53 protein-coding genes and 1 tRNA gene (2 of these 54 only partly in view) are annotated in these 57671 nt (G+C 65.3%); 38 read left to right on the forward strand and 16 right to left on the reverse strand.

Features of this window, described 5'->3' with window-relative positions; all coding sequences use genetic code 11:
* The 6 genes from MUN85_RS00660 to MUN85_RS00685 all read left to right on the forward strand — a co-directional run.
* Positions 1-839, forward strand: partial view of a carbohydrate ABC transporter permease gene (locus MUN85_RS00660; protein ID WP_250505020.1) — the 3' portion only. It extends 118 nt beyond the left edge of the window; 839 of the gene's 957 nt are visible here — the last part of the coding sequence; the start codon falls outside the window, past its left edge; its stop codon occupies positions 837-839.
* Positions 839-1744, forward strand: a complete 906-nt coding sequence (locus MUN85_RS00665; RefSeq protein WP_250504922.1) for a carbohydrate ABC transporter permease — start codon at positions 839-841, stop codon at positions 1742-1744. Before MUN85_RS00660 ends, MUN85_RS00665 begins: the two co-directional genes overlap by 1 nt.
* A gap of 20 nt (positions 1745-1764) precedes the next feature.
* Positions 1765-3558 (forward strand): SDR family NAD(P)-dependent oxidoreductase, encoded by a 1794-nt coding sequence (locus MUN85_RS12830; protein ID WP_348647918.1) that lies wholly within the window; start codon positions 1765-1767, stop codon positions 3556-3558.
* Between the two features lie 4 nt (positions 3559-3562).
* Positions 3563-4132: an orotate phosphoribosyltransferase gene (pyrE, locus tag MUN85_RS00675; protein ID WP_250504923.1), complete on the forward strand. Its 570-nt coding sequence runs from the start codon at positions 3563-3565 to the stop codon at positions 4130-4132.
* 72 nt (positions 4133-4204) lie between these two features.
* Positions 4205-4804: a LemA family protein gene (locus MUN85_RS00680; RefSeq protein ID WP_250504924.1), complete on the forward strand. Its 600-nt coding sequence runs from the start codon at positions 4205-4207 to the stop codon at positions 4802-4804.
* A gap of 4 nt (positions 4805-4808) precedes the next feature.
* Entirely contained in the window at positions 4809-5450 is a 642-nt protein-coding gene (locus tag MUN85_RS00685; protein WP_250504925.1) for a TrmH family RNA methyltransferase, read from the forward strand.
* Here the strand turns inward: MUN85_RS00685 and MUN85_RS00690 are convergent.
* A complete protein-coding gene (locus MUN85_RS00690) occupies positions 5447-5860 on the reverse strand; it encodes a hypothetical protein (protein WP_250504926.1) in 414 nt (137 codons plus the stop codon). The genes MUN85_RS00685 and MUN85_RS00690 overlap by 4 nt on opposite strands.
* Before the next feature lie 69 nt (positions 5861-5929).
* On the opposite strand from MUN85_RS00690, the gene MUN85_RS00695 reads away from it, so the two are divergent.
* A complete protein-coding gene (locus tag MUN85_RS00695) occupies positions 5930-6508 on the forward strand; it encodes a hypothetical protein (protein WP_250504927.1) in 579 nt (192 codons plus the stop codon).
* 13 nt (positions 6509-6521) lie between these two features.
* Here MUN85_RS00695 and MUN85_RS00700 read toward each other — a convergent pair whose 3' ends face one another.
* The gene (locus tag MUN85_RS00700) at positions 6522-7232 is read right to left on the reverse strand and encodes an MgtC/SapB family protein (protein ID WP_250504928.1); all 711 of its coding nucleotides are present in this window, start codon (positions 7230-7232) and stop codon (positions 6522-6524) included.
* Between the two features lie 703 nt (positions 7233-7935).
* Between MUN85_RS00700 and fbaA the strand changes: the two genes are divergently transcribed.
* Positions 7936-8955: a class II fructose-bisphosphate aldolase gene (fbaA, locus tag MUN85_RS00705; protein WP_250504929.1), complete on the forward strand. Its 1020-nt coding sequence runs from the start codon at positions 7936-7938 to the stop codon at positions 8953-8955.
* A 109-nt stretch (positions 8956-9064) separates the two neighbouring features.
* Positions 9065-11143 (forward strand): beta-galactosidase, encoded by a 2079-nt coding sequence (locus MUN85_RS00710; protein ID WP_250504930.1) that lies wholly within the window; start codon positions 9065-9067, stop codon positions 11141-11143.
* Here MUN85_RS00710 and MUN85_RS00715 read toward each other — a convergent pair.
* Positions 11140-11514, reverse strand: a complete 375-nt coding sequence (locus tag MUN85_RS00715) for an STAS domain-containing protein (protein ID WP_250504931.1) — start codon at positions 11512-11514, stop codon at positions 11140-11142. The genes MUN85_RS00710 and MUN85_RS00715 overlap by 4 nt on opposite strands.
* A gap of 80 nt (positions 11515-11594) precedes the next feature.
* Here MUN85_RS00715 and MUN85_RS00720 point away from each other — a divergent pair, with 80 nt between their 5' ends.
* Together MUN85_RS00720 and MUN85_RS00725 are read left to right on the forward strand one after the other, a co-directional pair.
* Entirely contained in the window at positions 11595-13745 is a 2151-nt protein-coding gene (locus MUN85_RS00720) for a SpoIIE family protein phosphatase (RefSeq protein ID WP_250504932.1), read from the forward strand.
* A gap of 64 nt (positions 13746-13809) precedes the next feature.
* Positions 13810-15102: an adenylosuccinate synthase gene (locus tag MUN85_RS00725; RefSeq protein ID WP_250504933.1), complete on the forward strand. Its 1293-nt coding sequence runs from the start codon at positions 13810-13812 to the stop codon at positions 15100-15102.
* Positions 15103-15163: 61 nt separating this feature from the next.
* On the opposite strand, the gene MUN85_RS00730 is transcribed toward MUN85_RS00725, so the two are convergent.
* Positions 15164-16336, reverse strand: coding sequence for a hypothetical protein (locus tag MUN85_RS00730; protein ID WP_250504934.1), 1173 nt, complete (start codon positions 16334-16336; stop codon positions 15164-15166).
* 431 nt (positions 16337-16767) lie between these two features.
* Between MUN85_RS00730 and MUN85_RS00735 the strand changes: the two genes are divergently transcribed.
* A complete protein-coding gene (locus MUN85_RS00735; RefSeq protein WP_250504935.1) occupies positions 16768-18603 on the forward strand; it encodes a phosphoenolpyruvate carboxykinase (GTP) in 1836 nt (611 codons plus the stop codon).
* An 82-nt stretch (positions 18604-18685) separates the two neighbouring features.
* Here MUN85_RS00735 and MUN85_RS00740 read toward each other — a convergent pair whose 3' ends face one another.
* The 3 genes from MUN85_RS00740 to MUN85_RS00750 form a co-directional block, all read right to left on the reverse strand.
* A complete protein-coding gene (locus MUN85_RS00740; RefSeq protein WP_250504936.1) occupies positions 18686-19399 on the reverse strand; it encodes a hypothetical protein in 714 nt (237 codons plus the stop codon).
* A gap of 569 nt (positions 19400-19968) precedes the next feature.
* On the reverse strand, positions 19969-21543 hold the full coding sequence (locus MUN85_RS00745) for a beta-N-acetylhexosaminidase (RefSeq protein WP_250504937.1): 1575 nt from the start codon (positions 21541-21543) through the stop codon (positions 19969-19971).
* On the reverse strand, positions 21540-22442 hold the full coding sequence (locus MUN85_RS00750; protein WP_250504938.1) for a carbohydrate kinase family protein: 903 nt from the start codon (positions 22440-22442) through the stop codon (positions 21540-21542). The genes MUN85_RS00745 and MUN85_RS00750 overlap by 4 nt, the downstream gene beginning before the upstream one ends.
* Before the next feature lie 86 nt (positions 22443-22528).
* Between MUN85_RS00750 and purD the strand changes: the two genes are divergently transcribed.
* From purD to MUN85_RS12835, 5 genes are all read left to right on the forward strand, one after another.
* Positions 22529-23842: a phosphoribosylamine--glycine ligase gene (purD, locus tag MUN85_RS00755; RefSeq protein WP_250504939.1), complete on the forward strand. Its 1314-nt coding sequence runs from the start codon at positions 22529-22531 to the stop codon at positions 23840-23842.
* 21 nt (positions 23843-23863) lie between these two features.
* Positions 23864-24760 carry a phosphoribosylaminoimidazolesuccinocarboxamide synthase gene (locus MUN85_RS00760; RefSeq protein ID WP_250504940.1) on the forward strand — a complete coding sequence of 299 codons (897 nt, stop codon included), beginning with the start codon at positions 23864-23866 and terminating at the stop codon, positions 24758-24760.
* 96 nt (positions 24761-24856) lie between these two features.
* Positions 24857-25111 (forward strand): phosphoribosylformylglycinamidine synthase subunit PurS, encoded by a 255-nt coding sequence (locus MUN85_RS00765; protein ID WP_092563523.1) that lies wholly within the window; start codon positions 24857-24859, stop codon positions 25109-25111.
* Positions 25112-25133: 22 nt separating this feature from the next.
* On the forward strand, positions 25134-25916 hold the full coding sequence (purQ, locus tag MUN85_RS00770; protein WP_250504941.1) for a phosphoribosylformylglycinamidine synthase subunit PurQ: 783 nt from the start codon (positions 25134-25136) through the stop codon (positions 25914-25916).
* A complete protein-coding gene (locus tag MUN85_RS12835; RefSeq protein ID WP_250504942.1) occupies positions 25913-26881 on the forward strand; it encodes a CPBP family glutamic-type intramembrane protease in 969 nt (322 codons plus the stop codon). Before purQ ends, MUN85_RS12835 begins: the two co-directional genes overlap by 4 nt.
* Positions 26882-27109: 228 nt before the next feature.
* Here the strand turns inward: MUN85_RS12835 and MUN85_RS00780 are convergent, their stop codons facing one another.
* Positions 27110-27643, reverse strand: a complete 534-nt coding sequence (locus tag MUN85_RS00780; protein WP_250504943.1) for a tetratricopeptide repeat protein — start codon at positions 27641-27643, stop codon at positions 27110-27112.
* A 132-nt stretch (positions 27644-27775) separates the two neighbouring features.
* On the opposite strand from MUN85_RS00780, the gene topA reads away from it, so the two are divergent.
* From topA to MUN85_RS00820, 8 genes are all read left to right on the forward strand, one after another.
* Complete coding sequence (gene topA, locus MUN85_RS00785; RefSeq protein WP_250504944.1) at positions 27776-30490, forward strand: type I DNA topoisomerase; 2715 nt, start codon at positions 27776-27778, stop codon at positions 30488-30490.
* A 10-nt stretch (positions 30491-30500) separates the two neighbouring features.
* Entirely contained in the window at positions 30501-31112 is a 612-nt protein-coding gene (gene tmk / locus MUN85_RS00790; protein ID WP_250504945.1) for a dTMP kinase, read from the forward strand.
* Positions 31109-32254 (forward strand): DNA polymerase III subunit delta', encoded by a 1146-nt coding sequence (locus MUN85_RS00795; protein WP_250504946.1) that lies wholly within the window; start codon positions 31109-31111, stop codon positions 32252-32254. Before tmk ends, MUN85_RS00795 begins: the two co-directional genes overlap by 4 nt.
* 36 nt (positions 32255-32290) lie before the next feature.
* A complete protein-coding gene (locus MUN85_RS00800; protein WP_250504947.1) occupies positions 32291-33838 on the forward strand; it encodes an alpha/beta hydrolase in 1548 nt (515 codons plus the stop codon).
* Positions 33839-33897: 59 nt separating this feature from the next.
* Positions 33898-33973 (forward strand) — tRNA-Thr (locus tag MUN85_RS00805).
* Between the two features lie 60 nt (positions 33974-34033).
* Positions 34034-34219, forward strand: a complete 186-nt coding sequence (locus MUN85_RS00810) for a hypothetical protein (RefSeq protein ID WP_250504948.1) — start codon at positions 34034-34036, stop codon at positions 34217-34219.
* Positions 34220-34301: 82 nt separating this feature from the next.
* A complete protein-coding gene (locus MUN85_RS00815) occupies positions 34302-34634 on the forward strand; it encodes a histone-like nucleoid-structuring protein Lsr2 (protein WP_250504949.1) in 333 nt (110 codons plus the stop codon).
* 39 nt (positions 34635-34673) lie between these two features.
* Positions 34674-35411 carry a phosphoglyceromutase gene (locus tag MUN85_RS00820; RefSeq protein ID WP_250504950.1) on the forward strand — a complete coding sequence of 246 codons (738 nt, stop codon included), beginning with the start codon at positions 34674-34676 and terminating at the stop codon, positions 35409-35411.
* 61 nt (positions 35412-35472) lie between these two features.
* Here the strand turns inward: MUN85_RS00820 and phoU are convergent, their stop codons facing one another.
* On the reverse strand, positions 35473-36165 hold the full coding sequence (phoU, locus tag MUN85_RS00825) for a phosphate signaling complex protein PhoU (RefSeq protein ID WP_250504951.1): 693 nt from the start codon (positions 36163-36165) through the stop codon (positions 35473-35475).
* A gap of 143 nt (positions 36166-36308) precedes the next feature.
* On the opposite strand from phoU, the gene MUN85_RS12840 reads away from it, so the two are divergent.
* Positions 36309-37469: a sensor histidine kinase gene (locus MUN85_RS12840; RefSeq protein ID WP_250504952.1), complete on the forward strand. Its 1161-nt coding sequence runs from the start codon at positions 36309-36311 to the stop codon at positions 37467-37469.
* Positions 37466-38152: a winged helix-turn-helix domain-containing protein gene (locus MUN85_RS00835; RefSeq protein WP_250504953.1), complete on the forward strand. Its 687-nt coding sequence runs from the start codon at positions 37466-37468 to the stop codon at positions 38150-38152. The genes MUN85_RS12840 and MUN85_RS00835 overlap by 4 nt, the downstream gene beginning before the upstream one ends.
* A 24-nt stretch (positions 38153-38176) precedes the next feature.
* Here the strand turns inward: MUN85_RS00835 and MUN85_RS00840 are convergent, their stop codons facing one another.
* Positions 38177-38650, reverse strand: a complete 474-nt coding sequence (locus MUN85_RS00840) for a hypothetical protein (protein WP_250504954.1) — start codon at positions 38648-38650, stop codon at positions 38177-38179.
* 175 nt (positions 38651-38825) lie between these two features.
* Between MUN85_RS00840 and MUN85_RS00845 the strand changes: the two genes are divergently transcribed.
* The 3 genes from MUN85_RS00845 to ispF are packed head-to-tail and all read left to right on the forward strand — an operon-like array spanning position 38826 to position 40621.
* On the forward strand, positions 38826-39356 hold the full coding sequence (locus MUN85_RS00845) for a CarD family transcriptional regulator (RefSeq protein WP_250504955.1): 531 nt from the start codon (positions 38826-38828) through the stop codon (positions 39354-39356).
* A 7-nt stretch (positions 39357-39363) separates the two neighbouring features.
* The gene (ispD, locus tag MUN85_RS00850) at positions 39364-40128 is read left to right on the forward strand and encodes a 2-C-methyl-D-erythritol 4-phosphate cytidylyltransferase (protein ID WP_250504956.1); all 765 of its coding nucleotides are present in this window, start codon (positions 39364-39366) and stop codon (positions 40126-40128) included.
* A 4-nt stretch (positions 40129-40132) separates the two neighbouring features.
* Positions 40133-40621, forward strand: a complete 489-nt coding sequence (gene ispF, locus MUN85_RS00855; RefSeq protein ID WP_250504957.1) for a 2-C-methyl-D-erythritol 2,4-cyclodiphosphate synthase — start codon at positions 40133-40135, stop codon at positions 40619-40621.
* Here ispF and MUN85_RS00860 read toward each other — a convergent pair.
* The gene (locus tag MUN85_RS00860; RefSeq protein WP_250504958.1) at positions 40609-42018 is read right to left on the reverse strand and encodes an MFS transporter; all 1410 of its coding nucleotides are present in this window, start codon (positions 42016-42018) and stop codon (positions 40609-40611) included. The two genes, ispF and MUN85_RS00860, sit on opposite strands and share 13 nt — an antisense overlap.
* 38 nt (positions 42019-42056) lie before the next feature.
* Between MUN85_RS00860 and cysS the strand changes: the two genes are divergently transcribed.
* The 4 genes from cysS to MUN85_RS00880 are packed head-to-tail and all read left to right on the forward strand — an operon-like array spanning position 42057 to position 46867.
* Positions 42057-43508 carry a cysteine--tRNA ligase gene (gene cysS / locus MUN85_RS00865; protein ID WP_250504959.1) on the forward strand — a complete coding sequence of 484 codons (1452 nt, stop codon included), beginning with the start codon at positions 42057-42059 and terminating at the stop codon, positions 43506-43508.
* A 35-nt stretch (positions 43509-43543) separates the two neighbouring features.
* A complete protein-coding gene (locus MUN85_RS00870; RefSeq protein WP_250504960.1) occupies positions 43544-44572 on the forward strand; it encodes a Gfo/Idh/MocA family protein in 1029 nt (342 codons plus the stop codon).
* Between the two features lie 24 nt (positions 44573-44596).
* Positions 44597-45571 (forward strand): 23S rRNA (guanosine(2251)-2'-O)-methyltransferase RlmB, encoded by a 975-nt coding sequence (gene rlmB / locus MUN85_RS00875; RefSeq protein WP_250504961.1) that lies wholly within the window; start codon positions 44597-44599, stop codon positions 45569-45571.
* A gap of 48 nt (positions 45572-45619) precedes the next feature.
* Positions 45620-46867 carry a hypothetical protein gene (locus MUN85_RS00880; protein WP_250504962.1) on the forward strand — a complete coding sequence of 416 codons (1248 nt, stop codon included), beginning with the start codon at positions 45620-45622 and terminating at the stop codon, positions 46865-46867.
* A 36-nt stretch (positions 46868-46903) separates the two neighbouring features.
* Here MUN85_RS00880 and MUN85_RS00885 read toward each other — a convergent pair whose 3' ends face one another.
* A complete protein-coding gene (locus MUN85_RS00885; RefSeq protein ID WP_250504963.1) occupies positions 46904-47416 on the reverse strand; it encodes a DUF6023 family protein in 513 nt (170 codons plus the stop codon).
* Positions 47417-47466: 50 nt separating this feature from the next.
* On the opposite strand from MUN85_RS00885, the gene MUN85_RS00890 reads away from it, so the two are divergent.
* The 3 genes from MUN85_RS00890 (at position 47467) to MUN85_RS00900 (ending at position 50656) form a co-directional block, all read left to right on the forward strand.
* Positions 47467-47793 carry a hypothetical protein gene (locus MUN85_RS00890; protein ID WP_250504964.1) on the forward strand — a complete coding sequence of 109 codons (327 nt, stop codon included), beginning with the start codon at positions 47467-47469 and terminating at the stop codon, positions 47791-47793.
* Positions 47794-47980: 187 nt separating this feature from the next.
* Complete coding sequence (locus tag MUN85_RS00895; protein ID WP_250504965.1) at positions 47981-48427, forward strand: hypothetical protein; 447 nt, start codon at positions 47981-47983, stop codon at positions 48425-48427.
* Positions 48428-48541: 114 nt separating this feature from the next.
* Positions 48542-50656 carry a C69 family dipeptidase gene (locus tag MUN85_RS00900; protein WP_250504966.1) on the forward strand — a complete coding sequence of 705 codons (2115 nt, stop codon included), beginning with the start codon at positions 48542-48544 and terminating at the stop codon, positions 50654-50656.
* A 97-nt stretch (positions 50657-50753) separates the two neighbouring features.
* On the opposite strand, the gene MUN85_RS00905 is transcribed toward MUN85_RS00900, so the two are convergent.
* The 4 genes from MUN85_RS00905 to MUN85_RS00920 form a co-directional block, all read right to left on the reverse strand.
* Complete coding sequence (locus MUN85_RS00905; RefSeq protein ID WP_250504967.1) at positions 50754-52001, reverse strand: DUF4032 domain-containing protein; 1248 nt, start codon at positions 51999-52001, stop codon at positions 50754-50756.
* 136 nt (positions 52002-52137) lie between these two features.
* Positions 52138-53253: an ABC transporter ATP-binding protein gene (locus MUN85_RS00910; protein WP_250504968.1), complete on the reverse strand. Its 1116-nt coding sequence runs from the start codon at positions 53251-53253 to the stop codon at positions 52138-52140.
* 153 nt (positions 53254-53406) lie between these two features.
* Positions 53407-54240, reverse strand: a complete 834-nt coding sequence (gene otsB, locus MUN85_RS00915; RefSeq protein ID WP_250504969.1) for a trehalose-phosphatase — start codon at positions 54238-54240, stop codon at positions 53407-53409.
* Entirely contained in the window at positions 54233-55657 is a 1425-nt protein-coding gene (locus MUN85_RS00920; RefSeq protein ID WP_250504970.1) for an alpha,alpha-trehalose-phosphate synthase (UDP-forming), read from the reverse strand. The genes otsB and MUN85_RS00920 overlap by 8 nt, the downstream gene beginning before the upstream one ends.
* A gap of 143 nt (positions 55658-55800) precedes the next feature.
* Between MUN85_RS00920 and MUN85_RS00925 the strand changes: the two genes are divergently transcribed.
* Positions 55801-57671, forward strand: partial view of a serine/threonine-protein kinase gene (locus tag MUN85_RS00925; protein WP_250504971.1) — the 5' portion only. It continues 166 nt past the right edge of the window; the window shows 1871 of its 2037 coding nt (coding positions 1-1871); its start codon is at positions 55801-55803; its stop codon lies beyond the right edge, outside the window.

The raw sequence follows: 57671 nt of genomic DNA on the forward strand, positions 1-57671 counted from the left end.
TCATCATCGCGTTCTTGATCCCGATCTTCGTGTCGATCAAGAGCTCGTTCTTCAAGCTCATGCCCAAGGGTGGTGGGCTGTACGGCGGTGGCGAGAGCGTCGAGACCTTTGTGGGGTTGCAAAACTACTCCGAGGTCATCTTCAACGGCCGGTTCTGGCAGGGCATCGGACGCGTGCTGCTGTTCGGCGCCTTCCAGATCCCCATCATGATCTTTGGCGCGCTCGCCCTCGCACTGCTCCTCGACTCCCTGCTCGTCAAGCGTATCGCCGGCTACCGCCTCGGCTTCTTCTTGCCCTACGCGATCCCCGGCATCATCGCCGCGATGGTCTGGCTGTACCTGTACAACCCGCAGATGAGCCCCATCGTCTACGGCCTGCACCAGCTCGGGATCGATATCGACTTCTTCTCTCGCAACGTCATCTTGGCGTCCATGGCCAACATGACGACGTGGACCTTCACCGGCTACAACATGCTGATCTTCCTTGCGGCGCTGCACTCGGTTCCGAGCGAACTGTATGAAGCGGCCCGTATCGATGGCGCCACCGGCTGGCAGGTCGTCTCCAAGATCAAGATCCCGCTGCTGCGCCCGGCTGCGCTACTGGCGGTCTTGCTCTCGATCATTGGCACGATCCAGCTGTTTAACGAACCCACGGTGATGTACACACAAAACACCTGGATGGGCGCCGACTACACGCCGATGATGATGGCCTACAACACGATGATGGGTCAGATCTCGCCCTCCGGCGCGGGACCGGCGTCGGCAATCTCGATTGTGATGGCAGCGATCGCTGCGGTGCTCGCCGCGGTCTACGCGTTCGTTCAAAGGAAGGCCGACTAATGGCACGCACCGCCACGCTTCCCGATGGCCGCACCTACACCCCGAGCGTCGGAAATCACCCGAAGTCGCTCGATCCTACGCCGGCGGCCAAGATCGCCACGCGCGTTATCCTCATCGTCGTCGCGCTGTACTTCCTGTTCCCGATCTACTGGTTGATCGTCTCCTCCACCAAGGACAACGCCGACCTGCTCACGGCCTCGGGGTTGTGGTTTGCCGATAACTCGATCGCGCAAAACTACGCGGGCCTCATGTCCTGGTCGCGCAACGAGTACTGGACCTGGGTCGCGAACTCGATCATCTACTCGACCGCGGCTGGCGTCATCGGCACGCTCATCAGCGTGAGTGCGGGCTACGGGCTTGCGAAGTTCAAGTTCCCGGGCCGCAATGCCGTCCAGCTCAGCGTGCTTGCCGGCCTGCTGTTGCCGATCGCGCTGTTGACGGTTCCGCTCTACCTTGTCTTCCACGGGCTCGGGCTGACGAACACCATGGCAGCGATCATCATCCCGTCGTGCGTCTCGCCCTTTGGCGTCTTCCTCGGACGGCTCTACGCCGAGACCTCGGTGCCCGATGAGTTGATCGAGGCCGCGCGGATCGATGGCGCGGGGGAGTTCCGGATCTTCTTCACGATGGTGCTGCGGCTGCTCGCGCCCGCGATGGTGACGATCTTCCTGTTCATCTTCGTTGCGACCTGGAATAACTTCCTGCTGCCGCTCATGATGATCACCGAGAACAAGCTCAAGCCTGTCACGCTCGGCATGTACGGCATGATGGCGCAAAACAACACGCCGGACTACGGCTCGGTGCTCATGGGCTCGCTGTTCGGTGTGCTGCCACTCGTCGTGATCTTCCTTGTGCTGCAGCGGTTCTGGCAATCGGGCCTCGCGGCCGGCGCCGTGAAGGGCTAACGAGCTCATACGATAGGTCTATGACCTCACGGAGCAGGGGACCAGCCCATCCGGCCGGTGCGCATCGTCGCGGCACGGCCCTCATCACTGGAGCATCCGCCGGCCTGGGCGAGGAATTCGCTTGGCAGCTGGCGGCTGCCGGTCACGACCTTGTGATTGTCGCCCGGCGCGAAGAGCGGCTGGCGCAGCTAGCACACGACATCGAGCAGGCCGCGGGCGTCAAGGTAGAAGTTCTTGCCGCCGACCTCGCTACGGCCGACGGACGCGCAAAGGTCGTCGCCCGGATCACCGATACCGAATCGGCACCGATCGGCTTGCTCATCAACAACGCCGGCTTCGGGCTCGGGCAGCCGTTCATCTCCGGTGACATCGAGCGCGAGAACCAGGCCATCGAGGTCATGATCCGCGCGGTGATGGAACTCTCCCATGCCGCGGCGAACACAATGGTGCCGCGCGGTCGCGGAGCGATCTTGAACGTGGCCTCGATGGTTTCGCAGACGGCCATGGGAACCTACGCCGCCGCCAAAGCCTGGGTTCGCACGTTCACCGAGGCGCTCGCGGGCGAACTCCACGGCACGGGCGTCACCGCGACCGCCGTCAGCCCCGGTCTGGTGCGCACGGAGTTTCATTCCTCCTCCGGCATGAAGGAGGATGCCTGGCCCGAGATCGGGTGGCTCGATGCCGAAGACGTCGTGGCCGATGCACTTGCCGCAGTGCGGCGCGGCGCTGTCTTGACGACGCCATCGCTGCGCTACAAGGCAGTCCAGGGCGTCATCAAACTCGCGCCCCGCGCCGCGGTTCGCGCACTCGGTGGACCAAGAATGTGGGAGAAAGCCCTGCCTAGCAACCGTCAACCCGTGACCGGAACGCTCGCCGACCTCCTCGAGCGGGAAGGCAATGACCTCACAGCCGAGGAGTCGGCGCTCATGTCACGCATCAGCGCAGCGGACCCAAGCGAGGGAGCATGGTTGAAAGAGGCCATCGGTGATCGATTCGGCCTCGCGCCCGCTGACCTACTCGGCCCAGATTTCGAGCGCTACGTCCAGGTGCGCTTTCCCGTCGACAAAGCCTGGATCAACGAAAAGGACGGCTGGACCTGGGGTGGCGAGGTGCCACCCTGGGAGGACCCCTTCCCCGAGCTGTATGACGAGGCGCCCTCGCTGGATCCCGCGGACTGGGAACAGGTCTATGAGCGCGTGGGCGGTCTCAATCCCTCGCAGCACAGCGCGCTGTTGGAGCACCTGGCGACGCGTGAGGGCGAAATTATCGCGGGATTTTGGCACGGCTATAGCGGCTTCACTTCCGGCGATGACAACGACACCTTCATCGAACGCATCGGCAACCGATTCCGCAGCGCTGTCAGCCGCCTCGTCGCGCCCGATGCACCTGCCGATGACGATGACGATGTCGATCTGCCCGACTCGCAGGCCATCGCGGAATTCGAACGGCAGGCCAACCTGCGGCTGCTGCCGAAGGAGCTGCGTGACGGGCCGACCCTTGAGCTGCCCCACCGCGAGTACTTTCTGCTGCGGTTCCGATCGCTCGCCGACCTCGCGAACTATCTGAAGTGGCTAGAGCCCTACGGCTGGCATCCGAACCTGGTCTGGCCGGTGGATCGCAGGTGGGCCTACGCGGTTGAGGTGGACGGCGGTTCGCTGCTCCTCGGGTGCGATGCGCAGCTCGCCGAAACGCTCATCGCCGATCAGCGGCTCTACGCAGAACCGATCGATGCCGAGACGCAGGGCCTTGGCGACATCGATCACGGGGATCCCGCGATCGATCCGATCGTCGAGGACCGCAGCGAACTAGACTAGGGCCGTGACCACGAACGACACTCCCAAAGCTCGCCTTGCCCAGCTCGTTAAAGACCTCGCCGTCGTCCACGGCGAGGTGACGCTCGCCTCCGGCCTGACGTCGAACTACTACGTCGACCTGCGCCGCGCGACGCTGCACCACGAGGCGGCTCCGCTGATCGGGCATGTCATGCTCGATCTGCTCGAGGAATCCGGCTTCGCGCCCGATGACTTTGACGCGGTTGGGGGCCTGACGATGGGCGCCGATCCCGTCGCCGCCGCGATCATGCATGCGGCCGCCTCGCGCGGCCTGGATATCGATGCGTTCGTCGTTCGCAAGTCCGCAAAGACCCACGGCATGCAGCGCCAGATCGAGGGGCCGGCGATTGAGGGGCGGCGCGTCGTCGTCGTGGAAGATACCTCGACGACGGGCGGATCCCCGATCACCGCGATCGAGGCGGTGCGCGAGGCCGGCGCCGAGGTCATCGCGTGCGCCGTCGTCGTTGATCGCGCGACGGGAGCCAAGGAGAAGATCGAGGAGCTCGGCGTGCCCTACGTTTTCGCGCTTGATCTAGCCGATCTCGATCTCGCCTAGCTACCGGGCACGTCACGCAGCCGAAAATGTGCCAGACTTTCCCCTAACCGGACCTTAGAACGAAGGATAACCATGGATCCGATCGCCTTGATACTCGTCGTCATCGGCGTGCTCGTCTTGATCCTGCTGCTGTGGGCCATCGCGACGTACAACGGCTTCGTCAAGCTGCGCAACAAGGTCGAAGAGGCCTGGCGCCAGATCGACGTCGAGCTGCACCGCCGCCATGACCTCATCCCGAACCTTGTCGAGACGGTCAAGGGCTATGCGTCGCACGAAAAGGGCGTCTTCGACGACGTCACCCGCGCCCGCGCACAGGCGGCCGCCGCTGGCTCCAGTCCGGCCGAGCAGGCCCAGCAGGAAAACGTGCTGTCCTCCGCTCTGGCTCGCCTCTTCGCCGTCGCCGAGGCCTACCCGGAGCTGCGGGCGAACCAGAACTTCCAGCAGCTGCAGGCCGAGTTGACCAACACCGAGGACCGCATTGCGGCCGGCCGGCGCTACTACAACGCGAACGTCCGTGAGCTCAACACCAAGCGCGAGACGTTCCCGCCCTCGCTCATCGCCTCGATGTTCAACTTCGTGCGCGCCGAATACTTCGAGACCGAAGACCCGGCGGTGCGCGCCACCCCGCAGGTCAGCTTTACCGACCAGGGCGACGCGGACGCCGCGCAGTAACGGCGTGCCACGCCCGCACGAACCACACCCCGACGCCGGCCTTGGGGTCGGCCCCTGGCCCGGGGGCCGGGCGGCATGGCCGATCGATGAACGCTACGACGAGGACCTCCTAGAACACGGCGATCGCCGCAACGTCGAGGACCACTACCGCTATTGGACGATGGCGGCAATCATCGCCGATATCGATGCGCGTCGGCGGCCACTGCACGTCGCGATCGAAAACCTCGATCACGACTTCAACATCGGCTCGATCGTGCGCACCGCCAACGCCTTTGCCGTCGCTGCGGTGCACATCGTCGGCAAGCGGCGCTGGAACCGCCGCGGCGCAATGGTCACCGACCGCTACCAGCACGTCTATCACCACGAGAGTGCGCAGGACTTCGCGGCGTGGAGCACCGAGCGCGGCATCACGCTCATCGGGATCGATAACATCCTCACCTCAACGCCGATCGAGGGTGCGAGCCTCGCGCGCGAGAGCGCTCTCGTCTTCGGCTCCGAGGCGCGCGGACTCTCGCCCGAGATGCTCACCGCATGCCAGGCGGTGCACCACATTACGCAATACGGATCGACCCGCTCCATCAACGTCGGGCACGCGGCAGCAATCGCCATGTGGGCGTGGAGCATTCAGCATCCGTCCGCACCTTAGGGCTTATCGTGCCCCTTGATGACCATCATCATGATGTTCAGGCTCGAACCGATGAACTTCACGGCCCCGGTGATGGCTGCATTGCTCCTCCTTATTCCGGGATCAACGACCAGCCCGGGCGGGCCTTGGCCTTGTAGATAAACAGGTAGTGCAGCATGAGCTTGAGCCAGTGCCCCGATGACCTCGGCGAGATCGCGCACTCCCGTCTTCAGCGTGGCGATGACCTTGTCGAGCTCGGCTGCGGCGTGCACGGCGTCAAGGCGCAGCTTCGGGCCGGTGGCGTTAATGAGGTAGTCATAGCGCAATCGCTCGACCTCGCCACTGCGCTGCGGGCTTGTATGGCGCACCTCGACCGCGCCCTGGGGGCTTGCCGCATCGCCGTGCGGCAGGATCGTCGTGGTGCTCTCCACCGTGACATCGATCCCTGCTGGCCGATAGGCTGCCCAGTGTTCGCGGGACCACACACCAAGGGGTACTTCATGACGAACCGCACCGTGACCCGTTCACTGCTCGCCGCTGCCGCTGCTGGCGTTCTCGCCCTAAGCGCCTGCTCGTCGAACAATTCGACGAAGCCTGCCGAAACCACGGCCGCCGAGACCTCTGCCGCCGAGACGTCGGCGGCTCCGAGCGCCGAGGAGACCGAATCGAGCGAGCCCACGACCGACAGCGAAACCGGCGCAGCAGGCGGCGCTGGCGTGGAGGGCACCTTTAACGACGCCGATGTCCAGGTGGACGACGAAAAGGGCGCAGGCACCCCGCAGGCCGTTGCCAAGGAGTTCATGACGGGCTTCATCGACAAGAACCCGAAGGCCGTGTGCGCGGTCATCTCGCCGAACGAGGAAAAGGCGCTCGAAGCCGAAGGGGGCTGCGAAGTCTCGCTCACCAAGGTCTTGGACCGGCAGAACATTCCGGCGGGAGCGACACTCGAGGGCTCAACGTACACCGTCAAGGCCAAGGACGATACGACGACGGTCGTGGAGATTCGTCGCCCCGGCAAGACCGAGCCTTTCACACTGCATACCGAGCAGGTCGACGGGCGCTGGTACGCCAAGCGTTAGGCGCTAGCCCACCCTAATCGCGCTCGTGGTCGTCCTCGTGGGCCACGTGCAGGGAGACGATTCCGCGCACTCCTTGCAGCTGGTCCATGAGGACGTCGAGCGGATTCTTACCCGTAAACCTCATCTGCATATCGACGACGGCGCTGCCCTCCTCGGACGTGCGCTTTGAGGTGCTGAGCACCTGGGTGGCAAATTCCTGCTCGCTCGCGATCTCGACGATCTCGCGCAAGATACCATGGCCGTCTTCGTAGGTGAGCTCCAGCAGGGAGTGCCGATCAGCGGTCGGCAGCTTGTCGATGAGCGGCGTCAGCGCGATGAGGCAGAACAGGTGCAGGGCCGTCAGCAATACCGCGATGCCGCCCATGCCTGCCCCGCACGCCATCCCGACGGCCGCCGTCACCCACACCGTCGCGGCGGTGGTGAGGCCGACGACGATATCGCGGCGCGTGAAGATGACGCCCGCACCAAGGAAACCGATACCGGCCACGATCTGGGCTGCGATGCGAAACGGGTCGTGGTTGATCTGGCCGAGGTTGAAGTCAGCGAAGCCGAAGGCGCCGATCAGCGTGAAGGTGCAGGCCCCCATCCCGACGAGGACGTGGGTGCGAAAGCCCGAGGATTTTTGCCGGTATTGCCGCTCGAGCCCGATGATCCCGCACAACACGAACGACAACAGGAGCAGGCCGGCCTGGGTGCCAACGCTCCCGGTAAAAAAGTGCATCATTGCCTCCCGGCCCTGGGCGAAAACGCGGTATTTACCGCATCATAGTCCGGTCCGTGGGGTCGATGACGCGCACCGCGCTCGTCAGGACCCTCGCCGTTGCGTTCGCGACGTTCGAATACGGGTGCCAGCCGCGGGATCGTCTGCCTCCTGAGCGAGGTCCGACAGCGAGTCGACGGCGATGCCGACTTCGCTCGCGGCAGCAAGGAGCGCGCTGGCGGAGGGGCGGCGAGCCGCACATTATTTTGGACGACGACGGTTGCATTCGGGCTGAGTGCCGCGTGGATGGTCTCGCGGATGACGTCCTGTAGCGATCGACGTTGGCCGTTGTCGGGCAGGTCTGAGAGCTCATTGATCGTCTGGCGCGCCATACGAAGGCGAATATCCCAGGGGCATTGAAGGGGTAGATGCAATGGCGCTGCGCGATCACGGAAAGTGAGGCATTGGCGAGTTGAAAGCACGCACCATCGTGTGCGAACTCGATGCCGAGATACTGGCCGGCGCATGATGTCAGGATCTTTTCTGGACAAATTTTCCGTCGACAGTTCGACAGAATTAAGAATGTGATGTGTGTAGTGCGCGTCGCAAGTGGGCGATTTAGGGAAATCGTCCAGATCGTGAAAACGGGCTCATGGTCCTACTCGACACGCTCGCGATGCGTGGAAGAATAGGGCACGGAACTATTCGCGTTACATAGGAGGCCCCTGTGCCCATCGCAAATCCCGAGACTTACAACGAGATGATTGACCGCGCGAAAGCCGGCAAGTTCGCCTACCCGGCCATCAACGTCACCTCCTCCCAGACCCTGACGGCCGCGCTGCAGGGCTTTGAGGAAGCCGGCTCGGACGGCATCCTCCAGGTGTCGGTTGGCGGTGCTGAGTACTGGTCCGGTTCCACGAAGAAGGACCGCGTCGCTGGCTCGCTCGCCTTCGCGGCCTACGCGCGCGAGGTTGCCAAGAACTACAACGTCACCGTTGCGCTGCACACCGACCACTGCGCCAAGCAGAACATCGACAGCTGGATCCGTCCGCTGATCGAAATGTCGACCGAAGAGGTCAAGGCCGGCCGTGAGCCGATCTTCCAGTCCCACATGTGGGACGGCTCCGCGGTTCCGCTGGACGAGAACCTGGAGATCGCGCAGGAAATGCTGGCGCTGTGCAACGCCGCCAACATCATCCTGGAAGTTGAGATCGGTGTCGTCGGTGGCGAAGAAGACGGCGTCGTTGGCGAGATCAACGAAAAGCTCTACACCACCGCCGAAGACGGCCTGAAGACCGTCGAGGCCCTTGGTACCGGCGAGAACGGCCGCTACATCACCGCCCTGACCTTCGGTAACGTCCACGGCGTGTACAAGCCCGGCCACGTCAAGCTGCGCCCCGAGATCCTCGGCGATATCCAGAAGGAAGTTGGCGAGAAGATCGGCAAGGACATGCCCTTCGACCTCGTCATGCACGGTGGCTCCGGCTCCTCCGCCGAAGAAATCGCGACCGCGGTGCGCAACGGCGTCATCAAGATGAACGTCGATACCGACACCCAGTACGCCTTCACCCGCCCGGTCGTCGACTGGATGCTCACCAAGTACGAGGGCGTCCTGAAGATCGACGGCGAGGTCGGCAACAAGAAGCAGTACGACCCGCGTTCGTGGGGCAAGGCTGCTGAAGCCGGCATGGCCGCCCGCGTCGTCGAGGCCTGTGAGCGCCTCGGCTCCGCCGGCACCAAGATGTAAGGACGTCAGTCCCGAATCTGTCAAAGCGGCCCGCACCGACGTCCGGTGCGGGCCGCTTTGCTGCCGTGTGAAGGTGAACCCGTTGCCTGCGCGCGCCTAAGGTGGGGGCATGGCAGAAATGTTCTACGGCGGCGATTACAACCCCGAACAGTGGCCCATCGACATCCACCTCGATGACATCGAGAAAATGGTGGAAGCCCGAGTAAACCTCGTCTCGATCGGAATTTTTTCTTGGGCGCGGCTCGAGCCCGCGAAAGGCGAGTTCTCTTTTGGCTGGCTCGATGAAATCATCGAGCGCTTGACGAACGCGGGGATTGGAATTGACCTCGCGACGGGCACTGCCTCGCCCCCTGCCTGGTTGACCATCGAGCATCCAGAGATCCTCCCGATGACCGAAACCGGCGTGCGGCTCGGCCACGGATCCCGGCAGAACTTCTGCCCCTCCTCGCCCGTTATTCGACGCTACGCCTCGCGCCTGGCCGGGGAACTTGCTAAACGCTACGGCAACCACCCGAACCTGCGGCTATGGCACATCTCGAACGAATACGGCTGCCATTCCGCCCACTGCTACTGCCCGGACTCGGCGCGATCGTTCAGGACCTGGCTGGAAGAAAAATACGGCGATATCGAAGCGCTGAACGAGGCGTGGGGGACCGATTTTTGGGCCCAGCGTTACACGTCTTTCGACCAGGTCGACGTGCCGCGCGCCACCCCGACGCTGAAGAATCCTGGCCAGGTTGCCGATTTCTGGGCATTTTCCTCCGACGAAATGCTTGCCTGCTATCTAGCAGAAAAGGCCGCGATTCGCGAGCACTCGGATGCTCCGGTCACGACGAACTTCATGGGCTTGTTCCCGCCCACCAACTACCGCGCGTGGGCGCCCCACATCGATGTCATCTCCGATGACTCCTACCCGGATCCGAACTCGGTGTTCGCGGCCCGCGAGACGGCCCTCGTCTCCGACCTTATGCGCTCACTGAAGGACGGCCAGCCGTTCTATCTGCTGGAGCAAACAACGGCCGCGGTCCAATGGCGCGAGCGCAACGCTAGAAAGCGTCCCGGCTCCTTCGCTCTGCAAAGCCTGCAGCGCGTGGCCCGCGGCGCCGACGCCATCTGCCAGTTCCAGTGGCGCCAGTCGGTGCGCGGAGCCGAGACCTTCCACCCGGCGATGGTCCCGCACTCGGGACGCGATTCACGAATCTGGCGGGACGTCGTGGGACTGGGCGACGTGCTGTCGCGGATGGGGGAGATTGTCGGCACGAGAGTGCCAACCGAGGTTGCCCTGTTGATGGACTGGCAGAGCCAGTGGCACCGTGGCGCAGCCATTGGGCCGGGGCCTGATCGCACGAGAGAAGCGATCGCGGCCTGGCACGGTACCGCGTTCGAACGCGGATACCCCGTCGATTTCGTCTTCCCCGATTCGGATCTGTCCGCCTATCGCGTCATCATCGTGCCCGAGCTCTTTGCCATGTCGAAGGACACGGCAGCGAAGCTGGTCGATGCCGCCCGATCGGGAGCCGAGATTATCGTGACGGCGCCGAGCGCGGTCCTCGATGAGACCGGTCGAGCCGCAACGGGTGGCTACGCCGGCGTGCTGAGCGAGCTGCTGGGAGTCCGGGTCGTCGATCACTGCCTGCCCGGCGGCGAAATCAACGACCTCGTGGATCCGCGGGTCGATGCCATTTCCGCTGCGATGACGGCGACGTCTGCGATAGACCGGGTCGAGCTTGACGTCGATCCGCGCACGCCACTGTTCCGGGTGCTTGATGCCATAGCGAGCCCGCGTCCTGCGATCTCCGGGGAGTACTGGGCCGAAGAACTCAGCATCGATGATGACGTCGACGTCCTTGCGACGTTCGTCGGGCTCGACCTCGATGGCTCGGCTGCGATCACGTATCGATCGTGTGGCGAGGGCGGCGGCACTTACGTTGCGACGGATCTCGATAGCGCTGGTCGCGCGGCGCTGCTACGCGTCGCCGAGGCGCGTACCCGGATTGCCGGAAACCGTATTGGGGCTCCGGCCGGGGTGGAGGCTGTTCGTCGCGGACCTGCTGTCTTCCTACTTAACCATGGGGATGCGGCCGCTCAGGTGGCCGGGATCTGCGGTCGAGACCTCGTCTCCGATACCAAGGTGACGGGGCACCTGGTGATTCCGCCGCGGTCGGCAGCGGTTGTCGTGACCGACTAGTTTGACTCGAAGCCGGGATCCTCCTGCAGGATCTCCACCTGGCTCGCAAGGCCAGTGACGTCGAGAAGGAACTGGACCATGTCCGGCGGCTTGATCATACGAACGGGCTGCACCGGGGAGTCTTTGGTGAGCAGGCGCGAGAGCGTGGCGACACCAGAGGAATCCATAAAGGTGACGTGTCGCAGGTCGACATCGAGCGGCAGGGCACGCTCGAGGCATTCAGCGACAGCTTCGGAAAACTCTGAGACCATCGTGAGATCGATAGCGCCAGAGAGGATCAGTCGGGTCCGCTTAGCAGCCATCATGACGGAAGCAGAGCCGGGGTCGCTCGAAGCGCTGGAGGGGGAGCGCAGGTCGGGCGATTCGGTCACGGTTAACCTCAGATCCATGTCAGTGACATAGTTAGGGAGAGCAGGCAACTGGGACCAGGATACGCCGCGGAAGGATTGAAATGGAACAAGATGACAGCGGCGTGCCAGAGTTTATCGAATCGTCACATGTACTTAATGCGCTAGCTATCCCTACCGCGATCCTCGGATACTTCGATCCGGTGCAGGCTGACAGCGAAAGCGCGAGCATGTTCAGCGCTGTCCCTGCCGCCCATAGCTCCTATGAAGGCTGGGCGATTTTGTGGTGCAATGCCGCGTTCGAAGACCAGACCGGCATGTCACTCGACAACCTCAAACTCCTCGGAGTGGAGGCTCTGCGCGGCGTGGGCGGGGGACGCCAGATGATGCAGATGACCGAACCTGCCGTCACCTCCATCGATTCCCATCCGTTGATCTTCACGCGTCCTACCGGCGAACACCTGTGGACCCAGGTGTCCTTCCGTCGCTTGCCCAGTGCAGGCCCGTGGGCCCACTTGTGGGTCCTGACCGCGATCGTGAACCCGGTGATGCAGGAGGTATCCGACCGCTCCACGCTGGCGGCCTTCCGTTCCGAGATCGAACGCCAGGCTAACCGGAATCTGGTTCTCGTCTCGCGAGTCTCGGAGCTGCTCGCCAATGTCCCCGCTGAGCAGGTGCTCGGAACGATCGCGGACCTGTTGCAGCGCAACATTGTCGCGCGCGCCGAGTTCATGACGATGCGCCGCGGTAAGGGACTCATGCGCTCGAGCGGTTTCGAGGCCGACCGTGAAGAGGCGCGTGATGTGCGCGATCCGGTTGCGCTGGCTGATCCACTGTTTACGATCTGGCTCGACAACGAGGCTGGTACCGTCCAGCTCACGATTCCTGGCGACGTCGATCCAGATTCGCCCTCCGGCCGAGTGCGGGCCGCCTTCGCTGACGATCCCCAAGAGCCCCTCACGATCCTCGTGACAACTGCCGCGGGCGAGGGACGGTCGCGCGGCGTCCTCATCACGAAAACGCATCCGACGACAAGCGAGCACGGTGAGCCCGATGCCATCTTTGGCCCGCCCAAGGACGGTCTTCGGGAGATCCTGAACCTCGTGGTGCGACGAGTGTCGGTAGCGATGGAAAACTACGAGCTCTACCATCGCGAGCACGTCCTAGCCGAATCACTGCAGCGCTCCATGCTGCCGGCCCAATCTCGGGTGCGCGGCCTTGACATCTGGACCTACTATCAACCGCTCTCGACCTTCGCCCAGGTCGGTGGCGACTGGTATGACATCGCGACACGCGAGGACGGCTCGATTTCGGTCATCCTGGGGGACGCGGTCGGTCACGATGTCGAGTCGGCCGTCGCGATGAGTCAGATTCGCACGGTCATCCAGGCGCTGTCGCGTCAGGAGCTTTCGCCGAACGAACTGGTCACTCACGTTGATGCGGCAATCGAGGGGCTGAGGCTTTCTCGCACGGCGTCCCTCATCATCGCTCAGATGGTTCAAAATGCCGATAAGTCGTGGACGGTGACGTGCACGCGCGCGGGGCACGTGCCCGCGATCCATGTGAGCGCCGAGGGTGCGCAGGTCCTGGACTGTACGAGCGCGGGTCTGCTCGGCTTCCCCTCGGGTGAACGCATCGCTGAGACTCATATTGCCCAGCCGGGCGACGCCCTGATCTTTTTCACCGACGGCCTGGTTGAGCGTCGGGGACACGACATGCGCCTCGCCCTGTCGGTCCTTGGCAAGGCCCTTGGCGAATCGCAGGCGCCGGATGCCGCGGGGCTCGGCGAGGAGATTATGGATCTGGCCGAAGATGCGCAAGACGATGTCGCCGTCGTCGTCGTGCGGATCCCCGGCGGCAAGCGCAAAGGCCCGGGTGCTCGGGCCCGGCGGTGGCAGCTCGCCTCCGATCCGGCGGCAGCTCCCCAAGCGCGCGAGTACTGCGCCCGCGCACTGCGCCAGTGGGGAATTGAAAACCAGGAGTCCGTACTGCTCACCGTCTCGGAGCTCGTGTCCAATGCGGTGCTGCACGGCTGGGGCACGGTCGGACTGCGGATCATGGAGACTGATGGGGGAGTGCGGATCGAGGTCGAGGACGCGAACCCGACGCCGCCGCGCCACCGTCACCGCTCGCCTAGCCGCTCGAGCGACGAGAACGTCGGCGGGTTCGGCCTGCACATTATTGACCGGCTCGGTGATTGGGGTTGGCGCCCCACTCCGGTCGGAAAAGTGGTGTGGGCCCGCATCGAAGTGTGATTGCGAGTAACCTTAGGGCCGTGCGTTATTCGGCGTTTGAGCCGAAACCCGAAGGGAGAAGGCTATGCCAGCCATTGTCGTCGTTGGTGCCCAATGGGGCGACGAAGGAAAAGGGAAGGCGACGGACCAGCTCGGTTCTGACGTCGATTACGTGGTGAAATTTAATGGCGGCAATAACGCCGGCCACACCGTCGTCGTCGATGGTGAAAAGTACGCGTTGCACCTGTTGCCCTCGGGCATTCTCTCGCCCGGCGTCACCCCCGTGATCGGCAACGGCGTTGTCGTCGACCTTCAGGTGCTGTTCGAAGAACTCGAGGCGCTAGAGTCCCGCGGGGTCGATATCTCGCGGCTGAAGATCTCCGCCTCCGCGCACGTCATCGCCTCCTATAACCGGACCCTCGATCGCGTCTCCGAACGATTCTTGGGCAAGCGCCAGATCGGCACGACGGGCCGCGGGATCGGCCCGACCTACGCGGACAAGATGAACCGCGTCGGCATCCGAATTCAAGACCTGTTTGACGCCTCGATCTTGCGGCAAAAGGTCGAGGGCGCACTCGAGAATAAAAACTCGTTGCTCGTGAAGGTCTATAACCGACGGGCCGCTGACGTGGACCGGGTGACCGAGGAACTGTTGGCCTACGCCGAGCGGGTTCGGCCCATGGTCGCTGATACGACCCTCGAGCTGAACAAGGCGCTCGACGAAGGCAAGACGGTCTTGTTCGAAGCCGGCCAAGCAACCATGCTCGACGTCGATCACGGGACCTACCCCTTTGTCACCTCCTCCTCAGCGACGGCGGGCGGTGCGTGCACCGGATCGGGCGTCGGACCCACGCGCATTGATCGCGTTATCGGCGTCATTAAGGCCTACACCACCCGCGTCGGGGAAGGCCCGTTCCCAACCGAACTTACCGACGAGGTCGGCGAGGGACTGCGTCAGGCGGGCGGCGAATTCGGTGTCACGACCGGGCGGCCCCGCCGCACCGGGTGGTATGACGCAGTCATCGCTCGCTACGCCGCGCGCGTCAACGGACTCACCGACTTCGTTATGACCAAGCTCGATGTGCTCTCTGATTACGCCGAGATCCCGGTGTGCGTCGCCTATGACATTGACGGGACGCGAGTGGAAGAAATGCCTGCCTCGCAGTCCGACTTCCACCATGCCAAGCCGATCTACGAGATGTTGGACGGTTGGCAGGAAGACATCAGCCATTGTCGCAGCTTCGAGGAGCTGCCGGAAAAGGCGCGCGCCTACGTGGAATACCTCGAGTCGATCTCCGGGTGCCGGATTTCGGCTATCGGAGTCGGGCCGAGCCGCGATGCCACGATCGTGCGGCACGCCCTCGTGCCGGGCGCGTAGTCACGACATAACGCAAACGGGCGGGACAGTTACGAAACTGTCCCGCCCGAGCGCTTGCTAGCTAGCTGCGATTCGGATCATCCGGATTCTGGCCATCAGCCCGTGGCTCCTCGAATCCGAGGACCGGGTCCGTGCCATGCGACTCCCCGGTGCTGCGCGGAGGCTCCGGGGTAATCGGAGTTTCCGGCGTCGTGGGGGTCTCCGGGGTGACCGGGGTCTGCGGGCTTACCGGCTGCTGCGACGCCTGCGGGGCTTGCGGAGCGACCGGCGCGCCCGGCGCGGCCGGATCCGCGGGTGCAACAAACGGCTGGTCTTCCGAGGGCTGACCCTCACCTGACGGCGGCTGGCCGTAGGGGGAGAACGGCGTGTCCGGCGCGGCCGGAGATGAATAGGGCTGGTTTTCTGCCGGAACACCCTTGCCATAGGTGGCGTTCGAGCCCTGGGGAGCGGTTCCGTAGGGCGAGGTCGGCTGCTCGCTGCTCGGCGCCGGGGCTCCGTAGGGAGCTGCCGGATCCGTCGCTGCGGGGGGAGCACCATAGGGGGCGGCACCTGCGTCACCGTTCGGCTTCTTACGGCCCTTCAAGATGAAGAAGACGATGGCACCAATGACCAGGAGGCCAAGGATAATGCCGAGGATCAGCCACAGGTTGGACGAGGAGGAGGTGCCGGTGGCGTCCGCCGTAATGACGAAGCCCTTGCTCACCGCGACCGGGTTGGAGATTTCCACCTTATTTCCATCGATCGTGTAGGCGTCTTCGGCGATGTCGCCGGTCACGCTTTCAACCTTGCCGGGGAAGGTGAAGGTGAAGGAGAACGCGCCGCCTCCGAGGAATCCCTCCAGCATCGAGGTATCGACGGACTCATCACCTTCAGCGGTCACGATGTATTTGCCGTTCTTGACCTCGGCCTTCATATCGCCGTCCAGCTCGCTGATGGGGTTGCGACCGCTGGAGATAACGCAGCGAAGCTCGGAGTCATTGGACTTATCGGTCACGGTGGCGTCATCGCCGCCACCGTTTCGATCGATCTGGGTCTTCATGGCCTCACAGTCGGTCATGCCGAACATGTTGGCCTGGGCCTTGGGCAGGGCCATCTCCACGGAGGCCTCTGCAGTTTCGTCTTCGAAGAACTCAGTATTGGCCTTCATCTCGCAGGACGCGAGGACAAGCATGAGGGGCAGCAGGAGCAGTGCCCACAGCCGCCGGTACGAGGGGTGTGATTTGGTTGTAACCATGGTGCGATTGTTCCACGGCCAACGTCTGATCTCGTGTCAAAAAAGCAACTCATGGGTGAAGTTGTGGTGTCGAAAGGCTGATTTTGGGCGATATGAAGTCAATCTCCCACAATCGATGGCTTTGATGCGACACAACAAGAGTCTCGGTTGTGCCATTCGCCGGTTCGCTGTGAGGCGAAACACGACAGGAGTTTCGGGTTTGCGAAAATTCGCGGGAGTCAGCAAATCCGCGAAATCGTGCCAAATACTCAGGTGGCTACAGTGCAATTCGTCCGATTTGCTGAAACAATGATTACGTCAGAGGTGCCATCTGGGCCCTTCGTCTCCGATAACTGGGAGTTGGGCGCGGAAAGATGGTTCACAGCGGAACAACCTGGTCTCAACACCCCGCCTCGGAGGAACCGCCCCCGAAGGCAATGATGGAGGAGAAAATGACCGTAGACGCCACTCAGATCGCTGAAGGCGCACCCGAAATTGCTCCCAAGGAACTCGTCGACTGGGTCGCTCAGGTAGCCGAGCTCACCAAGCCCGAAGAAGTCATCTGGGTCGATGGCTCGGACGAAGAGTGGGATCGCCTCACCAGCGAGATGGTCGAGTCGGGAATGTTTACCCGCCTCAACCCCGAAAAGCGCCCCAACAGCTTCCTGGCCCGTTCGCTCCCGTCCGATGTGGCGCGTGTCGAATCCCGTACCTACATTTGCTCCGAGAAGGAGGAAGATGCAGGCCCCACGAACAACTGGGCAGATCCGAAGGAAATGAAGGACACGCTTCGTCGCGTGTTCGACGGCGCGATGCGCGGTCGCCCGATGTACGTCATCCCGTTCTCGATGGGCCCCATCGGTGGACCGATCTCCCAGCTTGGCATCGAACTGACCGACTCGCCCTACGTTGTCGTCAACATGCGGATCATGACCCGCATGGGCACCGAAGCTCTCAAGCTCATCGGTGAAGGCAAGCCGTGGGTCCCGGCCGTTCACTCCGTCGGTGCGCCGCTGGAGCCCGGGCAGGAAGACACCACCTGGCCGTGCAACGACGAAAAGTACATCACCCACTTCCCGGAGACCAACGAGATCTGGTCCTTCGGGTCCGGCTACGGTGGCAACGCCCTGCTCGGCAAGAAGTGCTTCGCGCTGCGCATCGCCTCAACGATGGCCCGCCGCGACGGCTGGATGGCCGAGCACATGCTCATCCTGCGCCTGACCGACGAGAAGTCCGGCAAGCAGTACCACGTGACCGCGGCCTTCCCGTCGGCCTGTGGCAAGACCAACCTCGCCATGCTGCAGCCCACCATCCCGGGCTACAAGGTCGAGACCATCGGTGATGACATCGCCTGGATGCGTCCGGGCCCGGATGGTCGCCTCTACGCCATCAACCCCGAGGCCGGCTTCTTCGGCGTCGCGCCGGGAACGTCCTACAAGACGAACCCGATGGCGATGGACACCATGCGCGAGAACACCATCTTCACCAACGTCGCGCTGACCGACGATGGCGACGTGTGGTGGGAAGGCATCGACGGCGAGACCCCGGATCACCTGATCGACTGGCATGGCAACGACTGGACCCCGGAGTCCACCACCACCGCCGCGCACCCGAACTCGCGTTTCACCACGCCGGCCGCGCAGTGCCCGATCATCTGCCCCGACTGGGAAGCCCCGCAGGGTGTTCCGGTCGACGCGATTCTCTTCGGTGGCCGCCGCGCGACCAACGTGCCGCTCGTTGCCGAACAGTACGAGGGCGCGCACGGCGTCTTCATCGGTGCCTCCGTTGCCTCCGAGCAGACCGCTGCTGCGGAAGGCTCCGTTGGCTCGCTGCGTCACGATCCCTTCGCGATGCTCCCGTTCTGCGGCTACAACATGGCCGACTACTGGGGCCACTGGATCGAGATGCAGAACGAGCTTGGCGACAAGTTCCCCCGCGTCTACCAGGTCAACTGGTTCCGCAAGGACGAGGAGGGCAACTGGCTGTGGCCGGGCTTCGGCGATAACTCGCGCGTCCTGGACTGGATTGTCCGCCGCGTCGCGGGCGAGGTCGAGGCCATTGATGGCCCGACAGGTCGCTACCCGAAGTGCGAGGACTTCAACCTCGAGGGCCTGGACCTCGATCAGGAGACCTGGGACAAGCTCTTCGCCATCGATCCCGAGGCGTGGCTTGCCGAGACCAACGACACCGAGGGCTACTTCGCCCAGTTTGGTGACCACGTCCCGGCCGAGGTCAACGAGCAGCTGACCAAGCTGCGCGAGCGCCTGCAAGCAGCCAAGTCCGAGTAAGGTCTGAGCCTTAGCTCAACGCACCAGGGGCCCAGGTTGACAGCCATTGTCGACCCGGGCCCCTGGTCTTGTTCCCCGCCCGTTAGCAGGCGTCGAACTCCTCCCCATCGGCTTCTTTCTCGATGAAGAGTTCGTCCGTTTCGCAAATGGTGATGTCTCCAGGGCCGGCGAGGGTGAATATTGGTGGCGAGATCGAAAAGGCATCTTTGATCGGAGTCGTCGAGTCGTTGATCCATACCCGCCATGCGAAGAAGTCCTGATGAATAGACAGGCTGTGGTGGTCGTCCGCGAGGGTGAAGTGGTCGCCATTCACTAGCGCTATTCGCCGATCGTCATAACGAACCTCGTACAGCGGTTTCGGGTATTTCTCGTAATACTCGACATACCCCCACTGGTTGTCAGACAGTGGTGAAATCTCGTGGAGAAAGATCAGGCGGTTATCCTTGCGGGCCTGGTTGAATAACTCGGTGTCGAGTGCGAAACACTGCAGGCATACCTCCGCGCCGAAATCGAAGACGGACCTACCCGGGACATCGGGTGGAAATCGTCGAACTCCCTGGAGCGCGGTCAGCTGCGTTGCTTCGAAATCAGAGCGGAACGTCCCGCCAAGGCGCAGATCGGGAGGAAGTGAGGTGCCTCGAACCCCGGGAATCCGATAAAGCTCAAAATACGGATCCGAGGAGAGCTTCCAGCACACGAAGTCTAAGGTGCCGTGCGGAACGAAATCGGTGATTCGATAGGCGGCGTAAACACCGAAGGCAGCCCCATCTTCAAAGCTCTCAGGCAAAGAACTCATCGAAGGAAGACCTTCCATGCGCCGGCATTCCCAGTGGCGTACGTAACTGCATTACCTACAGCTTTTCGGAACCCTGGAATCTTGTCCAACTTCTTCTGTTCGCGATGGGAGAGTCCCGGAATCCGCGTACTACTAGAAGGTATGTCGTGCTTCCTGTGATCTACGTGGATGTGAGCTTTCCCGTTCTTGCTCCCATATCGTTCTGCATCGACGCGCACTTTACCGACCCCGGAAACCACTCTCCCGAAGTACGTCCGAGATACCGGTCCACATTGGAGCTCGAGGTCAGCTGCCGTCGTGAAAGTTGTCGTGCCAAGTATCTGTAGGGGCGGTGATCCCCAGGGCCCGCATCTGACAACTGAAATATCTACATCAGAGGTGTGCCCGTCCCCGGTGTGCGCTTGAGCCGGCGCAATAAAGAATCCTGTCGCTACAAGTGCAATCAAGAGCCGGCTGGTAGCTCGTACCCGTGCCATAAGTCCCCCTGGCATTGGTGAATATTGTGGCCCCAATCTACATCGGTGCCCATCAGACTCCAAGGGATTTATGGCGCCAAGAGATTTCGCACCTTAGCGCCAGTTTCGTGCGAAATTCACTTCCCCCGCGGTTAGACGCTCGAGGTGTGGAGCTAAGACGTCGTCGAGGAAGCTCTCACGATCCGTGATCTCTCCCGACCACAGGATGTGGGAGATGACGGCGCCGCGCGGGTAGGACAGGTGCTCGACGCGCGCGTAGGAGCGAGTGTATTCGGTCCAGTGGCAGAACTGGCCGCCAAGGATCCGGGAGCGGCCATCCTCGCTCAAACCATCGGCGTAGGGCGTATAGCTCGCGACCGTGTCGATGGTGAGAGCGGGTTTAAAGGAGAGTTGCTCGCCGGGCAGGTCGTCGGCCTCGTGATGCCCGAAGTTCATGTAGGTCGAGCGGTAGGGCGTCATGATGACGGGGTAGCCGGCTTCGGCCGCGGCCACGCCGTAGCGGGCGTCGAGCCAACACATGATGATGACGTCGCCGGTCAGTTCGCGCTCCGCTGGTGGGGGCACGCCGAGCCCGTCGTCCCACACGATCGCGGGGCGACCAAGGCAGTTGACGTGGGAGATCATCTCGCGGAAGAACCAGGCCTGGGCGGTATCGGGGGTGAGATCGCGGCGAGCGAGATCCGCTCGCACCGACTCCGATTCTTTCCATTCGACGGTGGGGCATTCGTCGCCGCCGATGTGGATGGGCGAGCCGGGGAACATCTCGGCGGTTTCGGCAAGGACGGTGCGGCAGAACTGCAGCGAGTCATCGGAGAGGTTCAGGACGTGATTGGACACGCCGAAGCTCGTGCGCACGCCGTGGCTGACGCCGTCGACGCCGAGCGCGGGATAGGCGGCGATGGCGGCCTGCATGTGGCCGGGCATGTCGATCTCGGGGATGACGATTAGGCCGAGGCGCGCGCATTCGGTGACGATGCGATCGATGTCGGCGCGAGTGTAGGCCCCGCCGTAGCGGATGCCGTCGTGCTCCGTGACGTCGCCGTTGTTTTCAAGTTGGCGGTGGCTGCCCTGGATCGTGCCTTCGCGAAAGGCGCCGACCTCGGTTAAGCGAGGGTAGGCGGAGATGGGCAGGCGCCAGCCCTGGTCGTCGGTCAGATGCAGGTGGAGGCGGTTGAGCTTGTGTTGGGAGGCGAGCTCGGCGTAGCGCAGGACTTCGTCGACGGTGAAGAAGTGGCGCACGACGTCTAGGTGCGCGCCGCGCCAGGCATGGGTGGGTTCGTCGACGATCTCGACGTGCGGCAGGGTGAGGGCGTTATACGGCATGGGGCCGGGGCCGAAGATCGCGGGCGGCAGCAGCTGGCACAGGGTGCGGACGGCCCACAGGGCGCCGCGTGAGGTGCTCGCGGTGATCGTGACGCCGGTGGCATCGATGCGCAGGCGATAGGCCTCCTCGGCCAGCGCATCTTCGCGCGCGAAGGTGATCGGGACGTCGGCGTTGCTCGTGATGGAAAGGCCCGCGGTGGCGCGCAGCCGCTGGGTGAGGATCCCGACCGGGTCGGCCTCGCCGGGCAGCTCAGCGGGGTGGATCGCGACGGCCGTGCCGAGTGGCAGGGTGCCGCCGAGATCGGTGACGGAGGTGGGGGTGGGCAGCAGGGACGGCAACGTCATGAGGTGAGTTCTCCAGCAAAGGTGGCGATGGTGGGCGAATTTAGCCAGGCGCGTGGCCCGAGGACGGTAGTGCGCAGGGACGCGACGCGGGCGGCGAAGTTGACCTGCCAGGACAGGCGTGCTCCCGGGCGGCACAGGGCGGCGGCGAGCAGGGCGCCGTGGAAGGCATCCCCGGCACCGAGCGTGTCGATTGCCGCAACCGCTGGCGGCTCGATCGACTCCTCGCCGCCGGGTTCCACGACACGGATAGGTTCGGCCCCCGCGGTGATGACGGCCGCATCGGCGCCGAGGGCCAGCAGGCCGAGCGCCGGATCGGCGGCGCCCGGGATCGAGGCGTCGGCCGAGGCGGCCGCGATGTGCGCACGCGGCGCGAGATCGCGGTAGACGTCCTTGAACGATCCGACGTCCAGGACGATGCGTGCCGAATCCGGCAGCGAGACCAGGGCGCTACGAGCGAGGTCGGGGTAGTAACCGTCGAAGAGGATCGCCTCGGCTGCGCTCACGACGTCGAGCGCCGCGGCGGGAAGGACGAGCGGCACCGCGGCAGCGAGGGCACCGTCGTTGAGGGAGGAGACCGACCGCTCGGCGCTCGCGGTGGCGAGCCGGATGAGGGACAGCGGCAGTGGGGGAGTGCCGCTCACTTCGACGACGTCGATGACGTGCACGCCGTGGTGCCTCAAGTCGTTCCGGGCGATATCGGCGAGCGGATGATCGCCGAGCGCGGTGATGAGCGTGGCGTCGATGCCGAGTGCAGCGGCGGTGACTGCGGCGTTCGCGGCGGGTCCGCCGGCAGCGAGGAATTGCGCGGCTGCGCGGGCCTTCTCGTTCGCCCCGAGCGCGCGGCTACGGGCGTGGATGACATCGAGCGTCGAAAGACCAAGGAAGACCGCGTGCGGCATACCACCACGCTACCAAGTGTGAGCTGGGACAGGTTTCTAGGCCCGTAGGCCCGGGCTTTGGCGCGTCATCTTGGTAGTGTGCAAGCGTGAGAATCCTGCTGCTAGGCTCCGGCGGCCGCGAACACGCCCTCGCCGCCGCGCTCGCCCGCGACCCGATGACCGAGCTCCTCTTAATTGCGCCCGGTAACCCCGGCACGGCCGCCATCGGCACCAACATCGAACTCGACCCGTGCGATGTCGACGCCGTCGTTGCCGCCGCCCGCGAGCACGCCATCGATCTCGTCGTCATCGGGCCGGAAGCCCCGCTCGTCGCGGGCGTCGTTGACGCGCTGCAGGCCGCAAACATCCCGGCCTTCGGCCCGACGAGGGCCGCCGCCCAGCTTGAGGGCTCCAAGGCCTTCGCCAAGGACGTCATGGCCGCAGCCGATATCCCGACGGCGATGGCGCGCCTCGCGACGAGTGAGGCCGAAGTCGAAGACGCGCTCGATGCCTTCGGTGCGCCCTACGTCGTGAAAAATGACGGCCTGGCAGCGGGCAAGGGCGTCATTGTCACCGACGATCGCGAGGCCGCGCTCGCCCACGCGCGCGAGTGCCTTTCCGCCCCGGGCGGCGCCGTCGTCATCGAGGACTACCTCGACGGCCCCGAGGTTTCACTCTTTTGCGTGTGCGACGGCACCGACGCCGTCGCGCTGCTGCCCGCCCAGGATTTCAAGCGCGTCGGCGAGGGCAATACCGGCCCGAACACCGGCGGCATGGGCGCCTATGCGCCGCTTGAGTGGCTGCCCGCGGGCATCACCGAGGAAGTCCTGCAGCGCGTCGCGCGTCCGGCACTGAAGGAAATGGCGCGCCGCGGCACCCCATTCACTGGCCTGCTCTACTGCGGCCTCGCGCTGACCTCGCGGGGCCTGCGCGTCATCGAGTTCAACGCGCGCTTCGGCGATCCGGAAACCCAGGTCGTCCTCGAGCTGCTTGCATCCTCGCTACCCGAGCTGCTCTACGCTGCCGCGACGGGCAGCCTGTCCACGCTGCCGGAGCTGCGCTGGCACGACGGCGCCGCCGTCGTCGTCGTGCTCGCCGCCGAAAACTACCCGGCCACGCCCACGACGGGCGATTGCGTGAGCGGCACCGAGCAGGTCGAGGCCAAGCTCCGCCACGCGGGCACCGCGCTGCGCGACGGCGAACTTATTTGCTCGGGGGGACGCGTCCTCGGCGTCATCGGCCGCGGCCCTGATATCGAGGCTGCGCGCGCCGACGCCTACGAGACGATCGCCGGCATCGGCCTGCGCGGATCGCACTATCGACGAGACATCGCTGCCGCAACCGAGACGATCGTCGTCCCGGATGCGAGCAGACCGCGCACCGGGGAGCCAACCGTGGCACGATGGAACGAGAATCTCTAACCACTGAGGCAGGGACGGGTCATGCTTGATCTAGACGGCTGGGCGCACATGTATTCCGGCAAGGTGCGCGATCTCTATGTGCCGCAGGACTCCTCCGTCTCACCTATCGGGGACGTCGTCCTCGTCGTCGCCTCCGATCGCATCAGCGCCTACGACCACGTCATGCCCACCGTGATTCCCGACAAGGGCAAGATCCTCACCCAAATGTCGCAGTGGTGGTTCAATCAGCTGCGCAACGTCGTCCCCAACCATGTGGTCTCCTACGACGTGCCCGCCGAGGTCGAGGGCCGCGCGATGATCTGCCACCAGCTGCACATGTACCCCGTCGAATGCGTCGCCCGCGGCTATCTCACGGGCTCGGCGCTCGCGGAGTATCGCCGCGACGGCGCGATCTGCGGCGTCGCGCTCCCGCCTGGGCTGCGCGAGGGCGATAAATTGCCCGAGCCCATCTTTACCCCCGCTGCCAAAGCCGCGGTCGGGGAGCACGACGAGAACATCACCTTTGATCAGATGGTGAAAAAGCTCGGCTACGAGATCTCCGAGCAGCTGCGCGATCTGACCATCGCGCTGTACACGACGGCGGCCGAGATCGCCGCCACCCGCGGGATCATCATCGCCGATACGAAGTTCGAATTCGGCCGCCGCGCCGAACCCACCCAGGCGGGCATTATCCTCGGCGACGAGGTCCTCACCCCGGACTCCTCGCGGTTCTGGCCGGCCGAAGAATGGGAGGCCGGGCAGGCCACCCCCTCCTTTGATAAGCAGTACTTGCGCGATTGGCTGAGCTCGCCCGCCTCCGGCTGGGACAAGGCCGGAACCGCCTCGCCGCCGGTGCTGCCGGACGACGTCGTGGCCGCCACCCGCCAGCGCTACCTCGACGCCTTCGAACGCCTCACGGGTCACCAGCCCGTCCTCTAGCTCCCGGCACGTGAGATCGCGCGGACAGCAGCCGCGCGAGGCGTTAGGCTGCTATGCGTTACTCCCTTTTCCCCCGCACCCCGAAAAGAAGGAACAATGGGTCGAATTATCGTCAACGTCATGCCCAAACCGGAGATTTTAGACCCACAGGGAAAGGCCATCGCCACCGCCTTCGGGCGCCTCGGTGAACACTCCTTTACCGGCGTGCGTCAGGGCAAGCGCTTCGAACTCGAAGTCGAGGGCGACGTGACCGAAGAGCACTTGCAGGCCGCCCGCATCGTCGCGGAATCCACGCTGTCCAACCCCATCATTGAAGACGTCGTCAGCGTCGAAGCAACCGAGGCGGACTAGCGCCGTGGTTGTCCCCTCCTCCATGCCCGGGCTCGATCTGACCGAGCCGATTGAATCTCCCCGCGCCCTGAACGCGGATGTCTCCCTCAACGAGTCCGATGTAGCGCGGCTGCGCATCGGCGTCGTGACCTTCCCTGGCACCCTCGATGATCGCGACGCCCTGCGCGCGATCCGCCTGACCGGAGCCCAGGCCGTTCCGCTGTGGCATGCCGACGAGGGCCTGCAAGACGTGGACGCCATCGTGCTGTCCGGCGGCTTCTCCTACGGCGACTACCTGCGCTGCGGCGCGATCGCGCGTTTCGCCCCGGTCATGGACGCCGTCGTCGACGCCGCGGGCGGTGGCATGCCGATCCTTGGCATCTGCAACGGTTTCCAGGTGCTGTGCGAATCGCACCTGCTGCCGGGGGCCCTTGTGCGAAACGATCACCAGCACTTCATCTGCCGCGACCAGCAGCTTCGCGTGGAAAACACCGACACCGCTTTCACCTGCCGCTTCACGCCCGGTCAAACGATCACGATCCCGCTGAAGAACGGCGAGGGGCAGTTCGTGGCCGATGCCGCGACGATCGATGAGCTGGAAGATGCCGGCCGCGTCGTCTTCCGCTACTACGGCATGAACCCCAACGGTTCAATCAACGACATCGCCGGCATCACCAACGAGCAGGGCAACGTCGTCGGCCTGATGCCGCACCCGGAGCACGCCGTGGAAGCCGGCTACGGTCCCGACGGACCGCTGGGGCCGCGCACCGGAACTGACGGCGCGACGTTCTTCACCTCGCTCGTCGCGACGCTGCTCGCCTCGTGAGTGCCCCCTCGGCGGGCTTTGCTCGCCCACTGATCGCCTATATCGCGATCGCATTCGGTCTCGCCTGGCTTCTCGCACTGCCGCTGTACACCTCGGGTGCGGGACTCTCGCACGGGTTCTTCATCCCGATTTCGGTGGGGATCATGGCGACCCCTATGATCGCGGCGCTCATCGTCGTCTTTTGGATCCAGCGTTATCCGCTCATGGCGCGCGACGGCCAGATCTCGGGCTTTCAACGGCTCGGGCTGAGTTTTACCCGGCCCTATAAACGCTTCTTCGGATACTTTGTGCTGGCCTGGCTCGGCATGATTGTCCTCGTCTTCCTCGCGCTCGTGACCTCGGCACTCTTTGGGGTGTACCGCTTCGATTTCGCCAATCTATCGGGACTGAGCTCGATCATGGTCGAGCAGGCGCTCGCGCAGAACAATGCGGAGGCCATTGAGCAGATCCCGGCGACCCTGCACGAGGTGCTTGTCGCGCAGATCATTTCGATTGTCTTTTTCTCGCTGCTGAATATCATTCCGGCGCTCGGGGAAGAAATCGGTTGGCGCGGCTGGCTCATGCCGCATCTCTCGCACCTTGGCGTGCTTCCGATGATCGTGTTCTCCGGCATCGCATGGGGGCTGTGGCACCTGCCGCTGTTGCTGCTTGGCTACAACTATCCCGGCGCGAACCCCATCGTCGCTGCCGGCGCCATGACGGGCATGTGCACCCTCGTGGGTGCCCTGTTGTATTGGGTCCGACTGCGCACCGACTCGGTGTGGCCGGCCGCCATCGGCCACGGGGCATTGAACGCTGCGGCGGGTCTAGCCTTCGTTCTGGGCGCCGCCCCGCTCATCTTCAATACGACCCTCGCCACGATTTTGGGGGTCGCGGGATGGATCGTTCCAGGCATTCTTGTGGCAATCATCTGGTTAACGGGCGGCTTCGCGCCAACGAAATCGGCCAGCGCGCCGAAGTCTTAGTAGACCACCTACAAAAGGTGTGTATTGTGCTCACACCTCGGTGGATAACTGAGGACAACCGTGTGATTATCCGCGATGTTGCAAGTTCTAGGCTCCGTGTGCTATGGACAAATTTCCGCTAGATTCTGCCGAAAATACCCATCCTCAGGGTTGTCCACGGTTCATCCACAGATTTTCCCGGATGACTGGGTACTTGTTCACACGGGTGTGGATACTTTCTGTGGATAACTAGTTTTCTGAAGTGGATTGAAGGATCTCACGCACCCGATTGACCGCCAGCGAAGACGACGCAATTAACTCGTTGGCAACCTGCAGGGCGTGACGCAACGCGTGGGCATTTTCCAGATCGGCGAGCGCAGCTCGAAGCTGGGCGGTGTCGCGTTGGGCGACGCCGGATTCTAGGAGGCACTTGCCGCGATGCTGCAACGCGAAGGCGTGCAGCGATCCGGAGGTGGCGGCGACGACAGCGTCGAATAGTGTGAGGGCCTCATCGAATCGGCCCTGATATTGCAGGACGTGGGCAAGGCGCAGCCGGGCGGCATGAGCGCGGGCGGGGGAGACATCGGGATCGAGCTGTCCGAGGTAATCACGTCCCATCCGTTCGGCCTCATCGAGCCGACCCGCGATCCGTAGCATCGGCACGAGCTGGGCGCGCACGTCCGAACCGTTAGCAAACGCCGCCCGCAGCTGGGCAAGTTCGTGATCGAAGGCATCCTGATCGGTGATGCGCTCGCGCAGGGTGAGCGGGTCGATGTCGTACATATGAGGCAGCATATCGAGACGGGGCCTGCAGGCAGCCGCGCGAGATCACGTGCCACAAAAGGGCGTATGCTCAGCGGTGGTGTGTAGGGTAACCCCTAGACCGTTCCTCTATATATCTGCGAAGGATGATCCGTGTCTGCCACCCGTTCCCTTGTGATCGTCGAGTCTCCTGCGAAGGCGAGAACCATCGCGGCCTACCTCGGCGACGGGTATCAGGTTGAAGCCTCAGTGGGGCACATCCGGGACCTTCCGCAACCCTCCGAACTGCCCGCCGACATGAAAAAGGGTCCGTACGGAAAGTTCGGTGTCAACGTCGATGAGGGTTTCGATCCCTACTATGTGGTGGATTCGGATAAGAAGAAGAAGGTCACGGAACTGCGGCGCTATTTAAAGGACGCCGACGAACTCATTCTTGCCACTGATGAGGACCGCGAGGGAGAGGCGATTGCCTGGCACCTGCTGCAGGTGCTTAAGCCGAAGGTTCCCGTCAAGCGCATGGTCTTCCACGAGATCACCCCCGAGGCGATCGAAGAAGCGAAGGCCGCGACGCGCCAGGTCGATGACCGCCTCGTCGACGCCCAAGAAACCCGGCGAATCCTCGACCGCCTCGTCGGCTACGAGGTCTCGCCGCTGCTGTGGCGCAAGGTCAAGGCCGGAATCTCGGCGGGCCGCGTCCAGTCGGTCGCAACGCGCCTCGTCGTCGAGCGCGAACGCGAGCGCATGGCATTCGTGGCCGCCAGCTACTGGGACATCACCGCGGAGCTCAAGGCCCCGGACACCGAACCGGAGTTCAGCGCCCGCGTCACAACCGTAGACGGCGCGAAGGTGGCAACCGGCCGCGACTTTTCAGACGACGGTGCACTGAGTGACAAGGCCAGCTCCGCCGGTGTCCTCGTCCTTGACGAGGCGCAAGCGCAGCGCATCGCCGCGGGCCTGAGCGAGGCCGGCAGCCGGGACGCCGTCGCCGTCTCAGCGGTGGAGACCAAGCCCTACCGGCGCCGTCCCGCGGCTCCTTTTACGACCTCCACGCTGCAGCAGGAAGCCTCCCGCAAGCTGCGCATGAGCGCGCGCGATGCCATGCGCACGGCCCAGTCGCTGTACGAAAACGGCTACATCACCTACATGCGTACCGACTCCACGGCGCTATCCGGCCAGGCGATCGCCGCCGCCCGCGCACAGGCCGCCGAGCTTTTCGGCTCGGCCAACGTCGCGGATAAGCCTCGCGTGTATGAAAAGAAATCGAAGGGCGCCCAGGAGGCGCACGAGGCGATTCGTCCCGCGGGCTCGACCTTCCGCAGCCCCGATGAACTCGCCAGCCAGCTCTCGGGCGCGCAACTGAAACTCTATGACCTCATCTGGCGTCGCACGCTCGCGAGCCAAATGACCGATGCCACCGGCCACACCGATACCGTGCGCATCACCGCCGACGTCGAGGGCGTCGGAGACGTCGAAATGTCGGCCTCCGGCACAGTCATCACGCACCGCGGCTTCCTCGCCGTCTACGAAGAGGGCCGCGACGCCAAGCGCAACGAAAAAGCGAGCGACGAATCCGTTCGCCTGCCCGAGCTCACGCGCGGCCAGCTGCTCACCGTCCGCGACGTTACCGCCGAGTGCCACACGACCAACCCGCCGCCGCGCTACACCGAGGCCTCCCTCGTGCGCGCGCTGGAAGAGCGCGGGATCGGCCGGCCCTCGACCTACGCCGCGACGATGAGCGTCATCGCCGACCGTGGCTACGTCTTCCGCCGCGGCCAGGCCCTCATCCCGACGTGGCTCGCCTTCGCCGTGGTGCGACTGCTGGAAGAAAACCTCTCGCGCCTGGTCGATTACGACTTCACCGCTGAGATGGAATCCGATCTCGACGAAATCGCCGCCGGCAACCGGGATCGCGTCCAGTGGCTGACCGATTTCTACTTCGGGCCAGGAAACGATGCGAGCGGCCTGAAGGGCTTGGTCGAAGGGCTGGGCGACATTGATGCCCGCGCGATCAACTCCGTCGACATCGCTCCCGGCATCACGCTGCGCGTCGGACGCTACGGCCCCTACCTGGAGGCCGAAGCCCCGGCCGAGGGTGGCGATCCGCAGCGCGCCTCCGTGCCGGAGGACATCGCCCCCGATGAGCTGACCGAGGACAAAGCCCGCGAACTCCTGGCCGCAAGCGCCGATGATGGCCGCGAGCTCGGCGTCGACCCGGATACCGGGCACACGATCATCGCCAAGAACGGCCGCTTCGGGCCCTACGTCACCGAGGTCCTGCCCGAACCCGCCGAGGGTGAGGCCAAGCCCAAGCGCAAGCCCAAGCCGAAGACGGCCTCGCTGTTTAAGACGATGGACCTTTCCACCGTCACCCTCGAGGATGCGCTGAAGCTCATGAGCCTGCCGCGCGTCGTTGGAAAGGACGCCGAAGGCACCGAGATCACCGCGCAAAACGGCCGCTACGGGCCCTACCTGAAGAAGGGCACCGACTCGCGCTCGCTGACCAGCGAAGACCAGATCTTCACGATCACCGAGGCCGAAGCGCTCGAGATCTACGCGCAGCCGAAGATGCGACGCGGGCAGACCGCCAAGCCGCCGCTGCGCGAGCTGGGTACCGATCCGGCCACGGAAAAGCCCGTCGTCATTAAGGACGGACGCTTCGGCCCCTACATCACCGACGGCACGACCAACGTGACGGTCCCGCGCGCCGAGACCGTCGAAGGCATCTCCGCGGAGCGCGCCTACGAGCTGCTCGCCGAAAAGCGTGCGAAGGGCCCCGCCAAGCGCAAGGCCCCCGCACGCAAGAAGGCGACGGCAAAGAAGGCGCCCGCCAAGAAGACGGCCGCGAAGAAGACGACGAAGAAGAGCTAAGGAGCCGCGCGTGTTCATCACGTTCGAAGGTGGCGACGGCGCCGGCAAATCCACCCAGATTCGCCGGCTCGCCGAGCTGCTTCGCGAGGATGGCCACGACGTCCTTGTCACCTTCGAGCCGGGCGAGGGCGAGCTCGGGGCGGAACTGCGCCGCCTGATGCAGCATTCCGGCCACATCCATGCCCGCACCGAGGCGCTGCTGTTTGCCGCCGACCGAGCCGAACACGTCGCCCGCATCGTGCGCCCGGCGCTCGAGCGCGGCGCCATCGTCCTATCAGACCGCTACCTCGATTCCTCCGTCGCCTACCAGGGCGCCGCCCGCGAGCTCGGCACCCAGGAAATCCGCGACCTCTCGCTGTGGGCGACGGACGGGCTGCTGCCCGATCTGACGATCCTGTTCGACCTCGATCCGCGCATCGGTGCCGCGCGCCGCACCGGCGAGCCCGACCGTCTCGAGCGCGAGCCGCTCGCCTTCCACACCCGCGTGCGGGACAACTTCCTCGCCGCGGCCGCCGCCGAACCGGAGCGGTTCGTCGTCATCGACGCGGCCCGCGAGCCCGAGGCAATCGCCGCCGATGTCGCGGCCGCCGTCACCGCGCGCCTGAAAGCAGGCCGCCCATGAGCGTGTGGGATGCGCTCATCGGTCAGGACCACGTCGTCGCCGAACTGACCGACGCCCTCGCCACCAAGGGGGCGCTGACCCACGCCTGGCTGATCACGGGCCCTCCGGGCTCGGGCCGCTCGGTTGCCGCCACGGCGTTCGCCGCCGCCCTGCAGTGCCGCGAGACGCCCGCCGGTTGCGGTCGCTGCGAGAACTGCCGCCAGGTCCTGGCCGGCACCCACCCCGACGTCACCCGCGTCACGACGGAGAAGGTCGTCATCGCGATGGAGGAGGTGCGCGGCCTCATCCAAGTTGCCCAGCGCGCACCATCGGGCGGCCGCTGGCGCATCATCATCGTCGAAGACGCCGATCGCATGCTCGAACGCACCTCCAACGTCCTGCTCAAATCGATCGAAGAACCCCCCGAGCGCACCATCTGGCTGCTGTGCGCGCCCTCCACCGAGGACGTCATCATGACGATCCGCTCGCGCTGCCGCCACATCGGCCTGCGCATCCCACCCGTTGACGCCATCGCGGAGCTGCTCGCCAGCCGCGACGGCATCGACCCGGACATCGCCCGCGCTGCCGCCCGCGCCGCGCAAAGCCACGTCGGGATGGCACGCCGCCTCGCCACCGACGACGCCGCCCGCTCCCGCCGCCTCGCAATCCTTCGCCTCCCGCTGGAAATCCGCAGCGTCTCCGACGCCGTCCTCGCTGCCTCGACGCTCGTCGATCTCGCCAAGGACGACGCGGCTGCCGCCACCGAGGAACGCGACCGCAAAGAAAAGGAAAAGCTGCTGCGCGATCTCGGCGTCGACGACGGCACGACGCGTCTACCCCCGGCCGTGCGCGCCCGCGTCAAGCAGCTCGAAGAGGACCACAAGCGCCGCGCCACGCGCTTCCAGCGCGACGTGCTGGACCGCATCATGGTCGATCTCCTCTCCCTGTACCGCGACGTCGTCGTGCGCCAACTCGGCTCCGACATCGACCTCGTCAACGCCGATCTCGCCTCCGACATCGATCGCCTCGCCGCCGCCGGCAGCCTCGAGCGCTCCGTCGCCACGATGGTGGCCGTGGAAACCGCGCGCCGCCGCCTGGCCGCCAACGTCGCCCCACTGCTGGCGGTGGAGGCGATGCTCATTGCGATTCGTCCCCAGGCATGACTCACGCCCGGCGCGCATTTCCGTACAGTAGATAAGGTGAAATCGAAGCTGCTCATCGGCCTCGCATCCGCGGCGCTCCTGCTCGCCGGATGCACCACGCCCACCGTGACCAAACCCTCCGAATCATCGAGCTCGGACGGCGTCCCCCTGACCGCGCGCACGCCCGACTCCTCGGCCGTACCCGAGGGACTCGAGACGTTCTACTCCCAGCAGATCACCTGGGAAGACTGCGGCACCGACCTACGCTGCACCGATGTCACCGTGCCGATGGACTACGCCAATCCGGACGGCGAAACCATCACGATCCGCGTCAAGCAGCTCGTCTCCGCCGGCCCCGACGCGCCCGCCTTGCTGCTCAACCCCGGCGGCCCGGGCGGCTCCGGCGTCCAGATGATGGATTACGTCAACCACCTCGCGACGAAGAAACTGCGCGAGCACTACAACCTCACCGGCTTTGACCCCCGGGGCGTGAACGAATCCAGCGCCGTTTCGTGTCTGTCCGACGCCGAGCGCGATGCCTATCGCGCCGAGGATGCGGACCTGTCCAGCGAAGCCGGCCGCGAGGCCGCCGCCGCGGCGACGCGAGCCTACGGCGAGAAGTGCGCCGAAAACACGGGCAAGCTCCTCGGCTTCGTCGACACCGTCTCCGCCGCCCGCGACATGGACATCCTGCGCGCCGTCATCTCCGGCGCCCCCACCTTGGACTACCTCGGCTTTTCCTACGGCACCTACCTCGGCGGCACCTACGCCGATCTCTTTCCCAAGAACGTCGGCCGCTTTGTCCTCGACGGCGCGCTCGATCCCGCCACGACGTCCTTCGACGTCTCCCTCGGCCAGGCAGAGGGCTTCGACAAGTCCATCCGCGCCTACATCGCCGACTGCCAGGCCGGCTCCAATTGCCCTCTAAAGGGCAGCGTCGACGACGGCATCGAGCAACTCAAGCGCTTCTTCGATTCGCTGCGCACCAACCCGCTGCCCACCGGCGACGGCGACCGCATGCTGACCCGGCCCCTCGGCATCACCGGCGTCATTACCCCGCTGTACTCCCAGCAGAGCTGGCCGCAACTGACCATGGGCTTGACCCAGGCCATGACCCAGCAGGACGGCTCCATGCTGCTCATGATGGCCGACATGATGTCGGACCGGAACGCCGACGGCACCTACGCCACCAACTCCGATGAGGCCTTCACCGCCATCAACTGCCTCGACTACCCGGTACACGGCACGAAGGAAGAATGGGCCGAAGAAGCCAAGACGATCGAGCAGGCCTCCCCACTGTTCGGCCAAGACCTCGGCTACGGCGACCTGCAGTGCGAGAACTGGCCCGTGAAGTCGACGCGCGAGCGCACCGAGCTCAAGGCCTCCGGCTCCGACCCGATCCTCGTCGTGGGCACGACGGGCGACCCGGCCACCCCGTACAAGTGGTCCGAAGCCCTTGCCAAGCAGCTGGAAAACGGCCATCTGCTGACCTATGAGGGCGAAGGCCACACTGCCTACAACGCCACGAACACCTGCATCGCCAACCACGTGGACGACTTCCTCATCGACGGCACCGTTCCTAGTGACGGAACTCGCTGTTCCTGAGTTGTCCAAGCTCCCCACTTTTCGCTAAAGTCGGGAGAGCCGCAGGCGACTGCGGCGACGCCGCCTTAGCTCAGTCGGCAGAGCGATTCACTCGTAATGAATAGGTCGAGGGTTCGATTCCCTTAGGCGGCTCCAGCAAAGCGCCCCGTCCGGTCACCCGGGCGGGGCGCTTGCATATCGCGATATTATCGGGGCATGGAATACCTCATCGCCATCTTTCCTCCGGTAGCGGTAGGCGTCCTGTTCTTTTTTGTCATGCGCCTCATCTTTCAAGCAGATCGACGCGAACGTCGGTTGCTGCAAGAGATGGAAGAGACCTACGAGGCCGAACATCCTAATCCGGAGAATATTGCTGACGCTCAGCAGCCATCAAAGAAATAGGAATCGTCCGAATTCTTTGAATTCACTAATTGCGGTGCAATAGACTGAGGGGCGGGCAGTCATATTCGACAAAGGAGATCCCATGGCGCAAAAAGTCCACATTGTGCTCATTGACGACATTGATGGGAGTGAAGCCTCGGAGACGGTGCGCTTCGGCCTTGATGGAGTCACCTACGAAATCGACCTCAACGATCAGCATGCCGGTGAACTGCGTGAGTCACTGAACAGCTGGATCGAAAAGGCGCGCCGCCGCCCCGGCCAGCGCGCTACCCGTCGCTCCGCATCCGATGCGCGCGGCCAGTCCGACGCTGCGAAGATTCGCGCCTGGGCGGTAAAGGAAGGCATTAAGGTTTCAGACCGTGGCCGAATTCCCGCCGATATTCGCGAACGCTATCTCGAAGCGACCTCCTCGTAATTTTGTTTGTTACTGTCAACCGAATCTGGAGTTAATCCAATGACGTACACACTGGTACTGCTTCGGCACGGCCAGAGCGACTGGAATGCGAAGAATCTCTTTACCGGATGGGTGGATGTTCCGCTATCCGACAAGGGAGTCGAGGAAGCAAAGAAGGGCGGTGAGCTGCTGAAGAAGGAGAACATTCTGCCCGATGTCCTCCACACCTCACTGCTGCGTCGCGCGATCTCGACTGCGAACCTCGCTCTTGATGCCGCCGATCGCCACTGGATCCCCGTCAAGCGGAACTGGCGCCTGAACGAACGCCACTACGGCGCGCTGCAGGGCAAGAACAAGAAGGAGATCCGCGACGAATACGGCGAGGAGAAGTTCATGGAGTGGCGCCGCTCCTATGACACCCCGCCGCCGGAGATCGAACTCGGCTCGGAATTCTCCCAGGACTCCGACCCACGCTACGCCGGCGAGCCGATTCCCAGCACGGAATGCCTCAAGGACGTCCTTGAGCGCATGCTGCCTTACTGGGAAGAGGAAATCGTTCCGGACCTGAAGTCCGGTAAGACCGTCATCGTTGCCGCGCACGGCAACTCGCTGCGTGCGATCGTCAAGCACCTCGACGGAATCTCGGATGAGGACATCGCCGGGCTCAACATCCCGACGGGCATTCCGCTCGTCTACGAGCTCGACGAGGACCTCAAGCCCATCAAGAAGGGTGGCACCTACCTGGATCCGGACGCGGCCGCCGCGGCCATCCAGGCGGTTGCGAACCAGGGCAAGTAGCCTCGCGCAACACCAAGGCGGGCCGGAAGCAATCGCTTCCGGCCCGCCTTTGCGTAGGCGCTTAACCCGCGTGCGGGTCCGTCGCGTCTTCTTCCAGCGGCAGCGATACCGAGTTCGACAGGTCGCCGGTCACGAGGAAAGAGGTGCGGCGGGCCAGCGAGACGCAGTGGTCGCCGAAGCGCTCCAAGAAGCGGGCGAGCAGGATGATGTCGATGAGCTCCTGACGATCGAGCTCATTGTCCTTGTTCAGCACGCGAGTAAAGACCTCACGGTGCAGCTGGTCAAGGTGATCGTCATCGGTTTCGATCCGCGCGGCTTCCGACAGATCGCGCGATTCCATGAGCGAGACGACGAGCTTCGCCATCTCGGTGGCGGCCTTACCCATCTTGTTCAGCAGCTTTTGCAGGTCACCGCTCGCGGCAGTGCGTGGGTAGCGGCCGCGAGCAACGTAGGCGACGTGGCGAGCGAGGTCGCCCATACGCTCCAGCGTCGTCGACATCATGAGCCCGGTGACCACGACGCGCAGGTCGGTTGCCACGGGCTGCTGGCGGGCGAGCAGCGAGACACACATTTCGTCGACGGTGCGCTCGAGCTCGTTAATCTGTTCGTCTTCGTCGATGACCTGCTCAGCGAGCGCCAGATCGGCGTCAGCGAGGGCCTTCGCGGCCTTCTGGACGGCCGTCGCGACGAGCTGGCTCATCTCGATGAGGTTGTCGCCGAGCTGCTCAAGCTCCTGGCGGAAAATTGCACGCACGGACCATGCTCCTTGATCTCCTGAGGGTGTCGACGCCTTAGTCGACCATGTCTAGGTTAACGCGAGGTGACCCGGCAGGGAACATTACGTCACCGATGGGAAGCGCTGGGACTTCTCCCGACTTTGCCCCTACAGTGTCGGATGTGGACACACCTTGGCAAGCCATCATTGCGGCCCTCCTTGGGCTGTTTGTCGGCTCCGTCGCCGTCGCCTCATTCCGGTTCTCGCAACGCCAAATGCGCGGCAAGGATCCGGAACCGTCGGAAGACATCACCCCCGATGAGTCCAATATCCTCGCGGTCCTTTCCGGCGGGATTGTGCTGCTGAAGGACTCCGGCGAGGTCTTGCGCGCGGATGCGACGGCCGTCTCTCTAGGCCTCGTGGTCGACAACGAGCTGGCTAACGGTCGCGTCCGCGAACTTTTCGAGCGGGCGGTCGCCACCGATACCGCCGTCCAGGAAGACGTCGAGGTGCCGCGCTCGACCCTGGCGGGATCCAGCGTGTATTACCTCACGCTGCGGTTTTCCCACCTGCCCCGCGGCCGCATCCTGCTGGCGGCCACCGACCGGACAGAAAAAGTCCGGCTGGAAAACACCCGACGCGATTTCATGCAGAACGTCTCCCACGAGCTCAAGACCCCCGTCGGGGCACTGGCCCTGCTTGCCGAGACCGTTCACGACTCCGCAGAAGACCCCCAGGCCGTGCGGCACTTTTCCTCCCGAATGAAGCGCGAGGCGACGCGCCTCGGGCGGCTGGTCAAGGAGATCATCGCGCTGTCCCAGCTAGAAAGCCCCGACGCGCTCGTTAAACCGAGCCTCGTCGAAATCGACGAGGTCGTCGCCGAGGCGATCGACCGCGTCCGGGTCGCCGCCAGCAGCGCGCAGGTCGAACTCGTCAGTGGCGGAACCCCCGGCCTACAGGTCTACGGCGATCCGAGCCTGCTCATGACCGCCGTGCGCAACCTGCTCGATAATGCGATCCGCTATTCTGAGCCCAATACCCGCGTCAACCTCGGGGTATCCGGCGACGCGGAAGTCGTCCGCATCGCCGTCGTCGACGAGGGGATCGGAGTCGCGCTCGACCAGCGTGACCGCATCTTCGAACGGTTCTACCGCATCGACGATGCCCGCTCGCGCGATACGGGCGGGACCGGGCTCGGCCTTTCCATCGTCAAGCACATCGCCGCCGATCACGGCGGTACCGTGACCATCTGGTCCGAGCCGCGCCGCGGTTCGACCTTCACCCTGATCATCCCGCGCGCCTTCCCCAAGGGCCGCGATGCCGAATCGAAGGAGCACCTGTGACCCGCATTCTGGTGGTCGAAGACGAAGAGTCCTACCGCGAACCGCTGGCCTACTCGCTCACGCGAGATGGCTACGACGTCGTCGCCGTCGAGGACGGAATCGCCGCCCTCGATGCCTTCACCGACGACTTCGACGTCATCCTGCTCGACCTCATGCTGCCGGGGCTATCCGGCACCGAGGTATGCCGCGAGATCCGCAAAACCTCCAACGTCCCCGTCATCATGCTCACGGCCAAGGACTCGGAGATCGATAAGGTCGTCGGACTGGAAATCGGCGCCGATGATTACGTCACGAAGCCGTACTCCTATCGCGAACTCCTCGCGCGCATCTCGGCCGTCCTGCGCCGCTCGGAACACAGCTCCGAGCACGTCAACCACGAAGAGGTCCTCGAGGTCGGGCGAGTGCGGCTGTCCGTTGACCGTCACGAGGTCGAGGTCGATGGTCAGCTCATCGACATGCCGCTGCGCGAATTCGAACTCCTCGAATTCCTCATGCGCAACTCCGATCGCGTCCTGACGCGCGGCCAGCTCCTCGATCGCATCTGGGGTGAGGACTACGTGGGGGACACGAAGACCCTCGACGTCCACATCAAGCGGATCCGCGGCCGGATCGAAGAAGACCCCGCAGCCCCCCGGATGATCCGGACGGTGCGGGGACTTGGCTACAAGATGGTCGACGCCTAGCGCGTCGCCCTCCTTGTCGCTGCGCTACTTGTCGCCGACGAGGTATTCGTCGTAGGGCGGAAGCGTGCCGTCAAGGATCGGCACCTGCACACTGTGCGAACCCGTCTGCGAAGTTGCGACCGAACCTTCGACGGTCGCGCCCGGCTGGTAGTCCCCGCTCGCGCTCTCCGCGCCGTCCTGCGGCAGGCTGACGACGGCGCCCGGTGCGACCTCCACGGTCTGCTCGGGCAGGTCACCGACGGTGATCGTGAACGTCACCGGCTCCTCAGAATTATTGACGAGCGCACCATAAAGCGCCGCCTCGCTGCCCGGGCCCTCGGTCAAAATCATGAGGTTCTCGGCGCGCACGTGCTCCGAAAGCTGGGCCCGCACGCCATCGGATGCGGCATAGGACTTCGTCGTAAGGATCGGGCTAGCGGAAGTACAGGCCGATAGGCCAAGCCCGGCAGCACATACCGCGGCAATCGCGGCGAGTTTCAGCGACGAACGACGAGCCATGAGGGGACTCCTTGGGTCAGGAATACAGACGTACGTTTGAGGTAAGCGTACCGGAGAATAGAGGGAAGGACTATTGGGCGTGCCATGGCCTTAATTAGCTCAAATTCCGCATGGTTAAGGGCAAAACCCGCGTGATAGAATAGCCGAAGTATCTGTCAAGAGGGAGTCTATACACGTGTCCGTTCCCTATAAGGTTGGCGAAACCGTCGTCTACCCGCACCACGGTGCCGCAACGATCGAAGCCATCAACAAGCGCACCATCCGCGGCGAAGAAAAAACCTACCTCAAGCTCAACGTCGCCCAGGGCGATCTGACGATCGAGGTCCCCGCGGAAAATCTCGATCTCGTCGGCGTGCGTGACGTCGTCGATGAAGAGGGCCTGGAAGAGGTCTTCGACGTGCTGCGTTCTTCGCACACCGAAGAACCAACGAACTGGTCGCGCCGCTACAAGGCCAACGTCGAGAAGATCGCCTCCGGCGACGTCATCAAGGTCGCCGAGGTCGTGCGTGACCTATCTCGCCGTGACGCCGACCGTGGTCTGTCCGCCGGCGAGAAGCGCATGCTGTCCAAGGCGCGCCAGATCCTCGAGTCCGAGGTCGCGCTCGCCGAGGAAGTAACCGAAGACACCGCGCGCGATCGCGTCGACGAGGTCCTCGACGAGGGCGCGGACGTGCCCGCCGAAGAGACGACCGAAGAAGAAAAGTAGGCGCGCCATGTCGGCCACACGTGCCGGCTGCGCCGCCATTGTCACCGCCGCCGGGTCGGGCAACCGACTCGGCGCTGGCATACCCAAAGCCCTCGTTGAGGTCGGCGGCCAGCCCATGCTCGCCTACGCCGTCGCCTCGATGGCGCTCGCAGGCATCCCCACGATCATCGTGACGGCACCGGCCGACCAGCTCGCAGCCTTCGAGGCCGTCGTGGCCGACGAACAGCTGCAAGCCGCCGCCAGGCGCGCTTGGCCCGAGCTCGGTCACCCGCCGAGCATCGAGGTTCGAATCGCCGCCGGGGGAGCGAGCCGGCAGGCATCCGTCGCGGCTGGGCTCGAGGTCCTCGCGGAGATGGAACGCCCCGACGTCATCCTCGTGCACGACGCCGCCCGCCCGCTGACACCACCCGAGATGATCGCGCGCCTCGCCGACGCCGTGAGCGAGGAGCAGGGCGCAGTCATCCCGGGCCTGGCGGTCGCCGACACGCTCAAGCGCGTCGATGACGACGGCTTCGTCACGGGCATCATCGAGCGAGCCGACCTTCGCGCGATCCAAACCCCGCAGGCCTTCAGCGCCGATCTCCTCGCGCGCGCGCACGCATACGGTGCCGCCCGGGCAAGCGATGAGGCGCTCGCCGCAACGGATGATGCCGGTCTCGTCGAAGCCATGGGCGAGGCCGTCCGCGTCATCGAGGGGGACGCCGCGGCCCGCAAAATCACGACGGCGGCAGACCTCGCCGCACTGGAACTCAGGCTCGCCGCGTTAGGGTGAGGCCATGAGCCAGCCCATCATTCCGCGCATCGGGATCGCCACCGACGTCCACGCCTTCGATACCGATCCCGATCGCCCCCTCATGCTCGCCTGCCTGCACTGGCCCGGCGAGATCGGGCTCGTCGGCCATTCCGACGCCGATGTCGCCGCCCACGTCGCCTGCGACGCACTATTTTCCGCCGCGGGAATCGGCGATCTCGGCACGCATTTTGGCACCGGGCGACCGGAATTCGACGGGGCCTCCGGCGAGCGCCTCCTGCGCGAGGCCGTGCGACTCACGGCTGAAGCCGGCTACGCGATCGGCAATATCGCGATCCAGATCATCGGCCAAAAACCGCGCTTTGGCCCGCGCGCGGCAGAAGCCTGCCAGGTCATGAGTGACATCGTCGGCGCCCCCGTCGCCGTCAGCGCAACGACGACGGACCACCTCGGCTTCACCGGCCGCAACGAGGGCCTGGCCGCGATCGCGACGGCGCTCGTCTACTCCGTGTGATCCTCATCCAGGTGGTAGCGCGATTCGGCTTCCTTCACCGGTAGCAACAGCAGCAGGCCGGCAGCTAGCACGACGATGATGCCGAAAATGCCGTAGGGCGTGCCATTGCCGCTACCCTCAATCATCTCCCCGACGACGACCGCGGCTGTGAAGGCCGCCGGCGCGAGGAAGGAGACCGCGCGCCCCGTCGTGGCATACAGCCCGAAGACCTCGCCCTCCTTGCCGCGCGGAATGATGCGCGCCAGGAACGTACGCGAAGCTGACTGCGCCGGACCAACGAAGATGCACAGGATGAGCCCGAAGATCCAGAACATCGTCGTCCCGCCGGTGTGGAAGAAGAACACACACAGGCCCGCGATAATCATCGAAATAAGCGAGAAAATGATGACGCGTTTGGGTCCCAGCCGGTCATCGAGCGCCCCAAAACTGATGGTGGCAAGACCGGCGACGACGTTGGCCGCGACGGCGAAAATGATGACGTCCGCGCTGGAAAAACCGAAGACCTTCGCCGCGATGACGCCGCCGAAGGTGAAAACGCCCGCGAGCCCGTCGCGGAAGATCGCCGAGGCCCCGAGGAAAAACACCGTGTGCCGCGAGGTGCGCCACAACCGCGCGATGAGCCGGAACAGCTGGCGGTAGGACTCGACGTAGGACTGTTTGGCGGCAGAGTCGGCCGCTTGTACCGGCCGCTGCTGGCGCGAAGTAATAAACACCGGGATCGAAAACACGAGGGTCCAGGCCGCGCACAGCAGCATCGTGACCCGCACGTCGAGCCCGTTCTCGCTCGTCACCCCGAACCAGCCGACCTCCGGGGAGATGAGCCCGAAGTAGACGATGAGCAGCAGCACGATCCCGCCGAGGTAGCCCATGCCCCAGCCGAAACCGGAGATCCGCCCGATGTTTTTCGGCGTCGAAATGTCGTTCAGGATCGCGTTGTAGTTAACGGAGGCAAACTCGAAGACGATATTGCCGACGCCAAGCAGGAACAGTCCGAGCCACAGGCCCGGACGCGAGGGCGTGACGAAAAACAGCGAAGCCGAGATCGCGACGACGAGCAGCGTGTTGACCATGAGCCACATGCCGCGCTTGCCCTGCCGGTCGGCACGCTGGCCGTTAACGGGCGCGAACAGCGCGATCGCGAGCCCCGCGATCGTCATCGCGATCCCGAGCATCGTCTCCGGGCTGGCATCGCCCGGCTCGCCCTTGAAGCCCTCGGCCGTCGTGAGGTAGACGGTAAAGACGAAGGTCGTGATGACGGCGTTGAAGGCGGCCGAGCCCCAATCCCACAGCGCCCAGGACAAGACGGGGCGGGAGAATAGGCGGTGACCCTCGCCGCTAGGCCCGACGACAGGCGAGACTTCCGGGGTCGATGTTGACTGAGGGGAGTGTGTGCTCACGACCCTCACGTTAGCCCAAAGGGCCGTAGGCTGTAAGGGTGAGTGTGCAACTGTATGATTCTGCGACTAGGACCGTCCGCCCCCTGGAGCCCGTCACCCCCGGGCTCGTGCGAATTTACCTGTGTGGCGCGACGGTTCAGGGCTCCCCGCACATCGGCCACCTGCGCGCCGCCCTGTCTTTTGACGCCCTCGTGCGCTGGCTGCGCCGGCGGGGCCTTGAGGTCCACTACGTCCGCAACGTCACCGATATCGACGACAAGATCCTCACCAAGTCGGCCGAAGCTGGCTGGCCGTGGTGGGCGTGGGCGATGCGCTTCGAACGCGAATTTGCCGACGCCTACCGGACGCTCGGCGCCGTCGAGCCGACCTACGAGCCGCGCGCAACGGGCCACATCCCCGAGCAGATCGCGCTCGTCGAGCGCCTGATCGAGCGCGGCCACGCCTACGACGACGGTGCCGGCAACGTCTACTTCTCGGTGACCTCGCTGCCCGATTACGGTTCCCTGACCCGCCAGCAACTGTGCGATCTTGCGACGACGGAGGACGATTCTCAGATCCTCGATCACGTCGAAGCCGGCAAGCGAGATCCGCGCGATTTCGCCCTGTGGAAGGCAGCCAAGGCCGATGAACCGGCGACGGCCTCGTGGGATTCGCCCTGGGGCCGCGGCCGGCCGGGCTGGCACCTGGAGTGCTCGGCGATGAGCCACAAGTACCTCGGCGAGACCTTCGACATCCACGGCGGCGGCATCGATCTGCGCTTCCCGCACCACGAAAACGAGCAGGCCCAGTCCCACGGCGCCGGCTACGGCTTTGCGAACATGTGGGTGCACAACGCCTGGGTAACGACGAAGGGGGAGAAGATGAGCAAGTCGCTCGGCAACTCCCTCGTCGTAGCCGAAATCCTCACCAAGGTCCCCGCGCCCGTCCTGCGCTTTGCGCTGTGCACCGTCCACCACCGCTCGACGATCGAATGGAGCGAGGAACTGCTCGAGTCCGCGGCCGCTGCCTGGGAACGCATCACCGGCTTTGCCGAGCGCGCCACCGACTTCCTCACGCGCGCCCGCGCGGGCGCGCCGAGTGACGTCGCCGACCTGCCCGTGGACCAGCTGCCGGAAGAATTCGTCGCAGCCATGGATGACGATCTCAACGTCGCGGGCGCCCTCGCCGTCATCTGGGAACACCTGAAAGCCGGCAATAGCGCGATCGCGAGCGAGGACGCGCCGGCCGTCGCGCGCGAGCTGGAACTCGTGCGTTCGATGCTTGACGTCCTCGGCCTGGATCCGCTTTCCGAGCAGTGGGCGGGCGAACGTGAGGCGGGCAACGCCGCGCACGGCGCCTTGGACACCCTCATCAGCGCTATGCTTGCTGATCGTGCCGCCGCGCGCGAATCCAAGGATTGGGCGCGCGCCGATGCCATCCGAGATCAGCTCGCGGCCGCGGGAATCGTCGTCGAAGATTCCCCTTCCGGCGCCACCTGGCACCTGGCCTAAGACGAGATACAAACAAAACAGAGAAACGAGACCCCATGCGCCTGCCGGATTCCCTTGCCGAGCTTTTTCCCGACCTGCACCTGCCGAGCCCCATCGACGCGCCGCCCCTGAAGTGGGGCATCCTCGGCCCGGGCAAGATCGCGCAGACCTTCGCATCGCACCTGCGGCAAAACACCGCCCAGGAACTGTTTGCCGTCGGATCCCGCAGCTTCGGGCGCGCCGCCGCCTTTGCCGCGAAGAACGACGCCGACCGCGCCTACGGGTCCTACGAGGAGCTCATTGCCGATGAGGAGGTCGACGCGATCTACATCGCGACGCCGCACTCGCACCACATTGAGCCCGCGATGAAGGCGATCGCCGCCGGCAAGCCCATCCTGGTCGAAAAGTCGCTCACCGCGAACGCGAAGGACACCGACGCGCTGCTGACCGCCGCCGAAAAGGCCGGCGTCTTTGCGATGGAGGCGCTCTGGTCACGCTTCCTCACCCCCTGGGTTCTCACCCGCGAACTCGTCCAGGGCGGCCACCTCGGTGAGATCGTCTCCGTCAAGGCGGAACTGACCTCGCCGCTGATGGAGGTCGAGCGCATGACGAACCCGGAACTCGCGGGCGGCGCGATCCGCGATCTTGGCGTCTACCCGCTGAACTTCGCGCAGTTCCTCCTCGGCGACGGCGAGCTCGTGCACACGAGCGGCACCCTCGCCGAATCCGGCGTCGAGTCCGACGCCATCATGATCACCGATCACCGGGGCGTTCCCGCCATCTCGATGTGTTCGATGCGTGGCCAGGCCCCGTCCTCGGCCGAGGTCGTCGGTACCAAGGGCTGGGTCCGGATCCCGACGCGGATGCACCAGCCGGGCGCGATGCAGGTCGCGCTTGAGATCGACGGCGAGCAGGTCAAGGAAAAGATCGACGCGCGCGTCACCGCGCCCTACCGCTTCGAGGCGTGTGAGGTCGCGCGGTGCGTCGCCGCCGGCAAGACGGAATCGACGAGCATGCCGCACTGGGATTCGCGTCACCTCGCCACCGTGATGGACGAGGCACGCGCGGCGCTCGGCGCCCGGTAACGCCGCAAGGACAAGGAGAACGTCATGGCGCGAGGAAACCAACCCCGCCGCGGGGCCGTACGAAAAGACGGCTCGAAGAAGGGCATGGTCAAGGGCACCGGCGGCCACGGCCGCAAGAAGCTTGCCGGCCGCGGCCCTACCCCCAAGGCCGAGGACCGCACGTGGCATCCCGCGGGCAAACGCAAGGCCGCGGCCGAGCGTCGCGAAGCCGCCAAGCCCAAGAAGAAGGTGCCGGGCTACCTCAAGCTCGCCGAGGGGCACGAGGTCATCGCCGGCCGTAATCCCGTCTACGAGGCCGTGACCTCCGGCATCCCGCTGCTGCGCGTCTTCCTCGCGCCCGGCACAAAGAACGACGAACGCCTGGCCAAGGTGCTGCGCACCGCGACGGCCCTCGGCGCGCCCATGCTCGAGGTCACCAAGCCCGAGCTCGACGCGCTGACCGAGGGCGCCGTCCACCAGGGGATCGCGATCGAGGTGCCGCCGTATGAGTACGCGGACTTCACCGAGCTGCTGAACGACGCCCTCGCCTCCGGGCAGACGCCGCTGTTCGTCGCGCTCGACTCGGTGACGGACCCGCACAACCTCGGTGCGGTGCTGCGCAGCGCGGGCGCCTTCGGGGCCCACGGCGTCATCGTGCCCGAGCGCCGCAGCGCCGGCGTGAACGCCACCGCTTGGAAGGTCTCGGCCGGCGCGGCCGCGCGCGTGCCCGTCGCCCAGGTGACGAACCTCGTGCGGGCGCTGAAGGAAGCCAAGGACGCGGGCTGCTTCGTCGTCGGCCTTGCCGGCGGCACGACGGAAACGACGGCCGATTTCACGCTCGCGGACTCCCCGCTCGTGCTTGTCACCGGCTCGGAGGGCACCGGCCTGTCGCGCCTCGTTGCGGACACCTGCGATGCGATCGTCTCCATCCCGATCTCGCCCGTCGTCGAATCGCTCAATGCCGCCGTCGCCACGGGAATCGCGCTCTACGACGTTGCCCGGCGCCGCTCCGAGGCCTGACAGCGCGCGGTAACCGTGATGAAATAGAGCCAGGTGCAAGGAGGCAACATGTCACAGTTCACGTCGGTCGAGCTCGTTTTTCACGCGGAGCCAGCCGCGCTCACCGAGGCTTTTGAGCAGGCGCACGTCCTGGCTCGAATCGATTACCTGCCCGCGTCCGTGCGCGCGAGCGCGGGCGATGGCGCGGTCTTCATCACCGCAGGCATCCTCGTCGACGAGGCCGAACGCATCGTCACGGTGACCGACGCCGGCGTCGCCGTCGGGCCGCAGGCGCGCGATCTCGTCGGGGCGATTGCGAACCGGCTCGAAGTCTCGCTCTGGGTGCCCAAGTGGGATCTCGACGTCGAGCCCGCGAGCCACGATCCGGCGCCCGGCGCGCGCGATGCCGCCACCGATAACGGCCTGAAGGGCGAGAAGGCGACGATCGTCGTCGTCACGCCCGCGCCGATGTCCGCGATGCCAATGTACGCCACCGCCGTCCAGCAGGATCTGTCGGTGCTCGATCTCGGCGACCGCCGCGTCGTCATGTCGACCTCCAGCGACGAACCCGTGGGCTTTGGCCACTTCGGCTGGAGCGAGGACACGCTCCCCTCCCTCGTGCTGCTCAACGATTTCGGCGAGCGCACCGTCGCCCTGCACGAGACGGAAGCGAACTTCGCCGAGGGCCTGCACAGCTGGGACCTCGTCACCGAGTTCGTCACCGGCAGTGTGGCCACCCCCGGCCCCGGCGCGCAGGCGCTCATCGACGAATTCTTCTCCGCCACGCGCGACGCCGAAGCCTTCGCGAGCTACGCCGGCGTCTCCCCGGACCGGATGTATGCCGCGATGACGAAGCCCGGCGAGCGCGGCATGCTCGAAATGATCGCGCTGTTCAACCTCCCCGGCGTCGTCGCCAAGGTCCTCGACGAGGCAATCGAGCCCGCCGACGTCCCCGGCGCCCAGACCTTCACCCACGAATCCTGGCGCGGCGCGATCAAGGAAACGACGCGGCTGTACATGGCCGAACAGTTCCCCGAGGGCACCGCCGGCGAATTCTGGACGCAATTCGGCCACGCCACCTTCGACAACCCGCGCATGCGCCTGGCCCTCGCCGGCGCCGGCGGCCTCATCGGCGGCCTGCTGTTGCGCAGCGCGATCAAGTCCGGCGGCAAGGTCCGCGGCACCTTCGGGGCGCTATTCATCGTCGACGCCATCGGCAATGCCGTGCTGACGCCGCTGATCGAGAAGTGGAAGCGCGAGGGGCGCTCCGACCTTGGCCTCTCCGACGACGGCCGCTCCGACGACGCGCCGCGCTAGTCCGCGGCGCCAGGCGCTAGTTCGCGGCGCTCGGCGCTAGTTCGCGGCGTCCGGCGCCTTGAGTAGGACGTCGACACCGATATCGGCGGCGTCGCTCGCTTGCACCGAGATCTCGAGCTCGCTCACGCCCTCGCCAACCTGAAACGTCGCGGACGTCGTCGCAATCTCCCCGACGGCGCACCGCAGGTGCTGATCCTCAAGCGCGCCCTCGGGCGCCGCAACGGCGAGGACTGCTTCGCCCTCGCCCATGCAGGCCATCGTCACCTGGTACGTCCCGGGCTCGATCGCCTCGGTTTGCTTGACGTGTATCGACTCGCCGCTTTCCAGCGCACCGGCCAGCAGCGGCTCGAAGCCCGCAGCGAGCAGCGGCTCGCGCGCCGTCAGCAGGCGCTCATCGAGTTCATCAATGCCGGCGTCCTCGGCCGTCTCGCTCGCCTCGGCCTTCTGCGCCGGAGCCGCCGAATCCGACGCGCTGCACGAGGCCGTTGCAAGAGTGAGTGCGGCTAGCGCAGCGACGATGACGCGCGCGGGGCGAACGTGAGAAACCATGGCATTACATTACGCCTGCGCGCACCACCCGTGACGGGCCCGAACGCGATATGGCGAGGGCGATCGCGATAGCCCTCGTCATCGGTTTCTCCATCGGCCTCATCTACTCGTTCGTGAAGCGCAATCAGGGCGGTGCGAGCCAGACGCTGATTCGAAACGCGGTTGCGGCCGGTCGGGTGGCGCTCATTCGTATCGATGGCATCCGCACTACCGGCATGTTTATTAATGATCAGCCGGGTGAGTTGCTCCCGGGCGTCGTCCTGACCCACGACGGCCCCGAAGCCGCGTTTGTGACCGATCCGGTGCTTTACGGCGAAGTCGAGGCACGGGTCGCGGGCCTAACCGTTCCGCCGGCGGCCACGGCGGGGGAGGTGTGATATCCGCCGGCCGGGAGTGTGCGTGATGACGGTACCCGGAGGGCGTCGTTTGTTGGGCGTGGCCGGAGGGCAGGGCGCGGCGCGCAGTAGCGTTTCTGGTGGCATTTCTGCTTGGCGTTTCTGTTCCGTTGGCGCTGTCGCCGCGAACGGCCGGCTATCTTGCGAGCGCCGTGCAGCAGCGCCGGCTGTGGAACTCGACTGGGATGGGACGTTCCTTGCCTCCCAGATGGCCGAGCTGACGAGCGAGCTTGGGCATGACCGGGTCGCCGAGGTGCGGATCTGGTCCAACTCCATCACCGTGCAGGCGTATGCGAACGCTGATACGAAGCCGGGCGATCGCGTCAATACCTGCGACGTGAGCAGCGTGGCGCTGCGCAACAAGGGGAAGCTTCCGGGGATCGATGGGGCGCCGTTCTCGCTATCCGAAGTTTCCTGGAACGCCGTCGATCAGCTGCTCGATGAGGTCCCGGAGCAGGTCGGTGCGCGCGCGATGGACGTCGTCAGCGTGACCGTCACTCAGACGTCGAGCGGACCGAAATTCCTCATCACGGTTGATGGCGAGGACGGTGCCGCGAACTTCATCGCCGATGCCAACGCTTCGCACCTCACGCCCGCGTCGGGGGCTTTTCGCTAGGGAAGCGGACCTAGGCCCTAGGTACCACGGCAGGCCCGGAGAAGGCAGTACCGTGGCAGTGGATTCGGGGGAATCCCGCATGCAACGGCGCATGACGACACTGAAGGAGACACAGTGAAATTTACGACAAAGGTGTCCGCTGTCCTAGCGACGTTCCTCGCGAGCGTCCTGTTTGGTAGTTCAGCATGGGCATGCACCGGGGTCATCGTTGGCTCCGATCTAACCGAAGATGGCTCGACGATCGTCGGGCGAACTGAGGATCTCGAACAGCAACACCCGAAACGACTCATAGTGAACGAGGCGGGGAAATACCCCGCCGGCAAGGCCATCGTCGGAGCCGAAACCGGTGTCAGCTACACACAGGAGAAGGACTCACTCAAGTTCACGTCCATCTCCGACGTCACCCCGGCCGACGGGCGATTCGATGAGGCTGGGTTCAACTCGGCCGGGGTCGCGATCGATGCGACGGTATCGGCCAAGGCGAATGAGAAGATCCGCGCCGTCGACCCCTACACCAAGCAGGGCTGGACCGAGGGCGTCCTTGCGACGGTGCTGCTCGCCAATGCGACGAGCGCCAAGGACGGCATCGACCGGATGGCCGCACTCATTGACGCCGACGGCGCTGCGGAGGGCAATTCGCTCGTCGTCGCGGACGGCGCGCAGGTGTGGTTCATGGAGATCTATTCGGGGCGGCAGTACGCGGCAATGAAGTACCCCTCCGATAAGTTCTCGGTCATGCCGAACACGTTCTTCATGAACCGCGTCGACTGCGCCGATGCGGAGAACTTCGTCTGCTCCAAGGACCTGGTGAAAACCGCGAAGGACGCGGGCAGCTACGTCGAGACCGACGGAAGTTTCGACCCGGCGCGCAGCTACGGCACGACGACGAGCAAGGGCAATGCCTCCCGGTCCTATGCGGGAATCAAGGCGCTGGATCCGGGGGCGAACGTCACGCTCGATCAGGAGTCCTACCCGCTGCTGAACACGCCGAGCAGCTCGTTCAAGAAGCTCTCCGTCGCAGACATTATGGCGATGCAGCGCAACCGGTTCGAAGGGGTCGATGAGGGGCTTGCGAAGCTCAGTGAGCGGGTCGTTGACGATTCGACGATGAAGGACGCGAGCGGCAATCCCGTTGCGGGCGCGCGCTACCCCGTCGGCAATACCAACACGATGGAGGCGCATATCTTCGTGCTGCCGCGTACGGGGATGCCGCAGAGCGTTCCCGGCACGCTGTGGCAGACGATCGGCACGCCGCAGGGCTCGCCCTACCTGCCCTACTACGGCACGATCACGGATACGATCGCGCCCATGCAATCGACCTCGAAGGACCCGAGCGACATGGGCTCCTACTACTGGCTCGCGAGCGCGATCAACGACGTCGTCAAAGCCGATCGCGCGACCGTTGCCGCACCCGTGCGCGAATACCTGCACGCGATCGAATCCCCGCTGATCGCCGGGCGCGCGGCCGAAGACCGCCAGCTCGCGGCAAAGTTCGCGGCAAACCCGGCCGATGCGGCCGCCTGGTCAACGGCGCAGTTCGAGCGCGTGTCCGAGCAGTCTGTGGCGGACCTGACCGCGTTGCTGGGTTCGCTCAAGGTTTACAACACGACGCACGAGCTGCAGGCCGGTGACGGTCATTCGGTGACCGTCGCGCCCAAGCAGATCATTTTGCCGACAGTCTTTTCCGCGACGGCGGTGGCGGATGCGAGTGTGCCCGAGGGCGCCGGGCCCGTCGTTGGTGCGTGGGATCTCGCACTCACCCGGCACCTGCCGAATGGCGTGCGCGACGCCGCGCAGCTGACCGAGCCGGTCACGGTCACGCTCAAGGTCGCGGGCGCGCCGAGCGATGGCACGCTCTACCTCGCGGGGGAGGCGGGCTTCACCGAGGTACCGTACACCGCGGCGGACGGGGCGATTACGTTCAAGACGGCGACGTTCGGGCGCGTGATCCTCACCGGGGCTGCTGCTCCGACGCCCGATCCGAGTGCTACGCCGACGGCTACACCGACGGCGACTCCGAGCGAGACGCCCACCGAGACGCCGAGCCAGTCACCGACGGCGACTCCGAGCGCGGGCCCGAGCGCGGGTCCGACGAGCGGACCGGGCGCGTCGAGGCCGGGAGAGTTAGCGCGCACGGGCGGTGAGCTCGCTGCGCTCGCGCTCATCGCGCTCGGCGGGATCACCGGCGGCGGGGTGCTGCTCGCGCGGCGCCGTCACGCCGGCCGCTAACTAGGCGCAGGGGCACGGGACCGAACTCCAGCACGGTCTCGTGCCCCTGATCTATGCGCGCGCGTATGCGTACGCTCGCGCGCGCACGCGCGAGGCGCTAGTCGTGGATCGCTTCCAGCTCCTGGGTATCGCCCATCGATAAGAAGGTGTGCTCGTCCTCGCGCGTGGGCAGCACGTCGGCGACGTAGGAGGCGACCGCCTCGTCCGTCGGGACGTCGCGCTGCTGCTGCTCGGACATGTACCAGCGGTGTTCGAGCACCTCGTGGAAGATCTCGGCCGGCTCGAGCTTGCCGGACAGCTCGCGCGGCACCGCCCGCACCGTCGGCTCAAAAACATCCGTCACCCAGTCGTGCGCGACAATCTCGATCGGCTCGTGGCTGCGCCCGGTAATGACGCGGTAGGACTCGAGGTCGTTGAGCATGCGTCGGCCCTGGTTTTCTTGCACGTCGAGCCCGGTCAGGCGCATGACCTGGCGGTGGTAGTGCCCGGCGTCGACGATTTTTGGTTGGATGTGCATCGTCGTGCCATCAGCGTCCGTCGTCATCTGGATTTCGTCGACGTCGTATCCAAGCGCGTTCAGCCGGTTGATGCGTTCGGCCACGCGCCAGCGCTCGGAGGCATCGAAGGCCTCGGAGGCGGTGAGCTCGTTCCATAGCGAGTGGTAGCGCTCGACGAGCCGGTCGCCGATCGCGATGAGGTCCTCGGACTCGTCGATGACGCCGCCGGCCTGCAAGTCCATGAGTTCGCCGATGATGTTGGTGCGCGCGAGGTCGACGTCATATTCGCGCTGCCCGACGGTCAGGCGCGGGTGCAGTTCACCGGTTTCCGCGTCGACGAGGTAGGCGGCGAAGGCGCCCGCGTCGCGCCGAAACAGCGTGTTCGACAGCGAGACGTCGCCCCAGTAGAAGCCGAGGGTGTGCAGCCGCACGAGGAGGACGGCGAGCGCGTCGACGAGGCGATCGCCGGTTTCGGGGCGCATCGAGCGCGAGTACAGCGCACGGTAGGGCAGCGAGAAGCTGAGGTGCTGCGTGACGAGCGCGGGCGTGAGTTCCTCGCCGTCGGCGCTGCGGCGGCCGGTGATGACGGCCATGGGCAGCACGGAGGGCGCGCCCAGGCGGTGCAGGGCGCGCAGCATTTCGTACTCGCTGTGCGCTACCGTCTCGCCGATTTCTTTCACGGCGACGACGCGCCCGGAGAGCTTGGCGAAGCGCACGATGTGCCGGGAGATACCGCGGGGCAGGGCCGCGAGCACCGATTCGGGCCACTCCTCCAGGGGAAGTTCCCACGGGAGATCGAGCAGGGCTGGATCGAGCGAGGCGGCAGTGATCTGTAGCTGAGCTACCATGCCCACATCCTTTCACGTCGGGCCGCGCCGCCGCCGGGATCGGCGGTGTGCGCCCGGTGACATGGCCGCGGGCCGCCGGTGCGTCCGGCGGCCCGCTTGGCCTGAGGGGAGGCTGCGTGCGGCAGCGGATGCTGCCCTAGGGCAGGCGCTCGCCCGTCGTCGTGGAGAAGTTGTGCTGTTCACCTTCGCGGATGCGCACGTGCAGGACCTCGCCCTTATCGGGCGCGGAGTGCGGGGCGACGCGGACGATGACCTGATCGGCGTCCTCACCGGAGCCGAGCTTCTCGCCCAGTTCCTCGCTGCCGGCCAACTCGCCGTAGATGAAGGCATCGGAGCCGAGCTCTTCGACGAGGTTGACGCGTACCGGGATCGAGCCGTCGGTGCCCTCGGGCACGACGTCCAGGGACTCGGGACGGAAGCCGATGGTGATCTTGTCGCCGTCGGCGGCCTCGGCCGTCTCGCGCGTGATCGGCACCTTGGCTTCGGCCAACTGGGCGTAGCCGTCGTGCAGATCGAACGTACCGATGTTCATGGCGGGGGAGCCGATGAAGCCGGCGACGAACACGTTGGCGGGCGTGTCATACATTTCGCGCGGGGTGCCGACCTGCTGCAGGATGCCGTCCTTCAGCACAGCGATGCGATCGCCCATGGTCAGGGCCTCAGTCTGGTCGTGCGTGACGTAGACCGTGGTGACGCCGAGGCGACGCTGCAGCGAGGCGATCTGCGTACGCGTCTGCACGCGCAGCTTCGCGTCGAGGTTGGACAGCGGCTCATCCATGAGGAAGACCTGCGGCTGGCGCACGATTGCGCGGCCCATCGCCACGCGCTGACGCTGACCACCCGACAGAGCCTTCGGCTTGCGGTCGAGGTATTCAGACAGGTCAAGGATGCGAGCTGCTTCCTTCACGCGCTTTTCGATCTCATCCTTCGGGGTGTTCGCGATCTTGAGCGCGAAGCCCATGTTGTCTGCCACCGTCATGTGCGGGTACAGCGCATAGTTCTGGAACACCATCGCGATATCGCGATCCTTCGGCTGCACGTCGGTGACGTCGCGGTCACCGATGAAGATTCGGCCGGAGTTTACATCCTCGAGGCCGGCGAGCATCCGAAGGGAGGTGGACTTACCGCAGCCGGAGGGGCCCACAAGCACGAGGAATTCGCCGTCGGCGATTTCCAGGTTGAGGCTGTCGACTGCTGGACGTTCGGTGTTGGGGTAAACGCGCGTGGCGTTGTCGTAAGTTACCGATGCCATGATTGAAAGTACATCCCTTCACCGGCAGGTACGTGCCGGACGATCCGTTGTGAAAGGTGTCAGCTCGTGTCCGCTCTGACACAGTCGCCCCTGAACGTTGTTGTTCAGACGTTCGACCGGTAACAGTGTCTCACACAAGGCAACAAAAGTCCCCTAAGAAATGTCGTCCTCGGCAAGGGTGGCAAGGGCAGCGACGAGAGCGTGCGGATCTGCGACGCGGAAGGTGGCGGAGGTCTCACCGTCGCCGACCTTGATCGTCGTCGCCTTGATTGGGGCGCTGGCGAGGGCTTGGAAGGCGAATTCGTCGGTGACGTCATCGCCCGCGTAGATCGCGTGCGTCGCGCCCGTCGTCTCGATCAGGCGCGTGAGGGCCTCGCCCTTGGTGGTGTGCAGGACGGAGAGCTCGATGACGGCCTTGCCGGCGAGCACGTTGACGCCCGCGAACTGACCGGGGCCCGCGAGCGTGGCGGCTTCGGCGGCGGCGGCGACCTCGGGGGTGGCCCGGCGGGTGTGGACGACGGTGGCTGCGGGTTTGTATTCCACGCTCGCGCCCGGGTGGCGGGCGACGATCTCCTCTGCGGCGGCGGTGACGCGGGCGAGCAGCTCCGCTTCCTCCTCGGTTAGCTCCAGGGCGGCGGCTTCGAAGCGGCGCTCGCCGGAGGGGCTGACGCGGATGGCGCCCCACTGGGCGCCGTGCGATCCGACGACGCGGGTGCCGTCGGGGGCCTCGGCGCAGTGCGCGAGGGAATCGCCGGCGCGGCCGGAGACTAAGACGAGGTCGATCGAAGGCTTGGCGGCGAGGCGGGCCAGCAGCGGCACGGCCGCAGGCAGCATGCGCGCGTCCTCCGGCACGGGCACGAGCGGCGCGAGCGAACCGTCGAAATCGAGCGCGAGGAGAAGGCGGCTGGCGCGCGCCGCGCGCGCGAGGGCCGCGGTCAGGTCCGCGGGTAGTTCGGCTGCTTCCGGGGAGGTGCCGGGCTCAGTCACGGTGCTCCTTCTTCGCCGCAGCGAGATCGTCAAAGAACCGGTCCGCCCAGGCGGCGACGTCATCGCGCGCCACCCGGCGGCGCAGCGCCCGCATCCGGCGGCGCTTTTCCGCCTTCGGCATCTCGATCGCCCGCATGACGACGCGCTTGGCGCCCTCGATATCGTGCGGGTTCATGACGAGCGCCTGTGGCAGATCGTCGGCGGCGCCCGTGAACTCCGAGAGCACGAGCACGCCATCGAGATCCACCTGCGCGGCCACGAATTCCTTAGCGACGAGGTTCATGCCGTCGCGCAGCGAGGTCACGAGCATGACGTCGGCGGCGCGGTAGAGCGCGGCCATCTCCTCCATCGGGAACGTCTGGTGCAGGTAGTGCACGGGCGCGCGCCCAAGGGCCGAGTAGTCGCCGTTAATGCGCCCGACGGTCACCTCGACTTCGTCGCGCAGCGTCTTATATTGTTCGACGCGTTCGCGCGAGGGGGAAGCGACCTGGACCATGCATACCTCGGGGGCCTTCACGAGGCCGTCGCGCAGCAGCTCGCCGAAGATCTTGAGGCGGTGGCGGATGCCCTTGGTGTAATCGAGGCGGTCAACGCCCAGCAGCAGCACGTCGGGATTGCCGAGTTCGGCGCGGATCTCGAGCGCGCGTTTGGCCACCTCCTCGGAGGCGGCGAGCTCCTGAAAGCTCTGCGTGTCGATCGAAATCGGGTAGACGCCGACCTTCGTCTCGCGCGCGGGCAGCTTGGAACGGGCCTCGACGGTCACGCGCGAGCCGCGCACCTTTTCACTCGTCAGACGCCTTACCGAGCGCAAGAAGTTCTCCGCATCCCAGGAGCGCTGGAAGCCCAGGACGTCCGCGCCGAGCAGGCCGTCCAGCACCCGCTCGCGCCACGGCAGCTGGGAGAAAATCTCCACGGGCGGGAACGGGATGTGGTTGAACCAACCGATCGTCACGTCGGGCCGAAGCTTGCGCAGCAGCGCGGGCACGAGCTGCAGCTGGTAGTCATGCACCCACACGGTTGCGCCCTTGGCGGCGGCGTTCGCGGCGGCCTCGGCAAAGCGCCGATTGACCGCGTCGTAGGCATTCCACCACGCGCGGTGGAACTCGGGATTGACGATGACGTCGTGATAGAGCGGCCACAGCGTGCCGTTGGAAAAGCCCTCGTAATAGTCCTCGACCTCGGCGGCCGAGAGCTCGACCGGCACGAGGTGCATGCCGTCGGCATCGAACGCGTCCACGTCGAGATCGGGTTTGCCGGACCAGCCCACCCACGCGCCCTGGCGCGCGCGCATCACGGGAGCCAGGGCGGTCACGAGGCCACCGGGTGCGCGGTCCCAGCTGAGTTTGCCCTTGGCGTCGACGGAAATATCGACCGGTAACCGATTTGCAACGATGACGACATCTGCCTTGCCAGGCATTTCATCCCCTCCTTGGGTCCTTTCAAGCCTAGCGAATCTGGCGGGCGGGGGCGCTTTGGCCAGCCGCGTGCGGATGCCGGCGTCAGCGCTGCGCGGGGACGGTAGGGTGGCCCGGCTCCCGGCTCGGCAGGGATACTAGGGGCATGGAGGAATTCGGCGGGTACTACCTGGGCGAGCAAATCGGCTCCGGTGGCATGGGCCGGGTCTATCGTGCGCTCGATGCCGACGGGCGCAACGTCGCGGTGAAAATCCTCCATCCGGCGATTTCCGCCGATCCTAAGGCGCGAGCGCGGCTGGCACGCGAGGTAGCGACGCTGCACCGGGTGCGCGGTGCGGGCGTGGCGCGGGTGCTCGACGCCGAGGTGGACGATACGGAGGCCTTCGTCGTTACCGAACTCATCGACGGCCCGACGCTGCAGGATGACGTCGAAAACTGGGGGGCCTTCACGATGGACGAGCTCGCGGGGCTCGCGTCGGGACTCAAGCGCGCGCTGGAGCAGATTCACGCGGCCGGCGTCGTGCATCGGGACTTGAAACCGTCGAACGTCATGATGGATTCGACCGGTCCGGTGTTGATCGATTTTGGGATCGCGCAGGTGGCGGATGATGCGCGGTTTACGGCGACGGGGCTCGTGACCGGCACGGCCGGGTACTTGGATCCGGAGGCGCTGCTCGGCAAGGATCCCTCGCCCGCGGGGGATTGGTGGAGTTGGGCGGCTGTGCTGTGTTTCGCCGGGACCGGGCGGGCGCCGTACGGTTCCGGGCCGACGCCCGGGATCATTGCGCGGGTGCATTCGGAGGAGGTCGATACGGCAGGGTTGCCGGAGGCGGTCGCCGATGTGTTGCGGCGGGCGCTCGCGGTGAGTCCACTGGACCGGCCTTCGCCCGCGACCGTGCTCGCCACGATTTATGCCGCCGCCGAGGCCGGGGACGATGGCAGTATCGCCGAGGCCGAGAATACGCGGCAGGTTCTCGTCACCGAGCATCTTGCCGCCGCGCGCGAGCAAGTGGCTGCGGGCGATAACGGTGCCGATCCGCGGTTTGCGCCCGGGGCTGTGGGTGCTGCTGGCGCTGGTGCTGCCGGGGCTGTGGGTGCTGCCGGGGCGGCGAGTGCTGCGGGGGCCGCGGGCACTGCGGCGGGTGCGGGCATTATTCCGCCGCCGCCACCGAGTGTCGGGGCGAGCCCGGGCGGGCTAGGTGGCCCGTCGCCGATGACGGGCGCGGCGGATGCGGTGACGCAGCAGGTGCCCGCGTTGGGTAGCGACGGCGGCACTGGGGTGGCCGGTAGAGCAAGCGGGACTGGTGGGTCAGGCGTCGCGGGCGGGGCGACGGAGCAGCTGGGTGTGCATGAGGGATATGACTCCGGCGGTGACATGGGTGGCGCTGGCCCGCAGCGGGAATCCATTTTTGCGGCGAATCGCGAGCCGGCGACGCAGGTGTTGCCGGCCGGTGGCGGGCACGATGCTACGCGCGCCTATCCGGCGGCGCCCGGATATGGCGGCGAACTCGATTCCTTGGGGCCTCCCGAACTTGGCCCTCCGGGGGCGGACGGCCAGCTACCGATGGGGCCGCGGCCGCTGTCGGCGCCGCACCCCTGGACGAGCATCGCGGCGCTCATTGGGCTTTCGGGCCTGTCATTGCGGTGGCCTGGTTGGGTCCTCGTCGGGGTCCTTATCTGGATGTTCATTACCGGGATCTTTGGGCAGGGCATGCGCGCGCACGCGTACTCGGTGTGGCGCTATGGCCGGCGGGCCTCCGATGGCGTGATGATCGCGGGTCGGGCTCTGTGGCATACGGTGGCACATGCATTCGCGGCGCTCTGGCACGTCGTCATCGCCGTCATCATTCTGTCGATCGCCTACCTGCTGGGCACGAGTTCCATCGCCGATGTGGGCTCCGGCTGGGCGAGCGCGGGCACGGATCCCGTCGCCTCAGCGATCGCGATGGCCGTCGTCATGACAGCACTGTGGTGGCAGCCGAGCTACGCTGCCGGGCGGGAAGCCACGCGGCGTGC

Origin of the sequence: Bowdeniella massiliensis, from assembly GCF_023634005.1 — a bacterium.
Taxonomy (GTDB): Bacteria; Actinomycetota; Actinomycetes; order Actinomycetales; family Actinomycetaceae; genus Bowdeniella; species Bowdeniella massiliensis.

Coding starts and splice junctions, on each gene's coding strand:
- MUN85_RS00725 (WP_250504933.1), top strand. CDS start 13,810: ATGCCAGCCATTGTCGTCGTTGGTGCCCAATGGGGCGACGAAGGAAAA.
- MUN85_RS00795 (WP_250504946.1), top strand. CDS start 31,109: ATGAGCGTGTGGGATGCGCTCATCGGTCAGGACCACGTCGTCGCCGAA.
- MUN85_RS00905 (WP_250504967.1), bottom strand. CDS start 52,001: ATGGTAGCTCAGCTACAGATCACTGCCGCCTCGCTCGATCCAGCCCTG.
- ispF (WP_250504957.1), top strand. CDS start 40,133: ATGAGCCAGCCCATCATTCCGCGCATCGGGATCGCCACCGACGTCCAC.
- MUN85_RS00760 (WP_250504940.1), top strand. CDS start 23,864: ATGCTTGATCTAGACGGCTGGGCGCACATGTATTCCGGCAAGGTGCGC.
- MUN85_RS00820 (WP_250504950.1), top strand. CDS start 34,674: ATGACGTACACACTGGTACTGCTTCGGCACGGCCAGAGCGACTGGAAT.
- MUN85_RS00710 (WP_250504930.1), top strand. CDS start 9,065: ATGGCAGAAATGTTCTACGGCGGCGATTACAACCCCGAACAGTGGCCC.
- MUN85_RS00815 (WP_250504949.1), top strand. CDS start 34,302: ATGGCGCAAAAAGTCCACATTGTGCTCATTGACGACATTGATGGGAGT.
- MUN85_RS00890 (WP_250504964.1), top strand. CDS start 47,467: ATGGCGAGGGCGATCGCGATAGCCCTCGTCATCGGTTTCTCCATCGGC.
- MUN85_RS00910 (WP_250504968.1), bottom strand. CDS start 53,253: ATGGCATCGGTAACTTACGACAACGCCACGCGCGTTTACCCCAACACC.
- MUN85_RS00840 (WP_250504954.1), bottom strand. CDS start 38,650: ATGGCTCGTCGTTCGTCGCTGAAACTCGCCGCGATTGCCGCGGTATGT.
- MUN85_RS00730 (WP_250504934.1), bottom strand. CDS start 16,336: ATGGTTACAACCAAATCACACCCCTCGTACCGGCGGCTGTGGGCACTG.
- purQ (WP_250504941.1), top strand. CDS start 25,134: ATGCCCGGGCTCGATCTGACCGAGCCGATTGAATCTCCCCGCGCCCTG.
- MUN85_RS00720 (WP_250504932.1), top strand. CDS start 11,595: ATGGAACAAGATGACAGCGGCGTGCCAGAGTTTATCGAATCGTCACAT.
- MUN85_RS00680 (WP_250504924.1), top strand. CDS start 4,205: ATGGATCCGATCGCCTTGATACTCGTCGTCATCGGCGTGCTCGTCTTG.
- MUN85_RS00740 (WP_250504936.1), bottom strand. CDS start 19,399: ATGAGTTCTTTGCCTGAGAGCTTTGAAGATGGGGCTGCCTTCGGTGTT.
- rlmB (WP_250504961.1), top strand. CDS start 44,597: ATGGCGCGAGGAAACCAACCCCGCCGCGGGGCCGTACGAAAAGACGGC.
- MUN85_RS00810 (WP_250504948.1), top strand. CDS start 34,034: ATGGAATACCTCATCGCCATCTTTCCTCCGGTAGCGGTAGGCGTCCTG.
- MUN85_RS00885 (WP_250504963.1), bottom strand. CDS start 47,416: ATGGTTTCTCACGTTCGCCCCGCGCGCGTCATCGTCGCTGCGCTAGCC.
- MUN85_RS00765 (WP_092563523.1), top strand. CDS start 24,857: ATGGGTCGAATTATCGTCAACGTCATGCCCAAACCGGAGATTTTAGAC.
- ispD (WP_250504956.1), top strand. CDS start 39,364: ATGTCGGCCACACGTGCCGGCTGCGCCGCCATTGTCACCGCCGCCGGG.
- MUN85_RS00780 (WP_250504943.1), bottom strand. CDS start 27,643: ATGTACGACATCGACCCGCTCACCCTGCGCGAGCGCATCACCGATCAG.
- MUN85_RS00750 (WP_250504938.1), bottom strand. CDS start 22,442: ATGCCGCACGCGGTCTTCCTTGGTCTTTCGACGCTCGATGTCATCCAC.
- MUN85_RS12830 (WP_348647918.1), top strand. CDS start 1,765: ATGACCTCACGGAGCAGGGGACCAGCCCATCCGGCCGGTGCGCATCGT.
- MUN85_RS00700 (WP_250504928.1), bottom strand. CDS start 7,232: ATGATGCACTTTTTTACCGGGAGCGTTGGCACCCAGGCCGGCCTGCTC.
- MUN85_RS00870 (WP_250504960.1), top strand. CDS start 43,544: ATGCGCCTGCCGGATTCCCTTGCCGAGCTTTTTCCCGACCTGCACCTG.
- MUN85_RS00880 (WP_250504962.1), top strand. CDS start 45,620: ATGTCACAGTTCACGTCGGTCGAGCTCGTTTTTCACGCGGAGCCAGCC.
- MUN85_RS00735 (WP_250504935.1), top strand. CDS start 16,768: ATGACCGTAGACGCCACTCAGATCGCTGAAGGCGCACCCGAAATTGCT.
- MUN85_RS00920 (WP_250504970.1), bottom strand. CDS start 55,657: ATGCCTGGCAAGGCAGATGTCGTCATCGTTGCAAATCGGTTACCGGTC.
- MUN85_RS00745 (WP_250504937.1), bottom strand. CDS start 21,543: ATGACGTTGCCGTCCCTGCTGCCCACCCCCACCTCCGTCACCGATCTC.
- MUN85_RS00695 (WP_250504927.1), top strand. CDS start 5,930: ATGACGAACCGCACCGTGACCCGTTCACTGCTCGCCGCTGCCGCTGCT.
- MUN85_RS00665 (WP_250504922.1), top strand. CDS start 839: ATGGCACGCACCGCCACGCTTCCCGATGGCCGCACCTACACCCCGAGC.